The 55579-nt window shown below is 71.3% G+C and carries 52 protein-coding genes and 1 riboswitch; of the genes, 28 read left to right on the forward strand and 24 right to left on the reverse strand.

Annotation, left to right across the window (positions count from 1 at the left end):
• Positions 1 to 16: 16 nt before the first annotated feature.
• On the reverse strand, positions 17 to 1159 hold the full coding sequence (locus IQ251_RS15215) for an acyl-CoA dehydrogenase family protein (RefSeq protein WP_193929291.1): 1143 nt from the start codon (positions 1157 to 1159) through the stop codon (positions 17 to 19).
• A gap of 55 nt (positions 1160 to 1214) precedes the next feature.
• A complete protein-coding gene (locus tag IQ251_RS15220; RefSeq protein ID WP_193929251.1) occupies positions 1215 to 2342 on the reverse strand; it encodes a CaiB/BaiF CoA transferase family protein in 1128 nt (375 codons plus the stop codon).
• A 96-nt stretch (positions 2343 to 2438) separates the two neighbouring features.
• Here IQ251_RS15220 and IQ251_RS15225 point away from each other — a divergent pair, with 96 nt between their 5' ends.
• The 5 genes from IQ251_RS15225 to IQ251_RS15245 all read left to right on the forward strand — a co-directional run bounded on the left by IQ251_RS15225 (position 2439) and on the right by IQ251_RS15245 (position 6318).
• Positions 2439 to 3155 carry a MerR family transcriptional regulator gene (locus IQ251_RS15225; RefSeq protein WP_193929252.1) on the forward strand — a complete coding sequence of 239 codons (717 nt, stop codon included), beginning with the start codon at positions 2439 to 2441 and terminating at the stop codon, positions 3153 to 3155.
• A gap of 101 nt (positions 3156 to 3256) precedes the next feature.
• Positions 3257 to 4984, forward strand: coding sequence for an AMP-dependent synthetase/ligase (locus tag IQ251_RS15230; protein ID WP_228047061.1), 1728 nt, complete (start codon positions 3257 to 3259; stop codon positions 4982 to 4984).
• A gap of 123 nt (positions 4985 to 5107) precedes the next feature.
• Complete coding sequence (locus tag IQ251_RS15235; protein ID WP_228047067.1) at positions 5108 to 5524, forward strand: SSI family serine proteinase inhibitor; 417 nt, start codon at positions 5108 to 5110, stop codon at positions 5522 to 5524.
• A gap of 67 nt (positions 5525 to 5591) precedes the next feature.
• Positions 5592 to 5978: a YidH family protein gene (locus tag IQ251_RS15240; RefSeq protein ID WP_193929253.1), complete on the forward strand. Its 387-nt coding sequence runs from the start codon at positions 5592 to 5594 to the stop codon at positions 5976 to 5978.
• Positions 5971 to 6318 (forward strand): YidH family protein, encoded by a 348-nt coding sequence (locus IQ251_RS15245; protein WP_193929254.1) that lies wholly within the window; start codon positions 5971 to 5973, stop codon positions 6316 to 6318. Before IQ251_RS15240 ends, IQ251_RS15245 begins: the two co-directional genes overlap by 8 nt.
• Before the next feature lie 230 nt (positions 6319 to 6548).
• Here the strand turns inward: IQ251_RS15245 and gcvH are convergent, their stop codons facing one another.
• Positions 6549 to 6920, reverse strand: coding sequence for a glycine cleavage system protein GcvH (gene gcvH, locus IQ251_RS15250; RefSeq protein WP_193929255.1), 372 nt, complete (start codon positions 6918 to 6920; stop codon positions 6549 to 6551).
• Between the two features lie 147 nt (positions 6921 to 7067).
• A riboswitch (glycine riboswitch) is annotated at positions 7068 to 7171 on the reverse strand.
• 639 nt (positions 7172 to 7810) lie between these two features.
• On the opposite strand from gcvH, the gene ald reads away from it, so the two are divergent.
• From ald to IQ251_RS15285, 7 genes are all read left to right on the forward strand, one after another.
• Positions 7811 to 8926, forward strand: a complete 1116-nt coding sequence (ald, locus tag IQ251_RS15255; protein WP_193929256.1) for an alanine dehydrogenase — start codon at positions 7811 to 7813, stop codon at positions 8924 to 8926.
• 264 nt (positions 8927 to 9190) lie between these two features.
• Entirely contained in the window at positions 9191 to 9631 is a 441-nt protein-coding gene (locus IQ251_RS15260; protein WP_193929257.1) for a hypothetical protein, read from the forward strand.
• A 121-nt stretch (positions 9632 to 9752) separates the two neighbouring features.
• Positions 9753 to 10727, forward strand: a complete 975-nt coding sequence (locus IQ251_RS15265; RefSeq protein ID WP_193929293.1) for an ABC transporter ATP-binding protein — start codon at positions 9753 to 9755, stop codon at positions 10725 to 10727.
• Positions 10727 to 11572 (forward strand): ABC transporter permease, encoded by an 846-nt coding sequence (locus IQ251_RS15270; protein WP_193929258.1) that lies wholly within the window; start codon positions 10727 to 10729, stop codon positions 11570 to 11572. Before IQ251_RS15265 ends, IQ251_RS15270 begins: the two co-directional genes overlap by 1 nt.
• A 140-nt stretch (positions 11573 to 11712) precedes the next feature.
• The gene (locus IQ251_RS15275; protein ID WP_193929259.1) at positions 11713 to 15474 is read left to right on the forward strand and encodes an ABC transporter ATP-binding protein; all 3762 of its coding nucleotides are present in this window, start codon (positions 11713 to 11715) and stop codon (positions 15472 to 15474) included.
• Between the two features lie 564 nt (positions 15475 to 16038).
• Positions 16039 to 19725 carry a multifunctional oxoglutarate decarboxylase/oxoglutarate dehydrogenase thiamine pyrophosphate-binding subunit/dihydrolipoyllysine-residue succinyltransferase subunit gene (locus IQ251_RS15280; protein WP_370591423.1) on the forward strand — a complete coding sequence of 1229 codons (3687 nt, stop codon included), beginning with the start codon at positions 16039 to 16041 and terminating at the stop codon, positions 19723 to 19725.
• A 206-nt stretch (positions 19726 to 19931) separates the two neighbouring features.
• Entirely contained in the window at positions 19932 to 20108 is a 177-nt protein-coding gene (locus tag IQ251_RS15285; protein ID WP_193929261.1) for a DUF6104 family protein, read from the forward strand.
• Positions 20109 to 20149: 41 nt separating this feature from the next.
• Here the strand turns inward: IQ251_RS15285 and IQ251_RS15290 are convergent, their stop codons facing one another.
• From IQ251_RS15290 to IQ251_RS15300, 3 genes are all read right to left on the reverse strand, one after another.
• Positions 20150 to 21148, reverse strand: a complete 999-nt coding sequence (locus IQ251_RS15290) for a LacI family DNA-binding transcriptional regulator (RefSeq protein WP_193929262.1) — start codon at positions 21146 to 21148, stop codon at positions 20150 to 20152.
• A 171-nt stretch (positions 21149 to 21319) separates the two neighbouring features.
• Positions 21320 to 21706, reverse strand: coding sequence for a hypothetical protein (locus tag IQ251_RS15295; RefSeq protein ID WP_193929263.1), 387 nt, complete (start codon positions 21704 to 21706; stop codon positions 21320 to 21322).
• 125 nt (positions 21707 to 21831) lie between these two features.
• Positions 21832 to 24402 (reverse strand): LuxR C-terminal-related transcriptional regulator, encoded by a 2571-nt coding sequence (locus IQ251_RS15300; protein ID WP_193929264.1) that lies wholly within the window; start codon positions 24400 to 24402, stop codon positions 21832 to 21834.
• A gap of 126 nt (positions 24403 to 24528) precedes the next feature.
• Between IQ251_RS15300 and IQ251_RS15305 the strand changes: the two genes are divergently transcribed.
• The 4 genes from IQ251_RS15305 to IQ251_RS15320 all read left to right on the forward strand — a co-directional run bounded on the left by IQ251_RS15305 (position 24529) and on the right by IQ251_RS15320 (position 28016).
• Positions 24529 to 24903: a Rieske (2Fe-2S) protein gene (locus tag IQ251_RS15305; RefSeq protein WP_193929265.1), complete on the forward strand. Its 375-nt coding sequence runs from the start codon at positions 24529 to 24531 to the stop codon at positions 24901 to 24903.
• Positions 24890 to 25174 carry a hypothetical protein gene (locus IQ251_RS15310; RefSeq protein ID WP_193929266.1) on the forward strand — a complete coding sequence of 95 codons (285 nt, stop codon included), beginning with the start codon at positions 24890 to 24892 and terminating at the stop codon, positions 25172 to 25174. Before IQ251_RS15305 ends, IQ251_RS15310 begins: the two co-directional genes overlap by 14 nt.
• A gap of 59 nt (positions 25175 to 25233) precedes the next feature.
• Positions 25234 to 26430: an amidohydrolase family protein gene (locus tag IQ251_RS15315; RefSeq protein WP_370591420.1), complete on the forward strand. Its 1197-nt coding sequence runs from the start codon at positions 25234 to 25236 to the stop codon at positions 26428 to 26430.
• A gap of 125 nt (positions 26431 to 26555) precedes the next feature.
• Complete coding sequence (locus IQ251_RS15320; protein ID WP_193929267.1) at positions 26556 to 28016, forward strand: aldehyde dehydrogenase family protein; 1461 nt, start codon at positions 26556 to 26558, stop codon at positions 28014 to 28016.
• Between the two features lie 28 nt (positions 28017 to 28044).
• Here the strand turns inward: IQ251_RS15320 and IQ251_RS15325 are convergent, their stop codons facing one another.
• Genes IQ251_RS15325 through IQ251_RS15340 form a run of 4 tightly spaced genes read right to left on the reverse strand, consistent with a single transcriptional unit; the run spans position 28045 to position 31337 of the window.
• Positions 28045 to 28920: an ABC transporter substrate-binding protein gene (locus IQ251_RS15325; RefSeq protein WP_228047073.1), complete on the reverse strand. Its 876-nt coding sequence runs from the start codon at positions 28918 to 28920 to the stop codon at positions 28045 to 28047.
• Positions 28917 to 29594 carry an ABC transporter permease gene (locus tag IQ251_RS15330; RefSeq protein ID WP_193929268.1) on the reverse strand — a complete coding sequence of 226 codons (678 nt, stop codon included), beginning with the start codon at positions 29592 to 29594 and terminating at the stop codon, positions 28917 to 28919. The genes IQ251_RS15325 and IQ251_RS15330 overlap by 4 nt, the downstream gene beginning before the upstream one ends.
• Before the next feature lie 4 nt (positions 29595 to 29598).
• The gene (locus tag IQ251_RS15335; RefSeq protein ID WP_193929296.1) at positions 29599 to 30252 is read right to left on the reverse strand and encodes an ABC transporter permease; all 654 of its coding nucleotides are present in this window, start codon (positions 30250 to 30252) and stop codon (positions 29599 to 29601) included.
• A gap of 5 nt (positions 30253 to 30257) precedes the next feature.
• Positions 30258 to 31337, reverse strand: coding sequence for an ABC transporter ATP-binding protein (locus IQ251_RS15340; protein ID WP_193929269.1), 1080 nt, complete (start codon positions 31335 to 31337; stop codon positions 30258 to 30260).
• Between the two features lie 124 nt (positions 31338 to 31461).
• On the opposite strand from IQ251_RS15340, the gene IQ251_RS15345 reads away from it, so the two are divergent.
• A complete protein-coding gene (locus IQ251_RS15345) occupies positions 31462 to 33000 on the forward strand; it encodes a bis-aminopropyl spermidine synthase family protein (RefSeq protein WP_193929270.1) in 1539 nt (512 codons plus the stop codon).
• A gap of 18 nt (positions 33001 to 33018) precedes the next feature.
• On the opposite strand, the gene IQ251_RS15350 is transcribed toward IQ251_RS15345, so the two are convergent.
• Positions 33019 to 35811, reverse strand: coding sequence for a sensor domain-containing protein (locus tag IQ251_RS15350; RefSeq protein ID WP_370591424.1), 2793 nt, complete (start codon positions 35809 to 35811; stop codon positions 33019 to 33021).
• A gap of 253 nt (positions 35812 to 36064) precedes the next feature.
• Positions 36065 to 37264 (reverse strand): NAD(P)-dependent malic enzyme, encoded by a 1200-nt coding sequence (locus tag IQ251_RS15355; protein WP_193929272.1) that lies wholly within the window; start codon positions 37262 to 37264, stop codon positions 36065 to 36067.
• A 367-nt stretch (positions 37265 to 37631) separates the two neighbouring features.
• On the opposite strand from IQ251_RS15355, the gene IQ251_RS15360 reads away from it, so the two are divergent.
• Positions 37632 to 38240: a dTDP-4-dehydrorhamnose 3,5-epimerase family protein gene (locus IQ251_RS15360; protein WP_193929273.1), complete on the forward strand. Its 609-nt coding sequence runs from the start codon at positions 37632 to 37634 to the stop codon at positions 38238 to 38240.
• Positions 38241 to 38270: 30 nt separating this feature from the next.
• On the opposite strand, the gene IQ251_RS15365 is transcribed toward IQ251_RS15360, so the two are convergent.
• Positions 38271 to 38585: a S24/S26 family peptidase gene (locus IQ251_RS15365; protein ID WP_370591421.1), complete on the reverse strand. Its 315-nt coding sequence runs from the start codon at positions 38583 to 38585 to the stop codon at positions 38271 to 38273.
• Between the two features lie 77 nt (positions 38586 to 38662).
• Here IQ251_RS15365 and sodN point away from each other — a divergent pair, with 77 nt between their 5' ends.
• The 3 genes from sodN to IQ251_RS15380 all read left to right on the forward strand — a co-directional run bounded on the left by sodN (position 38663) and on the right by IQ251_RS15380 (position 40352).
• Positions 38663 to 39070, forward strand: coding sequence for a superoxide dismutase, Ni (gene sodN, locus IQ251_RS15370; protein WP_193929274.1), 408 nt, complete (start codon positions 38663 to 38665; stop codon positions 39068 to 39070).
• Between the two features lie 138 nt (positions 39071 to 39208).
• Positions 39209 to 39811 (forward strand): histidine phosphatase family protein, encoded by a 603-nt coding sequence (locus IQ251_RS15375; RefSeq protein WP_193929275.1) that lies wholly within the window; start codon positions 39209 to 39211, stop codon positions 39809 to 39811.
• Positions 39812 to 39884: 73 nt separating this feature from the next.
• A complete protein-coding gene (locus IQ251_RS15380) occupies positions 39885 to 40352 on the forward strand; it encodes a GNAT family N-acetyltransferase (RefSeq protein ID WP_441007486.1) in 468 nt (155 codons plus the stop codon).
• Positions 40353 to 40360: 8 nt separating this feature from the next.
• Here the strand turns inward: IQ251_RS15380 and IQ251_RS15385 are convergent, their stop codons facing one another.
• A complete protein-coding gene (locus IQ251_RS15385; RefSeq protein ID WP_193929276.1) occupies positions 40361 to 40795 on the reverse strand; it encodes a hypothetical protein in 435 nt (144 codons plus the stop codon).
• Between the two features lie 477 nt (positions 40796 to 41272).
• Here IQ251_RS15385 and IQ251_RS15390 point away from each other — a divergent pair, with 477 nt between their 5' ends.
• A complete protein-coding gene (locus IQ251_RS15390) occupies positions 41273 to 42199 on the forward strand; it encodes a diacylglycerol/lipid kinase family protein (RefSeq protein WP_193929277.1) in 927 nt (308 codons plus the stop codon).
• Positions 42200 to 42448: 249 nt separating this feature from the next.
• Complete coding sequence (locus IQ251_RS15395; RefSeq protein WP_193929278.1) at positions 42449 to 42706, forward strand: WhiB family transcriptional regulator; 258 nt, start codon at positions 42449 to 42451, stop codon at positions 42704 to 42706.
• A gap of 286 nt (positions 42707 to 42992) precedes the next feature.
• On the opposite strand, the gene IQ251_RS15400 is transcribed toward IQ251_RS15395, so the two are convergent.
• Positions 42993 to 44486, reverse strand: a complete 1494-nt coding sequence (locus IQ251_RS15400) for a PAS domain-containing sensor histidine kinase (RefSeq protein ID WP_193929279.1) — start codon at positions 44484 to 44486, stop codon at positions 42993 to 42995.
• Between the two features lie 52 nt (positions 44487 to 44538).
• Entirely contained in the window at positions 44539 to 44895 is a 357-nt protein-coding gene (locus IQ251_RS20300) for a biotin/lipoyl-binding carrier protein (protein WP_370591422.1), read from the reverse strand.
• Between the two features lie 46 nt (positions 44896 to 44941).
• On the opposite strand from IQ251_RS20300, the gene IQ251_RS20305 reads away from it, so the two are divergent.
• Entirely contained in the window at positions 44942 to 45016 is a 75-nt protein-coding gene (locus IQ251_RS20305) for a 50S ribosomal protein bL37 (RefSeq protein WP_370591425.1), read from the forward strand.
• A 78-nt stretch (positions 45017 to 45094) separates the two neighbouring features.
• Here the strand turns inward: IQ251_RS20305 and rsrA are convergent, their stop codons facing one another.
• The 6 genes from rsrA to IQ251_RS15435 form a co-directional block, all read right to left on the reverse strand.
• On the reverse strand, positions 45095 to 45424 hold the full coding sequence (gene rsrA / locus IQ251_RS15410) for a mycothiol system anti-sigma-R factor (protein ID WP_193929280.1): 330 nt from the start codon (positions 45422 to 45424) through the stop codon (positions 45095 to 45097).
• Positions 45421 to 46131 carry a sigma-70 family RNA polymerase sigma factor gene (locus IQ251_RS15415; protein ID WP_193929281.1) on the reverse strand — a complete coding sequence of 237 codons (711 nt, stop codon included), beginning with the start codon at positions 46129 to 46131 and terminating at the stop codon, positions 45421 to 45423. Before IQ251_RS15415 ends, rsrA begins: the two co-directional genes overlap by 4 nt.
• 364 nt (positions 46132 to 46495) lie before the next feature.
• Entirely contained in the window at positions 46496 to 47119 is a 624-nt protein-coding gene (locus IQ251_RS15420) for an RNA polymerase sigma factor (protein ID WP_193929282.1), read from the reverse strand.
• A 122-nt stretch (positions 47120 to 47241) separates the two neighbouring features.
• The gene (locus tag IQ251_RS15425; protein ID WP_193929283.1) at positions 47242 to 47853 is read right to left on the reverse strand and encodes an alpha/beta hydrolase family protein; all 612 of its coding nucleotides are present in this window, start codon (positions 47851 to 47853) and stop codon (positions 47242 to 47244) included.
• Positions 47850 to 48563, reverse strand: coding sequence for an SOS response-associated peptidase (locus IQ251_RS15430; RefSeq protein ID WP_193929284.1), 714 nt, complete (start codon positions 48561 to 48563; stop codon positions 47850 to 47852). The genes IQ251_RS15425 and IQ251_RS15430 overlap by 4 nt, the downstream gene beginning before the upstream one ends.
• A 55-nt stretch (positions 48564 to 48618) precedes the next feature.
• Positions 48619 to 49344 (reverse strand): SOS response-associated peptidase, encoded by a 726-nt coding sequence (locus IQ251_RS15435; RefSeq protein WP_193929300.1) that lies wholly within the window; start codon positions 49342 to 49344, stop codon positions 48619 to 48621.
• An 82-nt stretch (positions 49345 to 49426) separates the two neighbouring features.
• On the opposite strand from IQ251_RS15435, the gene aroA reads away from it, so the two are divergent.
• From aroA to IQ251_RS15450, 3 genes are all read left to right on the forward strand, one after another.
• Entirely contained in the window at positions 49427 to 50692 is a 1266-nt protein-coding gene (gene aroA, locus IQ251_RS15440) for a 3-phosphoshikimate 1-carboxyvinyltransferase (RefSeq protein WP_193929285.1), read from the forward strand.
• A gap of 44 nt (positions 50693 to 50736) precedes the next feature.
• A complete protein-coding gene (gene rsgA / locus IQ251_RS15445; protein WP_193929286.1) occupies positions 50737 to 51741 on the forward strand; it encodes a ribosome small subunit-dependent GTPase A in 1005 nt (334 codons plus the stop codon).
• 138 nt (positions 51742 to 51879) lie between these two features.
• Positions 51880 to 52755, forward strand: coding sequence for an SCO4651 family lipoprotein (locus IQ251_RS15450; protein WP_193929287.1), 876 nt, complete (start codon positions 51880 to 51882; stop codon positions 52753 to 52755).
• Between the two features lie 25 nt (positions 52756 to 52780).
• Here IQ251_RS15450 and IQ251_RS15455 read toward each other — a convergent pair whose 3' ends face one another.
• Positions 52781 to 53284: a DUF6912 family protein gene (locus IQ251_RS15455; protein ID WP_193929288.1), complete on the reverse strand. Its 504-nt coding sequence runs from the start codon at positions 53282 to 53284 to the stop codon at positions 52781 to 52783.
• Positions 53281 to 54699 (reverse strand): WS/DGAT/MGAT family O-acyltransferase, encoded by a 1419-nt coding sequence (locus IQ251_RS15460; RefSeq protein ID WP_193929289.1) that lies wholly within the window; start codon positions 54697 to 54699, stop codon positions 53281 to 53283. The genes IQ251_RS15455 and IQ251_RS15460 overlap by 4 nt, the downstream gene beginning before the upstream one ends.
• Positions 54700 to 54743: 44 nt before the next feature.
• Here IQ251_RS15460 and IQ251_RS15465 point away from each other — a divergent pair, with 44 nt between their 5' ends.
• A complete protein-coding gene (locus IQ251_RS15465) occupies positions 54744 to 55526 on the forward strand; it encodes a TrmH family RNA methyltransferase (protein WP_193929290.1) in 783 nt (260 codons plus the stop codon).
• The last annotated feature ends 53 nt before the right edge of the window (positions 55527 to 55579 follow it).

Genomic DNA, 55579 nt, shown 5'->3' on the forward strand with positions numbered 1-55579 from the left:
GATGCTGCAATCAGCCTCACAGGCCCATGGAACGTCCGATGATCTCCTTCATGATCTCGGTGGTCCCGCCGTAGATCGTCTGCACTCGGTTGTCCAGGAAGGCCTTCGCCACCGGATACTCGGTCATGTACCCGTAGCCGCCATGCAGCTGCAGGCAGCGGTCGATGACCCGCTTGCTCATCTCGGTGACCCACCACTTGGCCATGGCCGCACCCTCGACATCGAGCTCGCCACGCACGTGCTCCTGCACGCAGCGGTCGACGAACACCCGCCCGATCTGCACCTCGGTAGCCATTTCGGCGAACTCGAACCGGGTGTTCTGGAACTTGCTGATCGGCCGGCCGAAGGCGGTGCGGGAGGTGACGTACTCCTTGGTCGCCTCCAACACCTTCTCCGCCGATGCCTGCGCACCCACCGCGATGGACAACCGCTCCTGAGGCAGGTTCTGCATCAGGTAGACGAAGCCCTGCCCCAGCTCACCGAGCACGTTGCCGGCCGGGACCCGCACGTCGTTGAAGAACAGTTCCGCGGTGTCCTGCGCCTTCTGCCCGATCTTGTCCAGGTTGCGGCCGCGGTCGAAGCCCGGCATGTCGCGCTCGACGACCAGCAGGCTGATTCCTTCGTGCCCGGCGTCCGGATCGGTCCGCGCCACCACGATCACCAGGTCGGCCAGGATGCCGTTGCTAATGAAGGTCTTCTGCCCGTTGAGGATGAACTCGTCGCCGTCGCGCACGGCCGTGGTGCGGATGCCCTGCAGGTCGCTGCCCGCTCCGGGTTCGGTCATGGCAATGGCGCTGATCGTCGTTCCGCTGCAGAACCCCGGGAGCCAGCGCTGCTTCTGCTCCTCGGTAGCGAGCTTCATCAGGTACGGCACCACGATGTCGTTGTGCAGCGGGGAACCGAATCCGGACATGCCCGCTGCGACGAGCTCTTCGTCGAACACGACGTTGAACCGGAAGTCGTCGACCCCGCCCCCGCCGTACTTCTCGTCGACGGCGAAACCGAGCAGCCCGCGTTCCCCGGCAGCCGTCCACGCCTCCCTGCTGACCTGCCCGGCCCGTTCCCACTCCTCGTCGTGCGGGACCAGCTCCTTGTTGACGAACGTCCGCACGGTGTCGCGGAACGCATCGTGCTCGGGTTCGAACAGCTCCCTGCGCATGGTCACGCCTTCCTTCGGTAGTCCGCCCCGCACCGCCTGCAGCCGGGCGGCCGGGTCATGTCCGGATGACGGCGCCGGAGTCGAGCAGCTGCTCCGGCAACTGCCATTCCCGCGCGATCTCCGCGCTGTGCTCACCCGGCGCAGCCACCGCACCGGGGGCGGGACTGGGGGTGCGGCTGAATCGGGGTGCTGCGGCCGGCTGCAGCGCTCCCCCGCGTTCCACGAGAGTTGCGCGCTCGGCCAGATGCGGATGGTGCGCTGCCTCGGCCATGGACAGCACCGGTGCCACGCAGGCATCGGTGGTGGCGAATACCTCGGCCCACTCATCCCGCGTGCGCTGCTTGAAGGTGGTGGCGAAGCGTTCGCGCAGTTCCGGCCAGTTCGCCGCGTCATCGCGGTCGGGAACCTGCCCGGCCAGGCCGAGCCCGTCGAGCAACGCGGCGTAGAACTGCGGCTCCAGGGCGCCGACCGACACGTGGCCGCCGTCCGCGGTTTCGTAGACGTCGTAGTAGGGGGCGCCGGTGTCCAGCAGGTTCGTCCCGCGCTCGGTGCTCCATCCGCCGGAGGCGAAGAAGCTGAACAGCATGGTGCCCAGGTGGGCGGCACCGTCCACGATGGCGGCGTCGACGACCTGCCCGCGCCCGGTGGATTTGGCCTCCAGCACCCCGGCGAGCACCCCCACGGCCAGGTACAGGGCGCCGCCACCGAAGTCGCCGAGCAGGTTCGCGGGTACTTGCGGCGGCCCGCCGCTGCGTCCGATGAGGTGCAACATGCCGGTCAGCGAGATGTAGTCGATGTCGTGCCCGGCCGTGGCGGAGAGCGGTCCGCTCTGCCCCCAGCCGGTCATCCGCCCGTACACGAGCGCCGGGTTGACCTGGTGGCACTGCTCGGGGCCGACGCCGAGACGTTCGGTCACTCCGGGGCGCAGACCTTCGATGAGCACATCGGCCTGCTCGACGAGCCCGAGGACGGCCTCCGCTCCCCGCTCATGCTTGAGGTCCACGGCGATGGAGCGCTTACCGCGGTTGAGCAGGTCATGCTGACCACCGGACGCACCGGGCCGGTCCACCCGCACCACGTCGGCCCCCAGATCGGCCAGCAGCATCCCGCAGAACGGGGCCGGGCCGATCCCGGCCAGCTCCACGACCCGGACACCGGCCAGCGGCCCTTTGCTCTCTGCCACGACGCCTCCACGAGTCTGTGTCACGCAACACAACTACCGCGACGCGATCAGTGTTACACCGTTGGTGTCACAGCGGTCAAGGAGTATCGTTCGCGCATGCTCCGATCCGCGGACGAAGAGCTCACCATCGACGAACTGGCCGCACGGGCCGGCGTGACCGTGCGCACGGTGCGCTTCTACGCATCCCGGGGGCTGCTGCCCCCGCCGCGCCTGCGCGGGCGAACCGGCCTGTACGGCGGGGACCACCTGGCTCGGCTGGACCTCATCAGGGAGCTGCAGGTCCTCGGGTTCACGCTCTCGGCGATCGAGCGGCATCTGGAGCGGATCCCGGACGAGGCGGCTCCGGAGGAATTGGCCCTGCAGCGAGCGCTGATCGCGCCGTGGACCGACGAGCACGCCGAAGACCTGGACCGGCACGAGCTGGACCGCCGCGCGGGCAGACGTCTCGACGACCGGCTGCTGGAGCAGCTGGTCCAGCTCGGAATCCTGCAGCACCTGCCCGATTCGGAGCAGGTCCGGCTGCCGAGTCCGGCGATGCTGGATGTGGGGCTGCGGATCCTGGATCTGGAGCTGCCACCGGAGATGCTGGTGCACGCCAAGGACATCGTCGAGCAGCACACCGCGCAGATCGCCACCGAGCTGCGCGAGCTGTTCGCCGCCAACCTGCTGCGGCCGTACGTGGAGCGCGGCCGTCCGGATGATGAGCGCGAGCGGATGCGCCAGGTCACCGACCAGCTGCGCCCGTTGACGATTCAGGTGCTGGTCAACGGTTTTCAGCACGCGGTGAACAATGTGATCCGCGACCACGTGTGAGCTGCTGCGCCCAACCCGGTGCGGTGCTGGCGTCCCGCCAGCAGGGTGCGGTTTCATTGCCCGGTAGCTGATGTCGGTCACCGTCGGGAGGAGGCCGGATCATGGGCAGGGCGTCCACCGCTCCACCGGATCGGACCTCCGCGGACGACGTCCCCGAGGGGGACGCGACGCTGCCGCGTTTGGTCGCGCGCAATGCCGCCGAGTTCCCCGATTCCCCTGCGCTGACGGCCGGGCCGTCCCGGTGGACGTGGGCGCAGGCCGAGCAGGACGCCCACCGGGTGGCCGCGGGGCTGGCCGAGCTCGGGCTGCGGCGCGGGCAGACGCTGCTGATCATGGCCGGCAGCGGTCCGGAGCACTGGTTGGCCGACGTTGCCGCGACCCACTTGGGAGCCGTTCCGTGCACCGTGTACGCGACGTTGAGCCAGGACCAGGTGGCCCGGATCGCCCGGCACAGCCGCGCGCGGGTGGTGCTGCTCGGCGGCGCCGAGGAACTGCGCACGTGGGCCCAGGCGCTGCGCGCGGTGGACACGATCGACCGGGTGGTGCTGCTGGACGATGATGCCGCGGCGGGCGCGGAGGATCCGCGGGTGCGCTCGTTCGGTGCGGTGCGCGCGACCGGGCGGCGGGTGCTGGACGGCGATCCGGAGGCGGTGGCCCGACGGGCACGGGAGGTCGCCCCGGGGGATCCCGCCGCGATCCTGTACACGTCCGGCGAGCACAAGGGCGTGGTGCTGACGCACCGCAACGTCTGCTTCGCTGCGGCCGCCGTGCACCAGGTCGCCGGGACAGGTGGGCCTGCTCCCCGGCTGAGCTGCCAACCGCTGGCACACATCGCTGAGCGGGTGGTCAGCATCTATTCGGCGGTGCACGATGTCGCACACGTGCACTTCTGCGCCGGTTCGGACGGGGTGGCCACGGGTTTGGCACGTGTGCGCCCGGAGCTGTTCTTCGCTGTACCGCAGGTTTGGGAAGTGCTGACCGGGGCGTTGGGGGCGGATCCGCGTCGTCTCGCCGAACCGGATCGCCGCCGGCTGCGTGAGCGGGCCGGTTTGGATCGCGTGCGCTGGGCGGGCAGCGGTGCCGCCGGTGATGAGTTGCGCAGTTGGTTCTCGGCGCTGGATGTGCAGCTGTTCGAGCTGTGGGGCATGACGGAGACGACGGGGTGCGTGACCAGCAACCGACCGGGTGCGCACCGGCCGGGTACCGCGGGGCCGGTGGTGCCGGGGATGCAGGTGCGCACGGCGGCGGACGGCGAGGTGCTGGTGCGGGGGCCGCTGGTGTGCGCGGGATACCTGCAGCCGGACGGCGCGATCGTGCCCGCGGCCGATGCGGACGGCTGGTTGCGCACCGGCGACATCGGGATGATCGATGCCGATGGCTACCTGACCATCACCGACCGCAAACGGGATCTGATCACGGGTCCGGGCGGAAAGAACATCGCGCCGGGGGCGGTGGAGTCGCTGCTGACCGAGCATCCGCTGGTGGCGGCGGCCGCTGTTTTCGGCGACCGGCGGCCGTACCTGGTGGCGCTGCTGGTGCTGGACGAGCAGCGCACGCGCGACTGGGCGCGGGAGCGCGGTATCGGGTGCGCTGATCTGGCCGGCCTGGCCCGGCATCCCGCGGTCCGGTCCGAAGTGGACCGCGCGGTGCGCAGCGCCAATGCGCATTTGGGCAGGTTCGAGCAGGTGCGGCGGCACCGGCTGCTCGGCGAGCGGTGGAGCGCGGAGACCGGGGAGCTCGCTCCGACCAGCACCCTCCGGCGCGGGATCGTCGCCGAGCGCTACGCGGCCGAGTTGGCGGTGTTGTACGAGGAGCAACCACCGGGCTGATCACATACCGTACTGGCGACCCGTACGGGTGAACCACTTTTCAGTGGATAGAACGAGCATCTGCGGCGAAACGGGCTGCCGCGGCGATAGAGAAGTGAACGCTCTTTCGTCGAATCTGGAGGAATGCCCGAGATGCCCCTGCCCTCGCAGCTGTCCGCCACCGCGCTCGCCGCCGCAGCACTCGTGGGCGGTGCTGCCCTGGCGGGCGGCGCCGCACCCGCCGCGGCCGACCCGGTGCCCGCCAGCACCGTGCAACTCACCATCCAGGGCGAGAACCTGCTGGAAGCGAGCGTGACCACGCTCAACTGCGAACCGTCCGGCGGCACGCACCCCGCGGCCGACACCGCCTGCGACGCGCTGATCACCGCGGACGGCGACTTCGCCGCACTGCCGGTGGAACCGCGGGCCTGCACCCTGCAGTACGACCCGGTCACCGTGCACGCGTCCGGGACCTGGCACGGCGAGCCGATCCACTTCCAGCAGGACTACCCCAACCGTTGCGCCGCGGCGTCCGAATCCGGGGGCGTTTTCGACTTCTGACGGTTCGCACCGGTTCCCGCCGAGGTCGCGAGCGGGAGCCGGTGCGGGGCGGGCTACCGTGGGACCCATGGTGGACGATCCCGGCGAGCAGCGGTGGCCGAAGCGCCTCTACCGCGAGGGGTCGGAACCGGATCCGCGGTTCACGATGGCCAACGAACGCACCTTCCTCGCCTGGATCCGCACCGCGATGGCGCTGATGGCCGGCGGCGTGGGCATCGAAGCGCTCAACGCGGTCGCCGAGCAGCCCAGCGCGCTGCGTACCGCGCTGGCCGCGCTGCTCCTGGTGACCGGGGTGGTGTGCAGCGCGGGTGCGTTCACCCGGTGGGTGGTCACCGAGCGCGCGCTACGCCGCGATACCGCGCTGCCCGCGCCGCGGATGGCGCCGGTGCTCGGCTACGGGCTCGCCGCGCTGGGCATCATCGCCTGCGTCCTGCTGCTGACCACCGGTGTCTGACGACGGGCAGGCCGGCGGGCCGTGGGACCCGGGCCTGCAGAACGAGCGCACCGCACTGGCCTGGTTGCGCACCGGGCTGGCGTTCGCCGTCGGCTCGGTGCTGCTGACCCGGCTGATCGCGCACCAGCACACCGGAGTCGCCATCGTGCACTTCGTGCTGACGCTGCCGCTGGCGCTGGCCGTGGTGTGGCGGTCGTGGCGCCGGTACCTGCGCAGCGACCGCAACCTGCGCAGTCGTTCACCCCTCCCCGGCGGTGCCCTCGTGCTGGCGACGTCGCTGCTCACGGCGATGCTGGGATTCTCGGGCCTCGGGTACGTGGTACTCGCCCACGGCGGGTGACAGGAAAGTTCCCATGCTGTCACTCGTGACAGCAAAGGTCCCTTCCTCGCATCCGCGCCCGGTCGATGACAGGAAAGTTCCCATGCTCCGCCGTGTGACAGGAACGTTCCCTTGCTGTCACACGGCGCAGGCGGCGGCGCGCACGCGGTCCCGCTGGTGCGGGGCCGGCGCGTACCGGGGTGTGCGGGTGGCGAACGGCGGGACGGCGCGCTGGGCTGCGCCGAGGTTCGTTACTGGCCGATGAGCTGCGCGTACTGCTCAGCCGTGAGCACCGGGCCGGTCTCGGTGACGCGCACCTCGATCAGCCAGCCCTTGCCGAACGGCTCGGAGTTGACGATCGCCGGATCGTCGTCGACGTCCTCGTTGACGGCCACGACCTCACCGGTCACCGGCGCGAACAGGTCGCTGACGGATTTGGTGGATTCCAGTTCACCGCAGGTCTTGCCGGATTCGATCTGCTCGCCGACCTCGGGCAGCTGCACGTAGACGATGTCGCCGAGCGATTCGGCGGCGTGCGCGGTGATGCCGATGCGCACCTTCTCACCGAGGTCGTCGATCCACTCGTGCTCTTCGGTGTACTGCAGGTTCGTCGGCAGGGACATCAGGGAGGCTCCATGGCTGTCGAGGGCACCTGTTCGGTACCCGGTTTGCGGGGCCTCCCCCTCTGTTTCGGTACCTGAGAGCTTCGCCGCGACGCGACTTGCACCGTGGGTGGCACGTCGGCGGTGACGTGCGCTTTCCAGAGTTGCCTCGCCCAGACGGTCATGGGGCCTGAGAGTTTCGCGGGGAGTGTTGCTCCTTCGGCGTCCCGTGATTCGCCGGGCGATCACGAGCGCTCTCCCGCCGGGGGTCTGCGGCCGGTATGCGGTTGTCGACGTGCTCAGCAACGATAGACGGACCAGCTGAGGTGTCAATGCCGCCGGACCGGCCTGCGCACCCGCGAACCGTCGCCGGTTCCGGACATGTGCGAACAGGGGGGATGCCCGGTCGCTGCGCCCTTCCGGCTGGTCGCAGGCCCGCTACCGGGCTTTTCGGCAGGCGGTGGCCAACCGCTCGGGCCCCGGGTACCGAGCGGCGCAGCGCGAGACAGCTTTCCGGGACGGATCGCTGATTCACCCGTGCAGCTGCGGCACTCATCACATCCGCAGCCGGGATGCGGCCCGGCCGCGCCGCATCCGACGAGCCGGTTCGGATGCGCTGAGCGAGCGGCCCGCGCACCCGCTCCCGCACTCCGGCCACCCAGACCGCAAGCAAGGGAACTTCCCGGTCACACGGCGAAGCATGGGAACTTTCCTGTCACGAGGGACAGCAAGGGAACTTTCCTGTCACCGACACGGGGGGCTGGGCGCGAGCAAGGGAACTTTCCTGTCGTTGCCGGTGCGTCGTTGGGGCTGCGGGCGCGGGATGGCCAGGACAATCCGGTCATGCGAGCACGATGTGGCCGGAGTCCGGCGCCGGATCGTGGTGGCGATACCGAAGGAGGGAAACCGCCGTGCAGATCGCTGTGCCGCGCGAGATCAAGAACAACGAGTACCGGGTGGCCATCACTCCCGCCGGGGTGCACGAGCTGACGACTCGCGGGCACGCGGTCTACGTGGAGACCGGCGCCGGAGAAGGATCGTCCATTTCGGATGCCGACTTCGCCGCGGCGGGCGCGCAGGTCCTGCCCGATGCGGCGGATGTCTGGGCTGCGGGCGACCTCGTGCTGAAGGTCAAGGAACCGGTCGCAGAGGAGTACCCGCAGCTGCACGCCGACCAGGTGCTGTTCACCTACCTGCACCTGGCGGCCTCGGCGGAGCTCACCGGCGCACTGCTGGAGTGCGGGGTGACCGGGGTCGCCTACGAGACCGTGCAGCTGCCGAACGGGAATCTGCCGCTGCTGGCCCCGATGAGCGAGGTCGCGGGCAGACTGGCTCCGCAGGTGGGCGTGCACTCGCTGCTGCGCCCGAGTGGCGGTCGCGGGGTGCTGCCGGGTGGTGTTCCGGGCGTTCCCCCGGCCCGGGTGGTGGTGATCGGTGGCGGAGTGTCCGGGGTCAACGCCGCGCGGGTCGCTTCCGGCATGGGGGCCGATGTGCAGCTGCTGGACACCAATGTGGACAAGCTCCGCGAGATCGACCGGACTTTCGCGGGACTGATCCGCACGGTGACGTCCAACCAGTACGCGGTGGAGCAGTCGGTGCTGGCGGCCGACCTGGTGATCGGCGCGGTGCTGATCCCGGGAGCCAAGGCCCCGAAACTGGTGTCCAACCGGCTGGTGGCGGAGATGAAACCGGGCAGCGTGCTGGTGGACGTGGCGATCGACCAGGGCGGGTGTTTCGAGGATTCGCATCCGACCACGCACGACAATCCGACCTACCGGGTGCACCGGTCGGTGTTCTACTGCGTGGCGAACATGCCGGGCGCCGTGCCGAATACGTCGACGTACGCGTTGACCAACGTGACCCTGCCGTATGTGCTGCGCATCGCCGACCTCGGCTGGCGGGCCGCGGCGCGGGAGGACGCGGCGCTGGCGGCGGGGGTGAACACGCACGCGGGGCAACTGGTCAACGAGCCGGTGGCGCAGGCCCACGGGCTCACCGGTGCCTCGCTGGCGGGCGTGCTGACCTGAGTTCCACGTCCCGATTTGCGGGGGCGGCCCGCTCGACCGGCCTGGGGGTCACCGGGAGCAGGCCGCCGAGTTCAGTGTAGGTCACCGCAGGTCGTTTGCCGACGGTTCGCGACTGCGTTCCGCACTCGGTCGCACACCGAATCGATAACCACTCGTTCGCGTGACGCTGAGCAGCGACGCTGCAGGTGGGCCGGGCAGATGCCGATGTCACCCGCTGGAGTTGCCACGACAACGACGGCAGCGATGACGACACCTGGGGGACACGTGAGCGGGCCGGAACTGCGCCGAGCGGTGCTGCGACAACTGGACAGGCTGGACAGCGCGACCGCCACCGGCGCCGACGAGGTGCTGCTGCCTGTCGCGCGCGGGGAGCTGGATCGCCTCGTGTCCGGTTGGCTCGACCTGCTCGACCAGCACGCACCGGGCGACGACGGCCGCTGCGCGCACTGCCGGGGGCTGCTGCGCCGCACGTCGTGGCCCTGCGCGGTGTGGCGCGCGGCGCACGCGCAGCTGATCGGCCCGCACCCCGATCCCGGCGCAGCGGCTGCCACCGGATCGCCGGCATCGGACGATTCCGACGACGCGCCCGATCCGTGGATTCCGCCGGAGACCGGTCCGCCTGCCCGGTCCGGTTCCGAACGCGCCCGCGGGGTCGATTGGGCCGCGGTGGCCGCGCGGGTGAGCCGGAAGCGCCGCCGCGGCTGACCTGCACCGCGGCCCAGCGCACCACAGTCACCGCCACCGGATCCCCGGATCCCGACGACCCGGTTCGACATCGTCGGGCAGGATGGCGCCGGGATTGAATGACGGTGACTTGGAGGAGCACGTGCAAGACGGCAGCGGCCGGATCACGGTGCAGGACCTCAGCAAGAACTTCGGGCCGGTGCACGCGGTGCAGAACCTCGGGTTCACGGTGCATCCGGGATCGGTGACGGGCTTCCTCGGGCCGAACGGGGCGGGCAAGACCACCACGCTGCGGATGATCCTCGGGCTGGTGACGCCTTCCTCGGGCACGGCTGCGATCAACGGGGTGCCGTTCGGGCAGCTGCCCAACCCCGCCTCGGTGGTCGGTGCCGTGCTGGAGGCGCAGAGCTTCCATCCCTCGCGCACGGCCCGCAACCACCTGCGCTGCTACGCGACGGCGATGGGCGTGCCCGACGAGCAGGCCGACCGGGTTTTGGACCTCGTCGGCCTGACCAGTGCGGCCGACCGCAAGGCGGGCACCTTCTCGCTGGGCATGCACCAGCGCTTAGCCCTGGCCACCGCGCTGCTGGGTGATCCGCAGGTGCTGGTGCTGGACGAGCCGGCCAACGGCCTCGACCCGGAAGGTATCGCCTGGTTGCGCAACTTCCTGCGCACGTTCGCGGCCAGCGGCCGGACCGTGCTGGTGTCCAGCCACCTGCTGCGCGAGATGGAGCACACGGTCGACCAGGCGGTGATCATCAGCCGCGGGGAGTGCGTGTACAACGGGCACCTCGACGATCTGCGCGCCCAGCAGCGCTCGCGTGTGCTGGTGCAGGCGGCGGATCCGTCCGCGCTGGTGACGAAGCTGCAGGGAGCGGGCCTGCAGGTGGAGCACCTCGCCGACGGCAGGCTCGGTATCACAGGTTCGGACTCGCGCACCGTGGCCGACCTCGCCCTGGAGGCGGGTGTGGCGCTGTACGAGATGCAGGACGAGAAGGTGGATCTGGAGCAGTTGTTCTTCCAGCTCACCAACGGGCAGTACGCGAGCAGGCCGGACGGCGGACCGCAGGAGACCGCGGTGCGCGGCGCCGAGACCGGATCCGGAGGGAATGACTGATGCAGAACCTGGTCAAGGCCGAGTTCCGGAAGATCTTCACGATCAACCTGTGGTGGGCGCTGCTGATCCCGGTGGCCGTGCTGAGCTTCGGCGCGGGGTGGCTGGGCACGGCGGCGGGCAGCGTCGGCAACCTGCAGGACGCGATGACCCAGCCGCTGCCGGTGGCCCTGCTCACGGTGTCCATGTCCACCAACTTCAGCACGATCTTCGCGGCGCTGTTCGGCGCGCTCGCGGTGGCGGGCGAACACCGCAACAAGAGCATCTCCACGACGTATCTCACCGGGAACCCGCGCGGGGCGGTGCTGGCGGCCAAGCTCGTCGCCTACACCGGGATGGGCGTGCTGTACGGGCTGGTGAACGTGATCTGTGCGAGTCTCGGCGGGCTCGTCGGTGCCGGCGTGGACGGGTTCGGCAACCCCGGCGACTGGCTGGCCGTGGGTGGTGCCGGACTCCTCGCGATGGTGCTGTGGACGCTGCTGGGCGTCGGTTTCGGCGCGCTGGTGGCGAATTCGCTGCTGGCGATCATCTCGCTGCTGGCCTACAAGTTCGTGTTCGAGACGATGGTGTCGACACTGCTGGTGGGCTCGGCCAACACGGTGCAACCGTTCCTGCCGGTCGCGGCGGGCAACGGGATCGTCGGCAACGTGGCGGTGCCGGTGTTCATCGAGGCGGTTGCCGGTCCGAGCCAGGTGGCCGCGCCACGCGAGGTGTTCGAGGTGCTGCACCTGTTCTTCGGCGGCAGCTTCGAGCACCCGTGGTGGGCCAGCGTCACGACCTTCATCGGCTACGTGGTCGTGTTCATCCTCGGCGGATGGCTGGTCAGCCGCACCCGCGACGTCACCTGAGCCGGCCGCCGCCGGTGGCGGTCCGGTGGCGATCCGCTGCCGGGGGTGACAGGAAAGTTCCCATGCTGTCACCCCCGGCGCCGGGTGCGGTGGTCCGCGGCCGGGGCTGCGGTGTCGGGTGCTCGGCTTAGTCTGGCGGGGTGAGCGAGTCCAGCACTGCCCGTCCGGAATCCGGCGGCTGGATCCGTCGCCTTCTCGCGGCCTGCCGCCGCCATCCCGCTTCGCTGGCGCTGGCCTTGGGCGCCTCCGGTGCGGCGGTCGGCTTGGAGGCGTTGATCCCGCTGCTGACGAAGCGGGCGGTGGACGACGCGGTGGCGGGCAGCACCGCCGCGCTGTGGTGGGTGGTCCCGGGCCTGCTCGGCCTGGGGGTGTTCCGGTTCGGCGCGGCGTTCGTGCGCCGCTACAGCGCGGGGCGGTTGGCGCTCGACGTGCAGCACGACCTGCGGCGGTCGGTGTTCGCGGCGATGCAGCGGCTGGACGGCGCCAAGCAGGACACCATGCGCACCGGGCAGGTCGTGTCCCGCTCGATCAGCGATCTGCAGCTGATCAACGCCCTGCTGTCCATGATGCCGTTGGCCGCCGGGACCGTGGTGCTGGCGGTGTTCGCGTTCGGGGCGATGCTGTGGTTGTCGCCGCTGTTGACGGTCGTCTCGCTGGTGGTCGTCCCGCTGATCGCGATCGTGTCCGTGCGCAGCAAGAAGCGCTTGTTCCCGGCGACCTGGTCGGCGCAGCAGCGCGCGGCCGACATCGCCGAGCACGTCGAGGAAACGGTCAGCGGCGTCCGGGTCGTCAAGGGTTTCGGGCAGGAAGCCGAGGAGGTCTCGCGGCTGGAGGCCGGGGCGCGCAGGCTGTTCGGCGAACGGCTGCGGTCGGCGCGGCTGACGGCCACGCCGACCGCCAGCCTGGCCGCGCTGCCGTCGGCAGGCCAGGTGGGCGTGCTCGGCCTGGGCGGCTGGATGGCGCTGCAGGGCCAGGTCACGTTGGGCACGTTCGCGGCGTTCGCCGGTTATGTGGCGATGCTGGCCGGGCCGGCGCGGATGCTGTCCAGCGTGCTGATCCAGGCGCAGTTGGCCCGGGCCGGGGTGGAGCGCATCCACGAGCTCATCGATTCGCAACCGGACGTCCGGGAGAAGCCGGACGCGGTCGAGCTGCCGGACGGCCCGCTGCACGTCGATTTCGACCGCGTCGGGTTCGGCTACACGCGCGATCAGCCGGTGCTGCGCGCCGCGTCGCTGCGCATCGACCCCGGGGAAACGGTGGCGGTGGTGGGACCGGCCGGGTCCGGCAAGTCGACGCTGTCCCTGCTGCTGGCGCGCTTCTACGACGTGCACGGCGGCGCGGTGCGCCTCGGACCTCCGGGCGCGGCAGGCTCCGATGTGCGCGATCTCCGATTGTCGTCGCTGCGCAGCGCGGTGGGCGTGGTGTTCGAAGAAGCGTTCCTGTTCTCCGACACGGTGCGCGGCAACATCGCCTTCGGCCGCCCGGACGCATCGGAGGCCGAGGTGGTCGCCGCGGCGCGGGCGGCCGAGGCGCACGCGTTCATCACCGAGTTGTCCGCCGGCTACGACACCCTGGTCGGTGAGCGCGGGCTGACCTTGTCCGGTGGCCAGCGGCAGCGGATCGCCCTGGCCCGCGCGCTGCTGTCCGATCCGCGGGTGCTGGTGCTCGACGACGCCACCTCGGCGGTGGACCCGACGACGGAAGCAGCCATCCACGAGACGTTGGATTCGGTGACGGCCCAGCGCACGACACTGCTGATCGCGCATCGGAGATCGACGCTGGCGCTGGCGGACCGGATCGCGGTGCTCGACGGGGGGCAGGTGGTCGATGTCGGGACCCGGTGCGAGTTGGAGCAGCGGTGTCCGCTGTTCCGCGAACTGCTGGCCGGGCCCGGGGAGACGATCGATCAGCGCTGCCGCGATTCCGCTCCCCCGCCGCGCGCGGACGGGATCACCCCCGAGTTGTGGCCGGAGCCCGATCGGGGCAGGGACGGTTCCGCGGACCAGGCGGGGTCGGGCGGCGACGCCGGGACGGCGGGGGTGGCTGCCGCCCCGCCCACGCCGGAGCTGGCGGCGGGCATCAGCCGACTTCCCGCGGTGCGGGACGTCCCGAATCCGCGCGGCACGGACCCGACCGCGCCCGATCCGGGGTTCCGCCTGCGACGGCTGCTGCGCCCGTTCCGGTGGGGCCTGCTGCTGACGGTGGCCCTGGTGGCCGGGGACGCGCTGACCGCGGTCGCGCTGCCGTCGTTGGTGCGGTTCGGCGTGGACGGCGGGGTCAGCGCGCAGGACGCGTCCGTGCTGTGGACGGCGACCGCAGCAGGCGGGCTGCTGGTGCTGGCGGGGTGGCTGCTGACCAGGCTGCAGACGGTGGTGGCCGCGCGCACCGGGGAGAACCTGCTGTACCTGCTGCGGGTGCGCAGCTTCGCGCACCTGCAGCGGCTCGGGCTGGACTACTACGAACGGGAGCTGGCCGGGCGGATCATGACCCGGATGACCACCGATGTCGACGCGCTGTCGACGTTCCTGCAGACCGGGTTGGCGACGTTCGTGGTCAGCATCCTGACGATCGCGGGGATCGCGGTGGCGCTGCTGGTCACGGACCTGTCGCTGGCTCTGGTGGCGATGGCGGTGCTGCCGGTGCTGGTCGTGGCCACGTTGATCTTCCGCCGGGTGTCCTCGACCGCGTACGCGGAGGCGCGGGAACGGGTCAGCACGGTCAACGCCGATCTGCAGGAGAACGTGGCCGGGATGCGGGTGGCGCAGGTCCACCGCAGGGAGCGGCACGCGGCCAAGGCGTTCGCGCAGCGCAGCGACGCGTATCGCCGCTCGCGGCTGCGAGCTCAGCGCTACATCGCCACCTACTTCCCGTTCGTGGCGCTGCTGTCCGAGATCGCGCAGGCGATCGTGCTGGGTGTGGGGGCCGCGCGGGTGGCCTCCGGCGGGTTGAGCGCGGGGGTGCTGGTGGCGTTCCTGCTGTACCTGGGCCTGTTCTTCTCGCCGGTCCAGCAGCTGTCCGGGGTGTTCGACGCCTACCAACAGGCGCGGGTCGGTTTGCGACGGATCGGTGATCTGCTGCGCACGCCTACGTCGGTGCCTGCGCCGGCCGAGCCGGTCGCGGTGCCGCCGCGGCTGGACGGCCGGGTGGAGCTGGCGGAGGTCGTGTTCGAGTACCCAGGTGGTGGCGCGCGGGCGGTGGACCGGGTGTCGCTGACCGCCCGGCCCGGGGAGACGGTGGCGCTCGTGGGGGCCACCGGGGCGGGAAAGTCGACGCTGATCAAGCTCGTGGCCCGGTTCTACGACGCCACGGACGGCAGGGTCCTGGTCGACGGGGTGGACGTGCGGCGCTACGACCCGGCGGGCTTCCACCGGCGGCTCGCCGTCGTCCCGCAGGAGGGGCACCTGTTCGCCGGTGACGTCGCCGACAACATCGGGTACGGGCGTCCGGGCAGTGAGCCGGTGCAGATCGAGCGGGCTGCGCGTTCGGTGGGTGCGCTGGCCGGGATCGCGGCGCTGCCGGACGGGTTCCGCCAGCAGGTCGGCGAGCGCGGGCAGGGGCTGTCGGCGGGCCAGCGCCAACTCGTCGCGCTGGCCAGGGCCGAGCTGGTGGACCCGGACATCCTGCTGCTGGACGAGGCGACCGCGGCGCTGGATCCGGCGACGGAGGCGCTGGTGGTCGCGGCCAGTGACAGGGTGTCGCAACGCAGGACGACGTTCGTCGTGGCGCACCGGTTGGCGACCGCGGCCCGGGCGGACCGGATCGTGGTGGTCGATGACGGACGGGTGGCCGAGGAGGGCACGCACGAGGACCTGCTGGACCGGGGCGGCGGCTACGCGCAGATGTGGCGGGCGGCCGAAACCCCGACCGGCCTGCACGCCGCCGACCCGTCCCGCCCGGGCTGACCGCTGCGAGCAAGGGAACTTTCCTGTCACCCCGGCGGCGGGTACCCCGCGAGCGGAGTCGGCGGTGGCGGAGCCACCGGGCGTTCCGTGCGGACCCACCGGAGTCCGGAGTCCGGGAGCGGCCGCAGTGCCGCGTGGAATCGCGAGTGGCGGAAGGGAATCGCGGGGCGGTCCGGCCGACGGACGACTTCCCGTCAAACGGGATAATGCGTCCGCGATTCGGAAAGCCGGATGCGGTTCCGAAACGCACCGGCGGTGCTCGCCGACAACGCGGATGGAGAAGGTACCGGCGCGACCCGAGAGGTGAGCGAGAATACAGCTCTGCACTGATCGATGCGTGCGCCGAAAGGGGTGCACAGCCGCTGTACAGCGGTTACCTGATCGATTTTGTGACAGAACTCGTCGGCGGGAGTACCCGCACTGTCTGCCAACCGCCCGAATCGGACCGTTAGCCTGGTACCTGAGTGTGTCTGTAAATCACGAGCATATGGATCGAGGCGAACGCCAGCCGTGTCCAGCAGCCCTGCGTCACAGTTCGGCCCCAACGAGTGGTTGATCGAGGAGATGTACGAGCAGTTCCTCCAAGATCCCGCCTCCGTAGACTCGGCGTGGCACGATTTCTTCGCCGACTACAAGCCGGGCCAGGCAGCCAACGACAACAACGCCGCGGCCGGTTCGGCGGCGGCCACGAGCACGACGGCGACCCGGGCGGCCGCGAACGGCCAGGCACCGTCCACCCCGGCTTCGACGTCCGGCACGTCGGAGGCCGGCACCTCGGCGCCGCAGAAGCCGGCGGCGCCGCAGAAGGCGCCGGCGCCCGCGGGCCAATCGTCCGGGCAGCAGCAGACCGCCAAGCCCTCGCCGCAGCAGGCCGCGAAGGCGGCTCCGGTCCAAGAGGCCAAAAACGGCGAAGAGGTCAAGACGCTGCGCGGTCCGGCCTCGGCGATCGCCAAGAACATGGAGCAGTCGCTGACCGTGCCGACCGCCACGAGCGTGCGTGCGGTGCCGGCGAAGCTGCTGTTCGACAACCGCATCGTCATCAACAACCACCTCAAGCGGAACAAGGGCGGGAAGATCTCCTTCACGCACTTGATCGGCTACGCGATGGTTCGCGCGATGCGCGAGTACCCGAACATGAACCGGCACTACGGCCAGGACGCCAAGGGCAAGCCCGCGGTGGTCACGCCGGAGCACATCAACCTGGGCCTGGCCATCGATATGCCGGGCAAGGACGGTTCGCGCAACCTCGTGGTCGCCTCCATCAAGGGCTGCGAGGAGATGACCTTCCACCAGTTCTGGCAGGCGTACGAGGAGATCATCCGCAAGGCGCGCAACAACGCGCTCACCGCGGACGACTTCGCGGGCACCACCGTGTCGCTGACGAACCCGGGCCCGGCAGGCACCAACCACTCGGTGCCGCGGCTGACCGCCGGGCAGAGCGCGATCATCGGCGTCGGTTCGATGGACTACCCGGCCGAGTTCCAGGGCGCCAGCGAGAAGACGCTGGTCGACATGGGCATCGGCAAGATCGTGACGCTGACGTCGACCTACGACCACCGCGTCATCCAGGGCGCCGAGTCCGGCGACTTCCTGCGCAAGATGCACGAGCTGCTCATCGGTGAGGACGGCTTCTTCGACGACGTCTTCGCCTCGCTGCGCATCCCCTACGAGCCGGTGCGCTGGACGCAGGACATCCCGGAGGGTGCGGTCGACAAGACCGCGCGGGTGCTCGAACTCATCGACGCCTACCGGACCCGCGGCCACCTGATGGCCGACATCGACCCGCTGAACTACCGGCAGCGCAGGCACGAGGACCTCGACGTCCTCTCGCACAGCCTCACGCTGTGGGACCTCGACCGGGAGTTCGCGGTCGGCGGATTCGCCGGCAACGAGCACATGAAGCTGCGGGACGTGCTGGGGGTGCTGCGCGACTCGTACTGCCGCACGATCGGCGTCGAGTACATGCACATCCTCGAACCCGACGAGCGGGAGTGGTTGCAGCAGCGGGTCGAGAAGCCGCACACGGATCCGGACTCGACCGAGCAGAAGTACATCCTGTCCAAGCTCAACGCCGCCGAGGCGTTCGAGACGTTCCTGCAGACCAAGTACGTCGGGCAGAAGCGCTTCTCGCTGGAAGGCGCCGAGACCGTGGTGCCCCTGCTGGACGCGGTGCTGGACACGGCGTCGGCCCAGGAGCTGGACGAGGTCGTCATCGGCATGCCGCACCGCGGCAGGCTCAACGTGCTGGCCAACATCGTCGGCAAGCCGATCTCGCAGATCTTCCGGGAGTTCGAGGGCAACCTCGACCCGGGCCAGGCGCACGGCTCCGGTGACGTGAAGTACCACCTGGGCGCCGAGGGCAAGTACTTCCGGATGTTCGGCGACGGGGAGACGAAGGTCTCGCTGACCTCGAACCCCTCGCACCTGGAAGCGGTCGACCCGGTGCTGGAGGGCATCGTCCGGGCCAAGCAGGACATCCTGGACAAGGGCCAGGAGGGCTTCACCGTCCTGCCGGTGCTGCTGCACGGCGACGCCGCGTTCGCCGGGCAGGGCGTGGTCGCCGAAACGCTGAACCTGTCGCTGCTGCGCGGCTACCGCACGGGCGGCACGGTGCACGTGATCGTCAACAACCAGGTCGGCTACACCACTGCGCCGGAGCACTCCCGCTCCAGCAAGTACTGCACCGATGTGGCGAAGATGATCGGTGCGCCGGTGTTCCACGTCAACGGCGACGACCCCGAAGCGGTGGTGTGGGTCGCCAAGCTGGCGGTGGAGTACCGCAGGACGTTCGGCAAGGACGTCGTGATCGACATGGTGTGCTACCGCCGCCGCGGGCACAACGAGGGCGACGACCCGTCGATGACCCAGCCGAGCATGTACACCGCGATCGACAAGATGCGCAGCGTGCGCAAGGTCTACACCGAGTCGCTGATCGGCCGCGGGGACATCACCGTCGACGAGGCGGAGAAGGCGCTGCAGGACTACGCCGCCCAGCTGGAGCACGTGTTCAACGAGGTGCGCGAGCTGGAGAAGCACCCGCCGGAGCCGAGCCCGTCGGTGGAGGCCGAGCAGCAGGTGCCGACCGGCCTGTCCACGGCGATCAGCCAGCAAGCCCTGGAGCACATCGCTGATTCGCACGTGAACCTGCCGGAGGGCTTCACCCCGCACCCGCGGGTCAAGCCGGTGCTGGAGCGGCGCGCCAAGATGGGCCGCGAGGGCGGTATCGACTGGGCCTTCGCCGAGCTGCTGGCGTTCGGGTCGCTGGTGATGGAGGGCCGTCCGGTGCGGCTGACCGGCCAGGACAGCCGCCGGGGCACGTTCACCCAGCGCCACTCGGTGCTCATCGACCGGAAGAACGACGTCGAGTACACGCCGCTGCAGAACCTGTCCGAGGAGCAGGCGAAGCTGCTGGTGTACGACTCGGCGCTGTCCGAGTTCGCGGCGATGGGCTTCGAGTACGGCTACTCGGTGGCCAACCCGGATGCGCTGGTGCTGTGGGAGGCGCAGTTCGGCGACTTCTTCAACGGCGCGCAGCCCATCATCGACGAGTTCATCTCGTCCGGTGAGGCCAAGTGGGGACAGCGTTCCGATGTGGTGCTGCTGCTGCCGCACGGCCACGAGGGCCAGGGCCCGGACCACTCGTCCGGGCGGATCGAGCGCTGGCTGCAGCTGTGCGCCGAGGGATCGATGACGGTGTCCATGCCGTCCACGCCCGCGAACTACTTCCACCTGCTGCGCAGGCACAATCTCGACGGGATCCACCGCCCGCTGGTGGTGTTCACGCCGAAGTCGATGCTGCGCTCGAAGGTCGCGGTCAGCTCGGTGGAGGACTTCACCGAGGCCAAGTTCGCCTCGGTGATCGACGACCCGAACCAGCCGGACCCGAGCGGGGTGCGCAACGTGGTGCTGTGCAGCGGAAAGCTGTACTGGGAGCTGGCCGCGCACCGCGACAAGCAGGGCATCACCGACACGGCGATCGTGCGGTTGGAGCAGCTGTACCCGCTGCCGCACCGCAAGCTCGGCGCGATCTTCGAGCGTTACTCGAACGCGCAGACGGTCCGCTGGGCGCAGGAAGAACCGGGCAACCAGGGTGCGTGGCCGTTCCTCGGTTTGGCGCTGCCGGAGAGCTTCCCCGAGCTGCAGGGCAAGCTGCAGCGGGTGTCGCGCCGTCCGATGGCCGCACCGGCGACGGGGTTGGCCAAGGTGCACGAGGTCGAGCAGGCCGAGGTCGTGCACAACGCGTTCGCGTGATCAGCACCGCCGCCTGAAGGCGCGCGTTGAGCGGGCCGCCGGTCTGGGGACCGGCGGCCCGTTTCGCGTCCGGCGGGGTTTGCAGCATGGGAACTTTCCGGTCACCGGCGCTACCGGCTTCCCCACGCCCGCGCCCGCGAGGGGTTCCGTACGCTGCTGGTTCGCGAACGAACCGGATCAACCGGGACGACGACAGAGGAGGCAGGGTGTACTTCACCGACCGCGGCATCGAGGAGCTGGAGCAACGTCGCGGCGACGACGAGGTCACGCTGGCGTGGGTGGCGGACCGGATGCGCGCGTTCGTCGATCTCAACCCGGATTTCGAGGATTCCACCGAACGGCTGGCCACCTTCCTGGCCCGCGACGACGCCGACGACGAGTGACGGGACGCCGGTGACAGGAAAGTTCCCTTGCTGTCACCGGCTCAACGCGGTGGCCCGCAGGTGTCGCGTTCCACGAGTTCCACGTCGAAGACGCGCCGCTGCGGGGTGTGCTGTCCGGGGTTCTCGATGTGCGCGAGCAGAGCGTGCACGGCGGTGCGTGCCATGTCGGTGACGGGTTGGCGGATCGTGGTCAGCCGGATCATCGACCAGCCGGACATGGCCAGATCGTCGAATCCGAGCACGGACAGGTCGCCGGGAACGTGCAGGCCGCGGCCGCGCGCGGCGTCGAGCACGCCGTAGGCGGCGGCATCGCTGTGGCACAGCACAGCGGTCGGCGGGTCGGGGCGGTCGAGCAGTGCGGTGGCGCAGCGGTGGCCTTCGGCGTGCGAGAAGCCGGCGGGCAGGACCAGCTCGGGTTCCAGCGGGTGCCCGAGGTCGCGCAGCGCGCGTGCGGAGCAGCTGCGGCGGTCCCGACCGCTGGAGGTGTCCGGATGTCCGGCCAGCAGCGCGATCCGGCGGTGGCCGAGCCCGGTCAGGTAGCGGGCCGCGAGTTCACCCGCTCGGTGCTCGTCGGGCAGGACCCGGTCGATGTCGAGGCCGTCGACGTCCCGGTTGAGCAGCACGACCGGGGTTCCGCTGCGCACCAAGCCCGCGACGGCCGGGGAATCTAGCGTGGCGGCGGCGAACAGGACGCCGTCCACCGCGTTGCCGCGCAGGGTGTCGAGGTCGGGCATGTCGTCGTCGCGTCCGCGGTTGAACAGCATCATCCGGTATCCGGCCGCGCTGAGTTCAGCGTGCGCGACGCTGATCTCCTGCGGGTACAGCGGGTTGGTGATGTCGGCGACGACCATGGCGACGGTGCTGGTCCGGTTGGTGATCAGCGATCGGGCGGCCTCGTTCGGCGAGTACCCGAGGTCGCGCGCAACGGCCAGCACGTGCTCGCGGGTCCCGGGTTTCACCGAGGGATCGCCGCGCAGCGTGCGGGACACGGTGGTCTGGGAGACGCCGGCCGCTCGTGCGACATCCCAGCCGGTGGGCACGGACCGACCACCTCCTGCTCCCCGCGTCGACGGCGGCCAGGGTATCCGCCCGCGGCGGGGACCGGGTGCCGTTCCCGGACGATCGACCGGGCGTGCCGAATCTACGCCCGTACTCGCTGCATCCGGCCCCCGAGGAGGTGACGCAGCGGGCGCGCTGGACCGTTTCCGCGATCAACTCCGTCCGCACTGACCCACAACGGATGGAGGAAGAATGCGCCGCCTGCTCGCCACGACCATGCTGACCGGTCTGGCCGTCGCCGGGGCACCGGCACCGCCGGTGCCGCCGATGACGCCCTGCAGCACCAGGAGCACGTCGTCAACGCGGTCCTGGAACACCTGCACCACCCGGCCGCCGAGCACGAGGAGACCGAAGCGGAGGAGGCAGCACCGGGACAGGAGCAACAGCAGGAGGTCCAGCAGCCGTCGGGTCTGCCGGTCGGGGAGCAGGAAGCGGCCGGGCAGGAAGCTCCCGAGGGCGAGCAAGCCGATGGCGGCATGTCCGGCACGGGTCCGGGCGACCTGGGCACCGGTCTCGGCTGAGGTGGACCGGGTCAGCACGGCGCCCCGCTCTCCGTGCAGGGCGGGGCGCCGTGCTGAGCGCACCGGATTCCGCGCCGCACCGGGTTTTCCGTGCAGGCAGCGACCGCTTTCCCTTCGGGAAGCCTTTCCGCGCGGCTGCTCGGTCAATCCGCGCCGAGCGCGGCGGCGAGCTGGGCGCGCGAGGTGATGTCGAGCTTCGGGAACACCTTGTAGAGGTGGTACCCGACGGTGCGCGGGCTCAGCGACAACCGCTCCCCGATCTGCCGGTTGGTGAGCCCTTCGGCGGCCAGCAGGGCGATCTCGTGTTCCTGCGGGGTGAGCACGGCCCGCGTCGCGGCGTTCCCGGAGCTGCGGGTCTCGCCCGCGGCGCGGAGTTCCGCGTGCGCGCGGCGGGACCAGGCGTGCGCGCCGAGCCGGTCGAAGTGCTCCTCGGCGGCGCGCAGGTGTTCGCGTGCTTGCTGGTCGCGTCTGCGGCGGCGCAGCCAGGCCCCGAAGTGGAACTCGGTGCGCGCGCTGCTGAACAGCCTGCCGGTGGTGTCGCTGAGTTCGAGGGCGCGCCGGTGCCAGTGCTCGGCGTCGTCCCCGTCGAGCAGGGCGCGGCAGCGGGCCAGGTCGAGGTGGGCCCAGTCGGCCGCGCCGGCGTGCACCCACCGCTCGAAGTCGCCGGTGATCCGGACGGCCTGCCGGTGGTCCTGCACCTGCACTGCAGCTTCGACGGCGTCGACCGCCGACATGCGGCGCAGCAGGACGCCGTGCGGGCTGCGGCGATCGCTGCGCGCCCCGCGCAACCGTTCGAGAGCTTCGGCGGGACGCCCGGCCGAGAGCGCGACCAGCCCGCGGATCCACTGCATGAGCACGGGCTGGCTGCCGGATCGTCCGCGGTCGGCGTGCTGCAGTGCGGAATCCAGCAGCTGCCGGGTGTGCGGCTCTTCACCGCGGGCGGCGCGGATCCAGGCCGCGCACAGCAGGAGTTCGGAGTGCAGCGCGTGGTGGCCGAGTTCGCCGGCGAGTCGGCCGCCTTCGGTGGCGCTGGTCAGCGCGTGTTCCCAGTGGCCGAGCGCGGAGCGGGCGTGCGCGAGTTTGAGCAGCAGTACCGCCCGGGTGCTGGGGGCGCCGCGCACGGGGTCGGTGCCCAGCAGCGTGCCGAACAGCTGCGCGTAGCGCTCCTCGTCGCCGAGGAAGGCGGGCAGCAGCGGCGGCGGCCACGCCTTGGGGTGCAGGGCGTCGGAGGGTGCTGCCCACCAGGCCAACGAGCGCAGCGCGTCGCGCTGGGATGCGGGCAGGCCGCTGTCGCCGGTCACCACGCGTTCCAGCGCGGCGACGGTGGTCCGGTAGTCGGGGTCGACAAGGTCGCGCAACCGCGTGACGGTGTCCTGCAGCGCGGCCACAGGTACGTGCCCCCAGCCGGCGGTGGTGGCGGTGACCAGCAGGCGGAGCGCGTGCGCGCTGCTGCCGGGTTCGTGGTCGCCGGTGGTGGGCAGCAGCCACCAGCCGCTGGTCCAGGAGTCCTTGAAGCCGTGGATCACCGCGCGCATGATGACCGCGCTGGCGCGCGCGTCACAGCTGTGCCGCGGTTCGGCGCGGTCGAGGAGGTTCAGCGCGTGCTCGCCGTATCCGGCCAGCCAGGCCAGTTCCGCGGAGATGATCCGGTAGCGCTCGCGGTCGCCGGTGTCGGTGGTGCGCGCGGCGGCGTCGCGGGCGGTTTCGTAGGCGTCCAGCAGCTTACCGCCGCGGGCCAGCGGCACGGTGGCGGCGGCGAGCGCGGCGGCGGTGCCGTCCGGGTCGGTGAGCGCGCCGGCCAGGCATCGGGCGTGTTCGACGGGGTGTTCGGTGGCGGGCATGACCGCGGACAGCGCGGCGCAGATCCGTGCCGTGTCGGCGAGGGTGGCTGTGTGGCGGGCTGCTTCGCGGACCAGCGGCGAGGTCCAGCGCGCGCCGTGCACCACCCCAGCGCGTTCGGCGGAGGCGAGGTCGTCGAGGTCGAGGCCGAGGGCGCGGGCGGCGCGCAGGCAGGTGGTCATCTCCGGTGGGCCGTGCGCGAGCAGCACCAGCCAGTCGCGGGTGCGCGGCGGCAGGTCGCGCAGCGGGTGCGCGAAGCGGTCCCGTCCGCGCCTGCCGAGCCGGATGCGGCGCGGTAGCGGGACGCGTCCGGCCAGCTGGTCCGGGGTGAGGGTCGCGGCGAATTCGGTCAGCGCCAGCGGGTTGGCCGCGCACAGCGTGAGCAGTTCGTCCAGGACGGGTGCGGCGGCGTCGATGCCGGCGCGGCGAGCGGCTGCCGCGTCCATGCCGGGGAGTTCGCGGGTGGGTAGCCGGGCGAGGTCGTCGGGCAGCGGGTGGTCGGTGGCGGTGGTGAGCACGACGCCGATCCGGTGGCCGGCGACGCGGCGGGCGGCGTGCGCTACGGCGCGGGCGGAGACCGGGTCGAGCCAGTGCGCGTCGTCGACGAGCAGCAGCACGGGGGCTGCGCGGCGCAGCCGCTGCCACAGCGGGTCCCCGGTCCGGGGTGGGTTCGGCAGTTGGTCGAGCGCGGCCGACTGCGTGGTGCGTTCGTGCGGGTCGGCGGTGATGCGCAGCGCGGGGATGCCGCTGGAGGCGAGGTGCTGCAGCGCGGTGGTCTTGCCGATGGCGGGGCCGCCGACGAGCACGGTGGCGGCACCGGTGCCGTCGCGGACCGCGTCGACGATCGGCGGGAGCTCGTGCTGGTTGCTGCTCATCTCGACCTCGCAACGGCGATGCTAACGCGACCAGTCATCTGACAGATGCGACGCAGCTCACGTCCCGGGCAGGGTCTGCGGTGTCCGTTCGCAGTCGGCGGACTGCACAGACCCGACGGAGGCAACATGGCCGCTGCAACGCGGTATCTGGTCGCGCCCAGCGAGGACGTGCCGGAGGGAGGCCGCTGCGTCGTGGACGTGGCGGGCCGCACGATCGGTGTTTTCCGGTTCGACGGTCGGTTGGCGGCGTACGAGAACGTGTGCCCGCACCAGGGCGGCCCGGTGTGCCAGGGGAGGCTGGTGTCCCGGGTGACCGAGGTGCTCGATGCGGAAAAGCGCAGCCGCGGCACCGATTTCGACACGTCCGATCCGCACATCGTGTGCCCGTGGCACGGTTTCGAGTTCAGTTTGGGCAGCGGAGCGCACCCGGGCCGGGAGCGGATCCGGTTGCGCGGTTTCCCGGTGGAGGAACGAGGGGGCAACGTCTATGTCACTGCCTGAGCTGTCCCGCGGCCTGGTCGGCGAGATCGACCGGGCGCTGGCCCGCGGCGGGGTGTCCGAGCTGCCCGCTGACGAGCTGCAGCGGCTGGTGGGTGCGGTGGTCCGGCTGTACGCGGCCGCCAACGAGGGCGCCGAGCGGGAGGTCCCGCCGGTGGATGAGCGCGTCGCCACCACCGACGCGGTGGTGCTGGCCAGCGCGCTGCTCAAGGCGCAGGACTTGAACCCGTTCGACCTGGCGCTGTGGTTCTCCCGCGGCCGGGCGGCCGGCTGAGCGGGTTCGGCGAACTCCGCGCGGCCCGGTGCCGCGCGCTGCAGGAAAGGATCGACACCGTGGTTGAATCCGCGACCCGCCGGGAGACGCAGGAGATCACGATCCACACGGATTCCCGGGAAATCCTGGCCAACGCCCGCCGCGACACCGAGCGCTACGGGTTGGACGACTACTTCATCGTGGACGTCGATTCGCACCACGTGGAGCTGGATTCGTGGCCGGAGATCATCGAACGCGTCGAGGACCCGGTGCTGCGCGACAGCGGCAGGCAGATGATGCAGAACTGGCCGAACGCGCACAACGTGGCGCTGAGCAACCATCCGCCGGGGCTGACGATGCAGGACGTCAGTGGCCGGGTGCCGCACCAGGCTTCGCTGGCCGAGCCGGTGGCCGACACCGGGGTGCATCGGGACGTGACCCTGGTGCGCCGGGCGATGGACGCGTTGAGCATCGACGTCCAGGTGGTGTTCCCGCAGCCGATGCTGGAGGTGGGGCTGCACCCGAATCCGGGGGTGGCCACGCAGTTGATGATGGCCTACAACCGGTGGTTCACCGAGACGGTGTTGTCCGGCGAGGGGCGGATCAAGACGATGCTGGGGCTGCCGTTCGAGGATCCGGACGCGTCGCTGCGCACGATCCGCGAGTATGCCGACCACCCGGGGGTGATCGGGTTCCTGGTGACGTCGCAGCGCTCCGCCGGTGTGCACCGCAACGAGTACATGCGGGTGTACGCCGAACTGGAGGAGCGCGGGATGCCGCTCGGTTTCCACGCGGGCCCGAACCAGGCCGATTCGATGACCTCGACGATGAACAAGTTCCTGTCCGCGCACGCGATCTCGTTCGTCACCTGCAACATGACGCATCTGACGAACTGGGTCATCAACGGGATCCCGGAGCGGTTCCCGGGGTTGAAGACGATCTGGATCGAGAGCGGGTTGGCGTGGGTCCCGTTCCTGATGCAGCGGCTGGACCACGAGTACCTGATGCGCCAGTCGGACGCCCCGCTGCTGACGAAGCTGCCCAGCGACTACATGCGCGATATGTACTTCACCTCGCAACCCATCGAGATCACCGACACCGGGCTGTTGGAGGCGACGTTCCGGGCGATGGATGCCGAGCACACGCTGATGTACTCGTCGGACTGGCCGCATTGGGACTTCGATGTGCCGGGGCGGATCATGGGTATCCCGTTCCTGTCCGAGCAGGGCAAGCGCAACGTGCTCGGCGAGACGGCCCGCAAGGTTTTCGGCCTGTGACCGGCTTCGACCTGCGACGGGCGGGGCGGGGTTGGTTTCGTCACTGATCCGGCCGGGTCCGCCGCCCCGGGGGCAGCATGGTGGCAGCGGCAGCGGCCCGAACCGAACGAAAGCGAGGTCCCACGGTGACTCGTGCACGGCAATTGCTCATCGGCGGGCGGGAACGGCCCGCCGCCACCGGCCGGACGACCGAGGACGTCGTGCCGCACACCGGTGACGTGTTCGCGACGGTGGCCGCGGGGACGCCGGACGACGCCACCGCGGCGGTGGATGCGGCCGCGGCCGCGTTCGACGCGTGGTCGCGCACCGGTGTGGTGCAGCGCCGCAAGATCTTCCTGCAGGCCGCCGACCTGCTGGAACAGCGCACCGAAGAAGCGGTGGAGCTGATGGCCGGCGAGGTGGCCGGCACGCGCCCGTGGGCGCTGTTCAACGTGGAACTGGCCGCCAACGTGCTGCGCGAGGCGGCCGCGGTGATCACGTCCCCGCGCGGTGAAGTGCTGTCCAGTTCCGGGGACGGCGAGTGGGGCTTCGCGCTGCGCGAACCTGCCGGGGTGGTGGCTGCGTTCGCGCCGTGGAACGCGCCGCTGATCCTGGGCACGCGGTCGTTCGCAGTGCCGCTGGCGGTGGGCAACACGGTGGTGCTCAAGCCCAGTGAGGACGCTCCGCTGGCGGCGGGGCTGTTCCTGGCCGATGTGCTGCGCGAGGCGGGCCTGCCGGACGGGGTGCTCAACGTGGTCACGAACGCGCGCGAGGACGCGGTGGACGTGGGCGGCGCGCTGATCGCCGATCGGCGGGTGCGGCGGGTGAACTTCACCGGCTCGACCGGTGTCGGCCGGGCCATCGGGGTGGAGGCCGCGCGCAACCTGACGCCTGCGGTGCTGGAGCTGGGCGGCAAGAACTCGATCATCGTGCTGGACGACGCGGACTTGGACTACGCGGTGGACGCGGTGGCGTTCGGCGCGTTCATGAACTCGGGCCAGATCTGCATGTCGGCCGACCGGGTGCTGGTTCCGCGCGAGCTGGAGGCGGAGTTCACCGATCGGTTCGCGAAGAAGGTCTCCGGACTGACCACCGGCGATCCGACGTCGCCGGACACGGTGGTGGGCCCGGTGATCAGCCCCGATGCCGCGCAGCGCATCCACGAGCTGGTGCAGGACGCGGTGTCCCGCGGCGCGCGGGTGCACTGCGGTGGTACCGCGCCGGACGGTGCGCTGTACGCGCCGACGGTGCTGTCCGAGGTCACCGCGGATCAGCGCATCCACAGCGAGGAGATCTTCGGGCCGGTAACGGTGGTGCTGCCCTACGACTCGGTGGACGAGGCGGTCGGCATCGTCAACGACACGCCGTATGGGCTGACCGGCGGGGTGATCACCGAGGACACGGGGCGCGGCTGGGCGATCGCGCAGCAGGTGCGCACCGGGATCTTCCACATCAACGACCAGTCGGTCGGCGACGAGCCGCAGGCCCCGTTCGGCGGGGTGAAGGATTCCGGCTATGGCCGCTTCGGCGGGCAGCAGGGCGTGGAGTCGTTCACCGAGACCCGCTGGGTGACGTTCCGGGAGAAGCAGGCGCAGTACCCGTTCTGACGCCGCGCCGGTCGGCGTGTTCCCGCGGTCAGATCCCGAGTTCGCGGACGTATTCCCGGGCCACGTCGACCGGGTTGGCCTTGTCCTGTTCGAGCCGCTCGTTGAGCCGGGTGAGGTCGGCGGTGTCCAGCGACGCCGACACCCGGTCCAGCACGGCGGTCTGCTGCGGGTCCAGCGCGTCCCGGTGCACGAGCGGCACCACGTTCTGCGCGGGGAACATGTTCTTCGGATCGTCCAGCGGGACCAGCCCGTTGGCGCGGATCTGCGCCGAGGTGCTGAACAGGTTGGCGACCTGGATGTCCCCGCCGGTCAGCGCGTCGACGGTGAGCGTGCCCGCCTCCACGCTGCGGATCTCGGCGAACCGGCAGTCGTAGAGCTCGGCGATGCGTTCCTGCCAGCGCTGCTTCCACTCGGCGGGGGCGCCGAGCACGAATTCCCGGCAGCGCGGCCCCAGGTCCTGCATCGAGCGCACCCCGTCGGCCGCGGTGTCACCGGTGACGGTGAGCACGTCGGTGTCCTCGGCGGGCGCGTGCTGCAGCAGCTGCAGTTCGGGCGGCAGCGCGCGGTCGAGTTCCCGGCGCACCTGCCCGGTTTCGGTGGCTGCGGATTCCGGGTCGAGCTGTTCGAGCAGGTTGCCGGTGTAGTCGGGCATGACGGTAATCTCGCCGTCGCGCACCGCCTGCACGTAGAACTCGCGGGCGCCGATGCGCGGGGTGGTCTCCACCTCGGTTCCGGTGCTGCGCAGGGCTTCGGCGTAGATGTGCATGAGCACTTCGCTCTCGGCGAAGTCGGCCGAGCCGAGCACGATGCCCTGCTGCTGCCGGTTGCCGGCCAGCGGATCGGAGCAGCCGGTCAGCACCAGCGCGGCCGCGGCCGCGCACACCAGGATCCTGCGCATCCTCATCCCCTCCCCGTCCGCGCGGCCCTGCGCAGCCCGCGCGGCAGCAGAACCCGGCTCGCACCGGCCAGCAGCGCGTCCAATAGCACGGCCAGCGCGGCGATGGCGATCGCCGCGGCCGCCATCTGCGCGTAGTCGTTGATCTTGAGCCCGTCCAGCAGGATCCGGCCGAGCCCGCCCAGCCCGACGTAGGCCGCGACCGCGGCGGTGGCCACGACCTGCAGCATCGCGCTGCGCACACCGCCGAGCACCAGCGGCACGGCCAGCGGCACTTCCACCCGCCACAGTCGCTGCCAGGAGGTCATGCCGAGTCCGCGGGCCGCGTCGACGACGTCGGCGGGCGCGTTGCGCACCCCGGCGTAGGCGCCGGACAGCACCGCGGGCACGGCGAGCACGACGAGCCCGGCCAGCGCCGGGCCTTCGCCGATGCCCCAGCCCAGTGCCAGCAGGGTCACCAGCCCGAGGGTGGGCAGGGCGCGCAGCGCGTTGCTCGCGGCCACCACGGCCACCGCGCCGCGGCCGGTGTGCCCGATGCCGATGCCCAGCGGCACGGCGATCAGCGCGGCCAACGCCACGGACACGACGCAGTAGTACAGGTGCCGCCCGGTCTGCGCGGGCACGCCGTCCGAGCCGGTCCAGTGCGCCGGGTCGGTCAGCCACGCGATCAGTTCGCCGAACACGCGCTCACCCCGTTCCGCCGTGCCGGGCCCACGGGGTGCTGATCCGCCACAGCAGCACCAGCAGCAGGTCCACCAGCAGCGCCAGCAGCAGGGTCAGCGCGACGCCGACGAGGATCTGCGCCGGGTAGTCGCGCTGGAACCCGTCGGTGAACAGCCGGCCCAGCCCGCCGACGCCGACCAGCGCACCCACGCTGACCAGGCTGATGTTGCTGACCGAGGCCACCCGCACGCCCGCGGCCAGCACGGGCACCGCCAGCGGCAGCTCCACGGCCAGGAACCGCCTGCCGGGCCGGAATCCCATCGCGGTGGCGGCGGCCACGACGTGCCCGGGGACCGCGTCCAGCGCGTCGCGCACCGGGCGCACCAGCAGCGCGGTCGTGTACAGGGTCAGCGCCACCACCACGTTGATCGGTGACAGCAGCGGCGTCCCCGCGATGCCGGGGATGAGCACGAACAGCGCCAGCGACGGCACGGTGTAGAGCACGCCGGCGGTGCCGAGCAGGAATCCGCGCAGTGGTGCGCGGCGCTGCGCGAGCCTGCCCAGCGGCAGGGCCAGCACCGCCCCGAGCAGCAGCGGCAGCAGGGCCAGAGAGCAGTGCTGCACGAGCTGGCCGAGCACCAGTTCGCGGTTGCTCGGGCTGGCGAAGAATTCCGCGATCCCGGTCACCCGGTGCGCACCCCGCGTTCGCGCTGGATCACGTCGAGGACGTGCTCGGCGGTGACCACGCCCGCGTACCGGCCGGATCCGTCGACGACGACGCCCAGTCCGGACGGTGCCGACAGCGCGGCGTCCAGCGCACCGCGCAGCGGCCGACCCAGTGCATGCAGCGATCCCCCTGCCACAAGGTGGTTCTCGGCGAGCGGTCCGTCCACGTCGGACTGCGGCGGCACCCAGCCGCGCGGGGCGCGGTCGGTGTCGAGCGCGAGCCGCCAACCGCTGCCGGAGACCGGGTCGCCGAGCACGACCGTGTCCACCGACTGCGGGTGCAGCTGTCCGTCCACGAAGGACAGCCGGCGGTATCCGCGGTCCCGGCCGACGAATCCGGTGACGAAGTCGTCGGCGGGCCGGGCCAGCAGCTCGTCCGGGGCCGCGACCTGCGCGAGGTGCCCGCCTTGGCGCAGCACCGCCACCCGGTCGCCGAGCTTGACGGCCTCGTCGATGTCGTGCGTGACGAACAGGACGGTTTTGCCGAGTTCGCCTTGCAGCCGCAGCAGTTCGTCCTGCAGGCCCTGGCGTACCACCGGGTCCACGGCGCTGAACGGTTCGTCCATGAGCAGCACCGGCGGATCCGCGGCCAGCGCGCGGGCCACGCCGACCCGCTGCTGCTGGCCCCCGGACAGCTGCGCCGGGTAGCGGGTGCCGAGTTCGGCGGGCAGTCCGACCAGGTCGAGCAGCTCGACCGCGCGGCGCCGGGCTTCGCGGCGCCCGGTTCCGCCGAGCACGAGCACCGTGCCGACGTTGTCCAGCACATCGCGGTGCGGGAACAGGCCGGCCTGCTGGATGACGTAGCCGATACCGCGGCGCAGCCGCGCGGGGTCGAGCTCACGCACGTCGGTGCCGTCCAGCAGCACCCGTCCGGACGTCGGTTCGACCATCCGGTTGACCATGCGCAGCAGGGTCGTCTTGCCGCACCCGGACGGGCCCACGAGTACCGTGATCGCACCGTCCGGCAGGCTCAATCGCAGGTCGTGCACGGCGACGGTGCTGCCGTACTCCTTGCGCACGTCCTGGAACCCGATCACCGGAGCCCCCTCCGCTGGCCTCGCCGACGCGGACCGCAGCCTAACTCGATCAGCCGAACAACGCGATGCGCCGAGACCGTCGCGTGATCGCCTCCGGTGCGCCCACCGTAGAGTTGCGCAACCGATGAGCACCAGCGCGCAGTCCCCCCAGGAGATCGAGCCGATCGACGCCGTGCAGGCCGTGCTGTCCGAAGCCGGGCTGCACGCCGGGCGGCTGCGGGAGGTGCTGCGGCTGCTGGCGTCCGGCCCGCACCCGCTGCAGGACCTGGTGCGCCGCACCGGCGTTCCCCGACGCACCGTGCAGGACCTACTCGCCGCCTGCGGCGGTGACGTGCGCAGTTCGCCGGACGGCTTCGCGCTGGAACCCGCGGCCGAACCCCGCTACCGGGAACGCTTCGAGCCCGCCGCCGGCACCGGTGCGGACGAGACGCGGGCGCTGGAACTGCTGGGGAGTTTCGTGGCGACCGGCCCGCGGCCGAGCACGGCGCTGGACCACGTGTCGGCGACCCCGGACACCGTGCTGCGGCGGGCGGTGTGGCTGCGCGACACCTTCGACCTGCGCGGCGCACGGGTGCTGTGCCTGGGCGACCACGACCTGACCTCGACGGCGGTGGCGCTGCTGGCGCCGGAGGCCGAGGTGCTCGTGCTGGACCTCGACGAGCGGGTCCTGGCGCACATCGACGCGGTCTCGGCCGAGCACGGGCTGGGCATCGGCACGCTGCACGCGGATCTGCGGTTCGGCATCCCGCCCGAGGTGGACGGGTGGGCGGATCTGGTGTTCACCGACCCGCCGTACACGCCGGAAGGCGCCGGGTTGTTCGCCGCGCGCGGGGCGGGCTGCCTGTCCGGGCCGGGCAGCAGGCTGCTGGTGGCCTACGGATTCAGCCCGCGCACCCCGGCGCTGGGGCAGAAGGTGCAGCAGGAGCTGCTGCGGATGGGGCTGGTGTTCACCGCGATCCTGCCGGACTTCCACAGCTACCTGGGAGCGCAGGCGATCGGCTCGACCAGTGACCTCTACGTGTGCCAGCCAACCGCGCAGACCCGGAAGCTGGCGCTGCGCAGTGCCGCGGGGATCTACACGCACGGCCCGCAGTCGGTGGAGGCCGCCGGCACCGAGGACTCCGCGGATTTCCGGTCCGGTATCGTCGGGCTCGTCGGCGAGCCGGTGGAGCAGTTGCGCGATCCGGGCTGGTCCCGGCCGATCGGGTCGCGACCGGACAGCACCCCGGTGTTCGACCTGCGCGCGGATCCGGGCCCGTGGCTGCTGCGGATGCTGCTGGCGTGCCACTGCCCCCGGGTGGCGTTCGCGGTGGACAACAACCACCCGGACGTCGCCGACGAAGCCGGGCAGCGCGGCCTGTCCGAGCTGGTGGGGCCGAAGTTCGCGCTGCGTTTCCACCGCAGCACCCCGGATTCCCGGCACGCGGTGGTGCTCGCCGAGGAAGTGACCGCGCCGTCGGCGGTACGCGACGTGCTGCAGCGCGCACACGGCAAGCTCGGCAACGTGTGGCGCGAGGCGCTGATCGCGCACACGGCGGAGGGGCTGACCAAGCGCGCCGCCCGCGACCGGGTGCAGCAGGCCGCGCAGCACCCGGCGGACCTGCAGCGGCGGTTGATCGACCTGCCGCGGCACCGGATGCCGGCCGCGCTGCGGTTTCCCTGAGCGCTCCGCGCGACGCGTTCAGTCCGCCGGAACCGGCATCGGCCCGAGCGCCAGCAGCGCGCGGAACTGCTCGGCCGGGACGGCTCCGGAGAACAACCAGCCCTGGTAGGCGTCCACCCCGACCCCGCGCAGCACGTCGAACTGGACCGGGGTTTCCACGCCTTCGGCCACGCAGGACCGGCCCATGGCGTGCGCCATGTCCACGACGGCGCGGGCGACGGCGAAGTCCGAAGCGTCCCCGCCGACACCGGTGACGAACCGGCGGTCGACCTTGATGACCTGCGCGGGCAGCTCCTTGAGTCGCGCCAGCGAGGAGTATCCGGTGCCGAAGTCGTCGACGGCGAACCGCACGCCGCGTTCGACGAGCTCGGCCATCTCCGCTCGGGTGCGCGAGGGCAAGTCGACCAGCGCGGTCTCCACGACTTCGAGGACCACCCGGTCCCAGGCGATCCCGGTTTCGCCGATCAGCGCCGAGACGGTGCTGACGAAGTCGGCGGCGCCTGGGACGAGTCCGGCGAGGTTCACCGCGACGCAGGTGCTCGCCGGCCAGTCGGCGGCCTCGCGCAGCGCGGTGCGCAGCACCCAGCGGTCGAGGTCGCGCAGTAGGTCGCCCTGCTTGGCCACCGGCAGGAACGCGTCCGGCGCGAGCAGACCTCGGTCCGGGTGCGGCCAGCGCACCAGCGCTTCGGCGGTGACGATCCGGCCGTCCCGGTCGAGCACCGGTTGGTAGTGCAGCACGAGCCCGTCGTTGTTGAGCGCTTCGCGCAGCTGGCCTTCCAGGTGCAGCTGGCGGTCGGCCGAGGCCATCAGCGCGGGGCTGGCCAGCGACACCTTCCCGGCACCGCGCTGCTTGGCCTCGAACATGGCGGCGTCGGCGAACCGCAGCAGGTCGTCCCCGCCGCCGCTGGTGGCGGTGGGCATGGCCACGCCGATGGCCGCCGATACCCGGATGAGCTGGCCGTGCACCGGCACGGCGGTGCGCAGCAGCCCGGACACCCGGGTGGCCAACGCGTCGATCCCGCCGACGTCGGCGATGTCGCGGCAGATGACGACGAACTCGTCGCCGGACAACCGGGCGGCCGTGCACCCGGCGGGCAGGCCGCCTTCCAGCCGCCGCGCGAGGGCGACCAGCAGCTCGTCGCCCGCGTCGTGGCCCAGCGAGTCGTTGATGCGCTTGAAGTTGTCGATATCGCAGAACAGCACGGCCACGCTGGCCGCGTCGTCGGCACCGAGCAGCTCGCCGAGCAGGTCCTTGACCGCCGCCCGGTTGGGCAGTCCGGTCAGGTCGTCGTGCGTGGCCTGGTGGCGCAGCGCTTCGGCCGCGCGGCGCCGCTCGGTGATGTCCTGGAACACCACCAGCCAGAACTTGGCCCCGTCGTCCTGCACCGAGGTGGAGGCGTGCAGTTCGCAGTGCACGGGTTCGCCGTCCGAACGCACCAGCACCCGCTGCGGGACGCGGCGGCGGCTGCCCGGCTGTTCGCCGGTGGCGGGCAGGCCGGCCCCGCGTTCGGCGGGGTGGGTGATGTCCTGCGCGGACTTGCCGCGCAGCTGGGCGAGCCGGTAGCCGAGCAGGTCGCACAGCGCGTCGTTGGCGTCGACGAGCTGCTCGTCCTGGTCGAACAGCCCGATCCCCACGGGGGTGATGCTGACCAGGTCGGTGAACCGCTGGCTGGTGCGTTCCATGCGGGTGACCACGGCGCGCTGTTCGGTGACGTCCTGGGCGGTGCCGACCAGCAGGGGCCCGTGCTCGGCGCGTTCGGCGGCGGTGCCGTGCACCCGCAGGATCCGCACCGAGTTGTCTTCCCGGATGTAGCGGTGCTCGATCTCCACGGGTTCGTGCCGCTCGAACAGCGGTCGCCAGGCGCCGCGCACCCGCTGCAGGTCGTCGGGGTGCACGTGCGCGAGGTAGTCGTCGTAGGTGGTGGGCGACGAGCAGGGTTTGCCGATGATCTGGTGCAGCATCTGCGAGAGCCACATCTTCCCGCTGCACTGGTCCAGTTCCCAGGTGCCCAGCCGCGCCACCTGCTGGGCGTCCTGCAGCCTGCGCTGCTCGTCGCGCAGCCGGTTCTCCAGCGCGCGGTGCTCGGTGACGTCCTGGACGGTGCCCTGGATGCGCTCGATCCGCCCGGAGCGGTCGTGCTCGGCCCGCCCGGTGCACAGGTAGACGCGGTCGCCGCCGGAGTTGCGCAGCTCGAACTCCACCGGTGCGGACGTGGTGGCGGTGAGCAGGTCGGCGTAGAAGCGCTCGGCGCGTTCGCGGTCGTCGGGGTGGGTGGAGCCGATCAGCGAGAACACGTCTTCGCTGTCGGCACCCGGCGAGGTGGCGAGGAACTCGCCCAGCACCGGGCTGCGGTAGAACTCCCCGGTGTCCGGGTAGAACATCCAGCTGCCGATCCGGGAGATGCGCTGGGCCTCGATCAGCCTGCGGCGCTCGTCGTCGACGCCGGCACCCGGATCCGGGGCGGCCGCGAGGTCGCGCACGTCGGTGAGCAACGTGATGCGCAGCCGGTCGTCCTCGGACGCGGGCCAGGTGGTGGGCCGCACCGGCAGATCGCCGTCCGGGGCGCGCAGCAGGTACGCGGGACCGGATCGCACGACCAGCTCGCGCAGCCGCCGCCCGGCCAGTTCCTGCGCGTCGGCGACCCCGGCCAGCTGGGCGGCCTGTTCCGTCGCGCGCACGATCAGCCCGTCCTCGGTGCTGAGCAGCGCCGGTGCCGCGGGCAGGGTCACCGGCGCCAGCGGCTCCGCGGCGGCCAGGTCGACGGCACCCGGCTGCCCCGCCCGCTGCTCGCTCCGCTTGGTCAACAGCACCCCTCCCGGGTAGTGCGCGGGTCGCACGGGCGCACCACCCATTCCGCTCAGGTCCAGCGCGTCACGCTCAAGTGACCTGCACCACAGTATCGTCCGTGTGACTTTACCCGGCATTTCGCCGGTCCAGATCGTCGCGGTCCGCAGAGGTGACTGCACTCGGAACCCATCATGACGCGATCTGCGCGATTTCGGGGCGCCGGACGCGCGAGGGCCGGGAGGACCGCAGTCCTCCCGGCCCTCGACGCGGCCTCCGTCAGCCGGTGGCGACCCCGTCCCGCCGGGCGGCGGCGGCGACCGCGGCGGTCACTTCGGGCGCCACCCGCGGATCCAACGGGCTGGGCACGATGTGGTCGGCCGCCAGGTCGTCGGCGGCGACCGCGGCGATCGCCTCGGCCGCGGCGACCTTCATCCCGTCGGTGATCTCGCGGGCTCCCACTTCCAGAGCACCGCGGAAGATGCCCGGGAAGGCCAGCACGTTGTTGATCTGGTTCGGGAAGTCGCTGCGCCCGGTGGCGACCACCGAAGCGTGCCGCCGGGCGACCTCCGGGTGGATCTCCGGGTCGGGGTTGGACAGCGCGAACACGATCGCGCCCTCGGCCATGGTTTCGACCTGCTCCTCGGGCAGTTTGCCCACCGAGACACCGATGGCCACGTCCGCACCGGCCAGCGCGTCGGCCGAACCGCCGGTGAGCCCCGCGGGATTGGTGTACCCCGCGAGCTCGCGCTTGATCGGCGTGAGGTCGTCCCGGCCGGAGTGGATGACGCCCTTGGAGTCCAGCACGACGATGTCGCCGACTCCGGCGGTGTGCAGGATCTCCGCGCACGCGACACCGGCGGCCCCGGCTCCGGAGATCACCACGCGCAGCGTCGACATCTCGCGGCCGACGACCTTGGCGGCGTTGCGCAGCGCGGCGAGCACCACCACGGCGGTGCCGTGCTGGTCGTCGTGCATGACCGGGCAGTCCAGCGCCTCGATCAGCCTGCGCTCAAGCTCGAAGCAGCGCGGCGCGGCGACGTCTTCGAGGTTGACGGCGCCGAACGACGGCCGCAGCCGCACCAGGGTCTCGACGATCTCGTCGACATCGGTCGTGTCCAACACGAGCGGGATCGAGTCGAGCCCGGCGAACGACTTGAACAGCGCCGACTTGCCCTCCATCACGGGCAGCGAGGCGCGCGGCCCGATGTCGCCGAGGCCGAGCACCGCGGTGCCGTCGCTGACCACGGCCACGAGTTTCTGCGTCCAGGTGTAGCGGTCGGCGAGCTGTTGGTCGCTGGCGATGGCGCGGCTGACCTGCGCGACACCGGGCGTGTAGGCGATCGAGAGGTCGCGCGGGGTGTCCAGCGGCGTGGTGAGCTGCACGCCCAGCTTGCCGCCTTCGTGGGCCGCGAAGATCTCTTCGTTGGTCAAATCGGCACCGGCACTTCCAGCGGTGCTGTCGTTAACGGTGGTCACGGCGTCCCTCCTGTAGCCATGCCGCCGACGGGACACGTACCCGACCGGCGCGGGCGGCTGTACCGCCCTGCGGCGGAGACCCTCCGGGCATACCGGAACGGGTCGGCGCCGCTGGTGAGCCGAGTTCCGGCCGCCCTGGTGCGGGCAGCGGCTCGGCGGACGCTGCGGTTCGGACAGTGTGCCAGGCTCCTCGATCACTGTCAGCGACGAGGATCACACTCCACCAGGAGTTTCAACAAATTGTCAAGATCTCGTAGTGGTACGTGCGTACTGTTCGACGCGGCGCAGGTCGCACGGTCGCGACCGCAGCCACACCACGGGACGACCGCGGCCGGGCAGCCGCCCGCGCACCCCATAAGCTCCCCACGTGCAGGTACGCCGACTCGAAATCACCGGGGCCTTCGAATTCACCCCCAGGTCCTTCCCGGACCACCGCGGGCTGTTCGTGGCGCCCTTCCAGGAAGAACCCTTCCGCGAAGCAACCGGGCACGGCCTGCGGGTGGCGCAGACCAACCACAGCGTGTCGGCGCGCAACGTCATCCGCGGCGTGCACTTCGCCGACGTCCCCCCGGGACAGGCCAAGTACGTGTACTGCCCCCGCGGAGCACTGCTGGACATCGTCGTCGACGTGCGCACCGGTTCGCCCACCTTCGGCCGGTGGGAAGCGGTCCGGCTGGACTCGGCCGAGTACCGGTCCCTCTACCTCGCCGAAGGTCTCGGCCACGCGTTCGCCGCGCTCACCGACGACACCGTCATGGCCTACCTGTGCTCCACCGCCTACGACCCGCCCAGCGAGCACGGCATCGACCCGCTGGACCCGAAGCTGGACCTGCCGTGGACCGAGCTGGACGGCGAACCGGTGCTGTCCGACAAGGACCGCACCGCGCCGAGCCTCGAACAGGCCGCCGAGCGCGGCCTCCTGCCCGACTACCAGAACTGCCTGGCCCGCTACGAGCAGCTGCGGACGACCGGCTGAGGCGGCCGAGCTCCCCGCGGCACGTCCGTCTCAGCGCACCCGGCCCGGGCGGGGCCACAGGCGCCAGCGCACCACTCCGAGCACCCGCGCGGGCCCGAGCCGGCGGGAGTCGGTGGACCCCGCGCCGTTGTCCCCCTCCACGTGCCAACCGGCGCCCTCCGGCCGCAACGCGCGTTTGACCGAGAGCTGCCGCGGCCGTTCCGGCCAGCGCACCAGCACCACGTCCCGGGGACGCACCCGCGCGTCGGGGCGCACCAGCACCACGTCCCGGTCGCGCAACGTGGGAACCATCGACTGCCCGCGCACCGCCACGCGTCGCCACGGCAGCCGGCCGAGCGAATTCACATCCACCTCCAGTGGGTCCCAGCGGATCTTCCAGAGTAGGGTCGGCGCTGTCGGAGCACTCATTTCAGGGAGGAAACATGCGGCTGTTGTCGCGAATCCTCAGCCCGCGCCTGGAGGCGACCGCGCACTGCGACCTTCCGTGCGGCGTGTACGACCCCGCTCAGGCGCGGATCGAGGCTGAATCCGTCAAGGCGATTCAGGAGAAGTACCAGAACAACGAGGACCCGGAGTTCCGCACTCGGGCGATCTTGATCGCCGGGGAGCGCTCTGACCTCGTCAAGCACCACCTGTGGGTGCTGTGGACGGACTACTTCAAGCCGCCGCACTTCGAGAAGTACCCGCAGCTGCACGAACTGGTCAACAAGGCCACCAAGGCAGCCGGTGCGACCGGCACGAAGGGCTCGATGGACCCGAAGACGGGCCAGGAGCTGCTGGATTACATCGCCGAGATCGACAAGATCTTCTGGGAGACCAAGAAGGGCTGATCTCGCAGCCGATTCGAAGCGCCGGCCGGTCGAAGCACCGGCCGGCGCTTCGCATGTCGTGCCGGGGATCCGCAGTGGACGGTGCACGAGGGACGCCACCACCCGGTCCGCCGCGGCGAAGGCGGCTAGGCTCGGTGCGTGGTACAGGACGGCGATGCGCACCACGTCTACATCCTCCGGCACGCGACCACCGAGTGGTCCCGGTCCGGCAAGCACACCAGCCGCACCGATCTGCCGCTGACCGCCGAGGGCGAGCTCCGCGCCCGCCAGGCGGGGCAAACGTTGGCGGCGCTGCGCTCACCGGGCCCGGTGCTGGTCCTGGTCAGCCCGCTGCAGCGCGCCCAGCGCACGGCCGAGCTCGCCGGCCTGGCCGACTCGGAGCCCGAACCACTGCTGACCGAATGGGACTACGGCGACTACGAGGGCCTGACCACCGCGGAGATCCGCGAGCAGGTTCCGGGGTGGACGGTGTGGGACGCCGGCTGCCCCGCGGGCGAGACCGTCGAGCAGATCACCGAGCGGACCGACCGGGTGCTCGACCGGGTGCGAACGACGGCCGCGGACGTCGTCCTGGTCGGACACGGTCACTTCAGCCGCGCGCTCATCGCTCGCTGGCTCGACCTACCGGTGCCGGCCGGGGCCCGGTTCGCGCTGGATCCCGGCGCGGTCAGCGTGCTCGGTCGGGAGCGTGCGGTCCCGCAGCTGACCCGGTCGAACATCCCACCCTGGCAGCAAGGCTGAGCTGCTCGGATGATGTGCTCCGCGCGGAGCCGTTCACCCGCCGGTGTCCGGTACCGCGAACCGGAGGTAACCCGTGATCCGCAGAGCGCACCCGGCCGACGTGCCCGCCATGGTCGAGCTGGTGCACGAGCTCGCCGACTACGAGCGGGCCCCGGACGAGTGCGTGCTCACCACCGAGCAGCTGCACACCGCCCTGTTCGGGCAGGCGCCCGCCCTGTTCGGCCACGTCGCCGACTCCGCAGCGGGAGTCGCCGGCCTGGCACTGTGGTTCCGCAACTTCTCCACCTGGGAAGGCGTGCACGGCATCTACCTGGAAGACCTGTACGTGCGCCCGCAGCAGCGCGGTGCCGGCCTGGGCGGAGCGCTACTGCGGGAGCTGGCGCAGGAGTGCGTGCGCCACGGCTATGCCCGGCTGGAGTGGTCGGTGCTGAACTGGAACCGGCCCGCGATCGACTTCTACGAGGCCGCCGGGGCGGTCGCGCTGGACGAGTGGACCGGTTACCGGCTCAGCGGCCCGGCGCTGACCGCGTTCGCCGCCTGAAACCCGGCTCAGCGCTCCGGAAGGTCGGCGTCCGGGGCCGCGATGGCGTGGAAGGACCACTTGCGCCCCTCCCGGTTGAACAGCAGCCACAGCACCAGGACGGCAGGGGCCGCGATCGCCAGGGCGATGGCCGGGGCGCCCGACGGGCCCATCGCGTACCAGGCGGCGCCGAGCAGCAGCAGCTGCAGCAGCAGCGACGGGGTGCGCGCCCAGTGCTTGCCGAAGCACAGACCGAGCCCCGCGGTCAGCACCGCGGCCGAGATCAGGGCGAACCAGCCGGCCTCGCCGTAGACGGAGGTGCGGTCCAGGGTGCCGACCGAACCGAGCTCCGGGGCGGTGCTGCGCACCAGCAAGGCGATCACGAACACGATTCCCGCCAGCGCTTGCAGCGAGGTCAGCAGGCCCGCGAGACGGATCGTGCGCGGGACTTCCGGGATCGACACGTCGGGTTCCACCCTTCCGGGGACAAGCGCCGGTGACTCTGCGTGAACACAATCGATGGTAATACCGCCCGAACGCCGCATGGTCGGCGCACCCGCGGGGGTCCATGATCGTCCCATGGCTGGCACTGCGCTTCCGGGTCTCGGGGTACCCGCGCATCGCGCAGCGCGTCCGGCCGCCCCCGGCGGGCGGTGCCCTGCAGGTGCGTTCCGGGGTTGCGCACCTGGCACCGGCCGGGAACCCGCGGCGCGGGACGCGTCGGCGCACCTGCGGCGGGTGCCCCGACCACGTCCGCACGCCCGCGGCGGACGCGGCCCAGGCCGCAACGCACCCGACCCGGGAGGAGACCACCGGCGGAACTGACCGGACGAGCACCGCCACCGCGCGGGCAGTCCGTTGTCGGGCGGAGTGCACGAGGCACCGTCCGCACGGGCCGACCCGACACCGGACGGATCCGGCCCTGGCCTAGGCTGCGGGTTGTGCGCGCTGTCCTCGTCGTGAACCCGCAGGCGACCGCGACTTCCGCGGCCGGCCGGGACGTGCTGGCCCACGCGCTGGCCAGCGAACTCAAGCTGGACGTGGTGCAGACCGAACATGCCGGCCACGCCAGGGAGACGGCGCGGGCGGCGGCCGCCGAAGGCACCGACCTGGTGATCGCGCACGGCGGCGACGGGACGGTCAACGAAGTGGTCAACGGCCTGCTGTCCGTGACCGGCTGCGGCGACGCCTCGATGCCGGTGCTGGGCGTGGTGCCCGGCGGTTCGGCCAACGTGTTCGCCCGCGCGCTGGGCTTGCCGCGCGACCCGGTCGAGGCCACGCACCGGCTGCTGCGCGCGGTGGAGACCGGCGGCACCCGCTGGGTGGGCCTGGGCAAGGCCGACGAGCGCTGGTTCACGTTCAACGCGGGCGTCGGTTGGGACGCCGACGTGGTCGCCGCCGTCGAGGAGCTGCGCGCCGAGGGCCGCGCAGTGACCCCAGCGCTGTACGCACGCACGGCGCTGGGCTGCTACTTCCGGCTGGCCCGGCGGGAGCCGCGGTTGTCGGTGCAGGTCGGCGACGAGGAACCGGTACCCGACCTGCACACCCTGTTCGTCTCGAACACCGACCCGTGGACCTACCTGGGGTCGCGCCCGGTGCGGATGTCACCGGAAACGGGTTTCGATACCGGCCTGGGAATGCTGGCGCTGCGTAGCATGAACGTTTACGCTGTGCTGCGGCAGGTCGGCGCGATGCTGCACGGTAGAGCGACGCCACAGGGGAAAACCCTGTTCACGCGTGCGGACGTGGGGCATCTCCGCGTAGCCTGTACGGAGCCGTTGCGCCTGCAGGTCGACGGCGACAGCCTGGGTGAGCGTTCCGCGGTGGAGTTCTCCGCCGTGCCGGACGCCCTGCGTGTCGCTGTATAACCTTCTCGTAACGGGTCAGTGTAGTCGCTGCTTCGCGACCCCCGTCGGCGGGTGGCGTCAACACAACAAACCCCTGGTCAAGCCTCGTCGATCTTTCAGGTGAGTTCGCTCACCGCTCTAGATCGATCTCTTGACTTTGCGGCTGTTCGTGAAAGCATTCACAAGCACACGGACTCCGTGAAAGCATTCACAAACCCCGAACGAACGACCACGGCGCGTGTTGGCGCGCCTAGCGAGGAGCAAGGAACGATGGACTGGCGCCACCGTGCGGTATGCCGCGACGAGGACCCGGAACTGTTCTTCCCCGTTGGGAACAGCGGTCCTGCGCTGCTGCAGATCGCCGAGGCGAAAGCCGTTTGCCGCCGCTGCCCGGTCGCCTCGGAGTGCCTGGCCTGGGCATTGGAGAGCGGCCAGGACGCCGGTGTCTGGGGCGGTATGAGCGAGGACGAGCGGCGCGCGCTCAAGCGGCGCAACGCCCGCACCCGGGCGGCCCGCAGCAACGCATGAGGCACGCCCCCCGCTGAAAGCGCACCGGGTCGGCCGGTACCCCACCGGCGACCGACCCGCCGTTTTCGCCCCGGCGGCAGTAACGGCTACCGCACAGCGAAACCCGCAAACCCCGACGAGAACCCAGGCTGATCAGCGTTGATGTCGGCGAATCCGGTGCAACCACCATCCCCGTGGGCGGCCACCGGACACCGACCGGATCGGCCCCGGCACGCCCACCCCGATGTGGCGCGCCACGGATATCGACGCACGCAGCGCAGCCCCGGCAGTACCGGCCCCGCCCTGCTCAGCGCCGGTACTTGAGCGGAACCCGGAGCACAGCTTCGGTTCCGCTCTGCCGGCCGCGGCTGCGCAAGCTCAACGACCCTCGCAGTTCGGATTCGACGAGGGTCCGCACGATCTGCAGGCCGAGGCGTTCGGTGCGCTCCAAGGAAAAACCCTTCGGCAGGCCGCGACCGTCGTCGGAGATGACGACGTCCAGCCAGCGCGCCGAACGCTCCGCCTGCACCACTACCTCACCGCCCTGGCCCTCCTTGAACGCGTGCTCCAACGCGTTCTGCACCAGCTCGGTCAGCACCATGACCAGCGGAGTCGCCAACTCGGCCGAGACCACGCCGAACCGGCCGTCCCGGCGGACCTTCACCCCGGTCTCCGCCGTGGCCACATCGCTCATCATCGGGATCACCCGGTCGACCACGTCGTCCAGGTCCACCCGCTCGTCGACCGACATCGACAACGTCTCGTGCACCAGCGCGATCGAGGTCACTCGGCGCACCGATTCGTTCAGCGCCAGACCGGCCTCGTTGTTCCCGGTCCGCCGGGCCTGGAGCCGCAGCAGCGCCGCGACCGTCTGCAGGTTGTTCTTGACCCGGTGGTGGATCTCCCGGATGGTGGCGTCCTTGGACATCAGCGCGCGATCACGCCGCTTGACCTCGGTGACGTCGCGCACCAGTGCCAGCGCACCAGCCGGTTGACCGCGCGGCTGCAGCGGTAGCGCCCGGAACAGCACCGTCGCGCCCCGGGCCTCGGCCTCGATGCGCATGCTGGGCTGGCCGCCGAGCGCGCCCCGGATCCGCTGGGACACCTCGTCCGCGTCGAACGGGTCGTTGAGCAGCGACCGGGTCAGCGGGGCCAGCTGGGTGCCCACCAGATCCGCGGCATGGCCCATCCGGTGGTAGGCGGACAACGCGTTCGGGCTGGCGAACACGACCGTCCCGGAACTGTCCAACCGGACCAGGCCGTCCCCGACACGCGGGCTGGTGTGCACATCGGCCGCCGGTTCCGCGGTGGGGAACGTGCCGTCGGCGACCATCTGGCACAGGTCCGCCGCACTGCCCAGGTAGGAGATCTCCAGCGGGGAAGGCACCCGCGGCACCGCGAGGTTGGTGTCCCGGCTGAGCACCGCGACCACCTCGTCGCCCAACCGGACCGGGATCGTCTCCCGCCGCACGGGCACGCCCAGGTGCCAGCGCGGGTCCTCCTCGCGGCAGATCCGCAGCTCCAGCGCCGCGCGGCGCAGCTGCGGATGATCTTCCTGGGTGACTTCGCTGCCCACCACGTCCTCCGGGTGCGCGGTGGGCGCGGTCGTGGGCCTGGCCTGGGCCACGCACAGGAACCGGTTCTCCGGGGCCTCCGCCGGTCCGGTCGGCACCCACAGCAGGAAATCCGCGAACGAGAGATCGGACAACAGCTGCCACTCGGCCACCACGAGCTGCAGGTGGTCGGCGGCCGCACCGGACAACCCGGTGTGCTCGGCCAGCAGATCGCTCAACGTGGACAAGGTCCACCTCTCCGGTCGTCACGCCCACCCGCGGGGTGGCCGCGGTCGGGGCTCATTCGACGGTGGCGATCAGGTCGCCTTCCTGGACGACGTCACCGGCTTGGACGCCGACCTGCGCGACCGTGCCGGAGACCTCGCTGAGCACCGGGATCTCCATCTTCATGGATTCCAGCAGCACCAGCGCATCACCGTCGCCCACCCGATCGCCCGCGGTGACCGACACCGACATCACGTTGGCGACCATCTCGGCCCGGATCTCCTCGGCCATGGCACTCCCCTCCTCATCGGGCCCGTCGGCGCGGGCGGCGGGCCCGATGAACAGGAAACCACGAGCGGAACCACCCAACGGCACCAGGTCGCCGACATGGCAGACTGAAGTCCGGAATACCAGCCCGAACGCAGCCGCCACGCGGCGCAGCGGGTCCTGGTCCGCCGCCGATGCCGAGGGAGGCCCCATGGGTAAGCGCGCCCGCAAGAAGAAGGACCGCAAGAAGAACAAGGCCAACCACGGCAAGCGTCCGCTTTCGTGAGCCGCGGTCGAGCCGCTCCGAACACGCGAAAGCCCCGGACTCGGAGTCCGGGGCTTTCGTGCGTTCGCGGCGGGCTCGTCACTCGCTGACGTACTTGGTGCGCACCTCCACCGAAGTGCCCTCCGGCCCGCTCTCCACGGTCACTTCGGCGCGCTGCAGCATGGCGTCCCGGATGGACGCGCGGAGCCGGTCGCGCAGCTCCACCGGGGCGTGCTCCCCGCTGCACTTGCGGTGCAGCAGTGCCTTGATGTGCTCCTCGATGCCGAACTGCTCCAGACAGCTCCCGCACCCGTCGAGGTGTTCCTGCACGAGCGCGCGGCGCTGCTGGTCGCACTCGTTGTCCAGGAACAACCACACCTCGGCGAGCACTTCCTCGCAGGAGGTCCAGTCGTTCTCGCAGCCGCTCATGAGGTGCTCACCTCCCGCTTGTTCTCCCGCAGGAAACCGCGGTCGCGGGCGACGCCGTTGAGCATGTCGCGCAGCTGCCTGCGCCCGCGGTGCAGCCGGGACATCACGGTGCCGATCGGCGTCCCCATGATCTCGGCGATCTCCTTGTAGGCGAAGCCCTCCACGTCGGCCAGGTAGACGACCATCCGGAACTCTTCGGCCAACTGCTGCAGCGCGTTCTTGACGTCGGTGTCCGGCAGCCTGTCCAGCGCCTCCACCTCGGCCGAGCGCAGACCGCCGGAGGTGTGGTTCTCCGCCTGGGCCAGCTGCCAGTCGGCGATCTCGTCGGTGGGCTGCTGCTGCGGCTGCCGCTGGCGCTTGCGGTAGCCGTTGATGTAGGTGTTGGTCAGGATCCGGTAGAGCCACGCCTTGAGGTTCGTGCCCTGCTTGAACGTCTTGAAGGCCGAGTACGCCTTGAGATAGGTCTCCTGGACGAGGTCCTCGGCGTCCTGCGCGTTGCGCGTCATCCGCAGCGCCGCGCCGTACAACTGGTCCAGCAGCGGCATGGCGTCGCGCTCGAAGCGCGCCGCGCGCTGCTCTTCGGTCTCCTCCTCCTGGGGCGGAACCGCTTCGGCCGAGGTGCTGTCGGCCTGCTCGTCGACGGCACCTGACTGGGCAGCAGTCCCGGCCGGCCCGGAGGTGTCCGGCTGCTGTGGGGTGCTTGGCACCGGGCTCCTTTCCCGTCGCCTCGGTGAGGTGACATCGGGCGACGAACCCATGCTGTCCTGCGCATGGTCCGACTCCGAGGGTACCCGCGTCCGTCCGCAGTCACCGGCCGCCGGGCGCGCAGCCGCACCGTGGCGGTCCAGCAGGCATGTGTTCCTCGAATCCGCAGTCACACCGGGAACAACACGATCACCGCACGACGTATTCCAGCCCGCACGCGGCGCGCACGTCGCCCGGGCCGGAGGGGCCGGGAGAGGGCCCGCATGACGCGGACGGGCCGCCCTCCCGCCGGGCCGGTCCGGGGAGGGCGTCCCGGCCCGGTGGGCGCCGCGCGGTACGCGCCGCCCGCCCCGCAGGTGGATCCGCTCACCTGCGACAGGTGGTCATGGCCTGCGCATCCGCCGGGCGGCGGGACCGGGGTCGGTCGCGGCCGGGGTGGACTGCCGGGCGCCGTTCGCACCGGGCGTACGCGGCGCGCAGCCCGTTGCGGGCCCGGTAGGCCAACGCGGACACCCCGGCGGCCGACATGCCGGTGGTCTCGGCCACCGCACCGGTGCTCACACCTTCCACTTCCAGCCACCACAGCACGGCTTGCCACCGCTTGGGCAGCGCCCCGAACGCGTCGCCCACCTCGGCGCGGTCGATGCGCCGCACGACCGGGTCGGTGAACGGCACGACCATGGACGGGTGCGGCACGGCGGTCATGTCCGCCACCAACCGGTAGCGATCCTGCTGTCGGCAGGTGTCGGCGGCCAGGTTGCGCATCGTCGTGTTGAGGTAGGCGCGGAAGTGCAGCACGCGACGCCGCCGCAGCGCCCCCAGCAGCCGGCTGAACGCCTCCGACACCAGGTCCTCCGGGTCGGTGGGCGGGACGGCCAGCGTGGCGGCGAGCCTGCGGGCCGCGTGCACGTGCCGGTCGTAGAGCAGGGCGAACGCGGCATCGGAGCCGCCGTGGACCCGTTCTGCCAGTTCCTCGTCGGCGCCGGGCAACGTTCCCCCCCAGTTCGTGAGCGGCTTTCACCTACGCCCGTCATCCTGCGCCCGGGGCGAGCAGCGCACAACGAGCTGCTTTTCAGATGGTGAACGCACGCGCCACCTGGGAAAACGATGATTCAGTCGAACAGCCGCAGTACCCGGGCGAACCACTCCCCGACGGCATGCGACACCGCTTCGGCATCCGCCTTCAGCGCGTGGTCCCCCGGCACCAGCACGACCTCGCGCTCATGCGACGGCGTCGGCTGGCCGAAGGCGTCCCGCTCGCCCTGCACCACCAGCGCTGGCACGTCGAGCCCGTCGAGCTCGGACATCCGGGACTTCTCCGGCTTGCCCGGTGGATGCACCGGGAAGGCCAGACACAGCACCGCGGAGGCCCCGCCCGGGTCAGCCGTCCGGCACGCCACCCGCGCCCCCGATGACCGCCCGCCGAAGATCAGCGGGAGGTTCGCGAAGTGCTGGCCACCGAGCTCCTCGACCACCGCCAGCCACGCCGCGTCCAGCTGCCGGGCAGGCGCCGGAGCACGACGCCCCGCCACCCGGTACGGCTGCTCGACCAGCGCCACGTGCACCCCGGCGGCGGTGGCGGTCCGGGTCGCGGCCACCAGGTCCGGGGCGCGGACACCTCCGCCGGCGCCGTGCCCGAGCAGGAGCGCGGCCCGTCCTTCCTCGGCGCAGTGCAGCTCGACCCGCGCCGGGCCGTGCGGCGTTGCCACCTGCAAGCCGGTCATGATTCGAACAGCGCTGCTTGTTCGGCGGGCATCGGCAACTCCTCGGTGGGTTCCAGCAGGTCGGGTCGGTTGTGGCGCATGCTGTTGACCTCCGCCGACACCGGGCTGATCCGCAACCGGTACGCCTCCGGATCGGGCTCCAGCAGGTCTCCCGGCTGCGTGCGCTCCGGATCGAGCCACTCGTCCCAGCGCTGCGCGGGCAGCAGCAGCGGCATCCGGTGGTGGATCTCCGCCGCGGGTCCGCGAGCCGCCGCGGTCACCACCGCGCAGCTGACCAGCGGGCGATCCGGGGACTCCGGGGGCCACCACGCGCTGAACACCGCGGCCATCGCCAGACTCGCACCATCACCGCCGCTGCACAGGTAGGGCTGCCTGCGCGGGTCGTCCGGACGCCACTCGAACCACCCGGTGGCCGGCATGAGGCAGCGGCGTCGAGCCGCGGCGTCGGCGAAGGACGGCTTTCCGGTGAGCGTCTCCGCCCGCGCGTTGATCAGCGGTGGGCCGTTCCCGATCTCCGCAGCCCAGGTCGGCACCAGCCCCCAGCGCACGGGCCGCACGCTGCGATCGGCACCGCGCTGCACGACGATCGGCACCGTGCGCGTGGGCGTCACGTTGAAATCCGGTCCGATCGAACCCGCCGTGCGATCGACCGCGTCGAACTCCCCGGCCAGCGCCGCCGGATCCAGGCTCACGGCATAGCGACCGCACATCAGCACTCACCCCGGTTCACGCCGACCCAACCTAGAGCACCCGCCCAGCAGGAGATCAGCTGCGGTCCAGCCGCACGGGCGAGGGCTCGTCCGGCCGGACCTCCTCCACCAGGCCGGGGCCGTTGTTGGCGACCTTGTTCACCGCGCTGGACACCGGACGGCTGCGCAGGCCCGCGTACAGCTGCGGATCCGGTTCGAGCAGGTCCCCGACCTCGTGCACCTCCGGGTCCAGCCAGCGCTGCCAGGACCGGTCGGGGAGCAGCAGCGGCATCCGGTGGTGCACGTCGGCGAGCGCACCGAAAGCGGCCGTGGTGAGCACCGCGCAGCTGACCAGCGGTTCCGACTGCGGCTCGGCCGGATCTCGCCAGGTCGCGAAGAGGCCCGCCAGAGCTAGCGCACCGCTGTCCGGGCCGGTGGTGAAGATCGGCTGCTTGCCGCCCGCTTCGCGCTTCCACTCGTACCAGCCGTCGGCGGGCAGCAGGCAGCGGTGGTACTTGATCGGCGCGCGGAACGCGGGTTTGGCGATGACGGTCTCCGCCTTCGCGTTGATCATCCGGCTGCTCGCGCGCTCGGCCCACTTCGGGACCAGGCCCCAGCGCAGGACCCGCAGCTGCCGCTCCCCGCGTTCCTGGTCCGCGCGGCCGGCGATCACGCCGGGCACGTCCTTCGTGGGCGCGATGTTGAAGTCCGGGCCGGGTGCCGCACCACCGGTCCGGTCCACCGCGGCGAACTCCGCGGCCAGCTCGGCCGGGGTTTTCCCGGAGGCGTACCTACCGCACATGCCGACCTCCTTCCGCACGCCATCATTCCAGGCCAGCGGGCCCGTGGCGAGGTACGCGACGGGCATGCGGGATCATCGGGGCATGACCGATATGTGGGCCGCACCCGCGGCGTCCGGTCCGGTGCGCGCAACGGTCGCCGTCCCGGGTTCGAAGTCGATCACCAACCGCGCCCTGGTGCTGGCCGCACTCGCCGACGGGCCGTCCACCCTGCGTGATCCGCTGCGCAGCAGGGACACCGAGCTCATGGCCGGAGCGCTGCGCGCGCTCGGCACCGGGATCACCGACGGCGCGGACGGTTCCTGGCACGTCGTGCCGGGACCGCTGCGCGGGCCGGCCGCGGTCGACTGCGGACTCGCCGGCACCGTGATGCGGTTCGTGCCGCCGGTGGCTGCCCTGGCCGCCGGGGACGTCGACTTCGACGGCGATCCGCGCGCCCGGGAGCGTCCACTGGGCACGGTGCTGGACGCGGTGCGCTCGCTGGGTGCCGACATCACGGGCTCGGCGCTGCCGTTCACCGTCCGCGGAACCGGCCGGGTCGCCGGGGGAACGGTCACCATCGACGCGTCGGCGTCCTCGCAGTTCGTCTCCGGACTGCTGCTGTCCGGGGCCTGCTTCGAGGCGGGGGTGCACGTGGTGCACGAGGGCAGTCCGGTGCCGTCCCTGCCGCACATCGACATGACCGTGTCCATGCTGCGCACGGCCGGTGTGCGCGTCGACGACCACGGTCCGCGCAGTTGGCGGGTGCACCCCGGTCCGGTGGCCGGGGTGGACACCGCGGTCGAACCGGACCTGTCCAACGCGACCCCGTTCCTGGCGGCCGCGGCGGCCACGTCCGGGACCGTGACGGTGCCGGGCTGGCCGAGCAGCACGACCCAGGCCGGGGACGCGTTCCGCGGCATCCTCACCGAGTTCGGCGCCCAGGTGCGGCTGACCGGTGACGGGCTGACCGTGCGCGGGGCGGAGGCGCTGCGCCCGGTGGACGTCGACCTGCACGACGTCGGCGAACTGGCCCCGACCGCGGCCGCGCTGGCCGCGCTCGCCCGGGGACGCTCCCGGCTGCGCGGCATCGCCCACCTGCGCGGGCACGAGACCGATCGGCTCGCCGCGCTGCAGCACGAGCTCGGGGCGATGGGCGCGCAGGTCGAGCAGACGGCCGACGGCCTGCTCATCGACGGCGGTGAGCTCACCCCGAGCACCTGGCACTCCTACGCCGACCACCGGATGGCCACCGCCGGTGCCATCCTCGGGTTGGCGGTTCCCGGGGTGCTGGTCGAGGACATCGGCACCACCGCGAAAACGATCCCCGACTTCCCCGGGATGTGGTCGGCGATGCTGGAGGCCGCATGAACGCACCCGAGACGGCCGCGCCCGCCGCGCGGCCGGAGGCATGAATGCGCAAGCGGGGAAACCGTGACCTGGACGAATCCGATGTCCGGGTGCGTCCCGGGCGCGGCAGCCGGCCGCGCAGCAAGCAGCGGCCCAAGCACAGCGACGCCGTCCGGGCCATGGTCGTGGCCGTGGACCGGGGGCGGTGGACCTGCGCGCTGAGCGGTGACCCGGCCCGGATCGTCGTCGCCATGCGGGCCCGCGAACTGGGCCGGACGCCCGTCGTCGTCGGCGACGACGTGGACCTGGTCGGTGACACCTCGGGCAAGCCGGACACCCTGGCCCGGATGGTGCGCGTGCACGAGCGCAGCAGCGTGCTGCGCCGCACCGCCGACGACACCGACCCCTACGAGCGGGTCGTCGTGGCCAACGCCGAGCAGCTGGTCATCGTCACGGCCCTGGCCGACCCGCCCCCACGGACCGGCTTCATCGACCGCTGCCTGGTCGCGGCCTACGCGGGCGGGTTGCGCCCGGTGCTGTGCCTGACCAAATCCGATCTCGCCGAACCCGGCGGGTGGTTGGCCGGCTACCGCGCGCTGGACCTACCGATCGCGATGACCGGCCTGGGCGACGCACCCGACCAGCTGCGCGAGATGCTGTCCAGCCGGGTGTCGGCACTCGTGGGCCATTCCGGGGTGGGCAAGTCGACGCTGGTCAACGAACTGGTTCCGGCCGCTGCCCGGGCCACCGCCGAGGTGAGCGGTGTCGGCAAGGGGCGGCACACCTCCACGTCCGCGGTCGCCCTGGCGCTGCCCGAGCACGGCTGGGTCGTCGACACACCGGGGATTCGTTCCTTCGGGTTGGCGCACGTCACCGCGGACGATCTGGTGGACGCATTCGAAGGGTTCGCCGAGGCCGCCGAGGAGTGCCCGCCGAACTGCGGCCACCTCGGCGGAGGCGATGATCCGGACTGTCACCTGGACAGTTACGCCGCCGAGTGCGGCCGAACGGAGCAGTTGGGGTCACTGCGTCGGTTGTTGCGCTCCCGCGCAGGTGTTGACGACGCGTGAACGTCGCTCGAACGGGCGCTGCCGTGCCCTGTGACGCGGCGAGACCGTTGTTAGCGTTGGCGCAACGGCCGCCGGGCAGTGCAGCCCCGCTCGCGGCACCGCACATTCCAGCGTTTCCCCGGTGCGAGGAGCTCGTCCATGTCCCGAGCCCGAACGTGGACCACCGTGTTGACCGGTGGGCTGGCCATCACCGCGGCGCTGGCCGCATGCGGTTCACCACCACCGCCGCCCGCACCGCCCGCTCCGGGCGCCGCTGCCGCCCGGCCCGATCCGCGCCCGACCGCCGAACCGGTGCTCACCGAGGTGATGGGCAAGCTCGCCGAACAGTCCAGCGTGCGGACCGACATCTCCGGCAACCTGGGGCTGGTCGGCGAGCTCGACGCGCAGGGCGTGGTGCGCTACGAGGGGCCGCGCGTGGATCTGGCCGTGGACGGTGCGACGCAGGCGAACCAGGACACCCACCCGCAACCGGTCGATCTGTCCATGGTGGACGGTGTGGGGTACCTGAAAACCCCGCTGGCCCACCCAGAACCGGACAAACCGTGGGTGAAGGTCGTACCCGGGACGCAGGACTTCGTCGGCAAGCTGCTCAGCCCGGCGCTGTCCCAGATGCACGCGGCCGCCGATCCGCGCACCGCGTTCGCCGGCATCGAACCCGCTACCCGCGTGCAGTCCTCCACCCCGGAGGAGCTCCGCGGCACGCCCACCACCCGCTACGAGTTGCGGGTGCTCACCGCCGAAGCCGCGGAACTGGCCGAGGACCCGCAGCAGCGCGAACGCTTCCGCAAGGCCGCCGACTCCGGGCGCGCGGAGTTCGGGTACCAGCTGTGGTTGGACGAGGCGGGCCTGCCGGCGAAGTTCGCCGCCACCCAACAGGTCGCCCAAGCCGGGCAGGTCTCGCTCACCTCGACCTACCACGACTGGGGCGCGCCCGCCGACATCCAGCCGCCACCGCCCGAGGAGATCGGCGTCTTCCGGGACGCGCCGATGCCGCAGGCCCAGCCCCCGGGCTGACCATCCCTGCGGCGGGCACCTGCGATCACATCAAGTCGAGCAGGAACGGCACTTCCTGCGGCGCGTACCAGGCCAGCTCGTGGTCCTCGGCCTCGCCGAGCACGAAATCCGCGTCCGGGTCACCGAGATCGGCAGCGTCGATGACCTCCGCGGCCGCACGCACCGCGTCCTCGGCCTCGGCGGTGTCCACGTGCACAGCGGCCACCTGTTTCCACCCGATCGGCCCGGACAACCGCACGACCGCGCTGTCCAGATCGGGGCGCAGCGTCGGGTTCTCGACATCGGCCGAAACCACCGCTCTGCGCAGTTCGCCCTTCTCGCCCTCGCCCTGCTCGCTGGAGATCAACCGCAACGAGGCCCGCGCGGCTTCGCGCATCGCCGCGTACTCCAGTTCCTCGGTGTCCCCGGTCGCGTACGACTCGCGCAGCGCCGGGGTCAGCGCGAAAGCGGTTCCGCTGAGCGGCTGCAACTGCTGGTCGTCCACCAGCCCGCGCAACATCCGCACCGTGGCGGGTACGTAAACCCTCATCCGTCGACCGTCCCGATCATCTCGTCCACTGCTTCGCCGATCATCGTCGCCAACACGTCGACGTCCGGCATGGCGTCCCGGTCCCCGTTCAACCCGAAGAACACACCGCCGTTGTAGGAGGTGATCCCGACCGACAGCGACTGGTTCTTGGCCAGCGGCACCACCGGGAACATCTCCATCATCTTCGCCTCCGCCGCGTACAGCGGCACCTGCGGGCCCGGCACGTTCGTGACCAGCACGTTGAACAGCCGGTCGGACAGCTGGTTGGCCACGCGGGCGCCGAGAGCGTGCAGGGTCGGCGGGGCGAACCCGGACGCCTTCACCAACGCGTCGGCGGCCACTGACTGCCCGGAGTCGCTGTGCGCGCGCATGGCGTGCGTGAGGTGGTGCAGCCGCACGACGGGATTGGCCTCGCCCACCGGTAGGTCGACGAGGTGCGCCGAGACGTTCCCCCCGACCGGACGGCTACTGCTCTCCTGTTCGCCGGTGTGCTCCGCGGAGCGCACGGACACCGGGACGATCGCGCGCAGCGTCGTGGAGCCCGTCACGACTTCGCCGCGGGACAGCAGCCAGTTGCGCAGTGCCCCGGCCAGCACAGACAGCACCACGTCGTTGACCGTGCTGCCGTGCGCCCGCCGCACCGAGCGCAGGTCGTCCAGCTTCGCCCGTGCCACGGCGAACCGGCGCTGGGTGGACGTCGGCAGGTTCAGCGGACCGGCCGGGGCCGGGATGACCGCGGTGCGCAATGCCGAAACCACGCCGCCGAACGTCCGCGCCACCTTCTGCACGGTGGCCGTGGCATCACCGGCGGCGGCACGCACGTTCTCCACGATCTCGCCCGGTCGCTGCACAGCGTCCGCGACCGCTTCCAACAGCAGCCCGGGCCCGCTGGGTGCCGGACGCGGCATCCACAGATCGTCGGCGTCGCCTGCGCTGTCGCCGCGATCGGCGTCGAGCATCACCTGCGCGATGTCGATCGATCCCACACCGTCCACCATCGCCTGGTGCGTCTTGGTGATGACGGCGACCCGGTTCTTGGACAGCCCTTCGACGAGGTAGATCTCCCAGAGCGGGCGCGTCGGATCGAGCTTGCGGGACATGAGCCGGGCGATCAGGTCGTGCAGCTGTTCATCGTTGCCCGGTTTCGGCAGGGCCGACCGCCGCACGTGGTACGTGATGTCGAAGTCTTCGTCGTCCACCCACACCGGGCGCGCCATCTTGCCCGGCACGTGCAGCACGCGCTGCCGGTAGCGCGGCACGAGCGCCAGCCTGCGTTCGATGAGCGACAGCATCTTGTCGTAATCGAATCCGGCGCGCGGTCGGCGGAAGATCGCGACCCCGCCCACGTGCATGGGGGTCGTGTAGTCCTCCAAGTACAGGAACGACGCGTCTAAGGCGGAGAGGCGATCGGGCATGCCCGCGATCCTGGCACATGAACGGCCGCCGTCCGAGCGTCGCGATGCGTGCATGGGAGACTCGAGACGTGAGTGGTGATGTCTCCCCCAAGGACCGGTTCGTGACCATCTACGGGCGCAAGCCGGTGCTGGAAGCGTTGGGAGACCTCGATCTTCGCGTCGACAAGGTGATCCTCGCCGAAGACGTGTGCGGGCCGGTCGTCCAGGAGATCAAGGAAGCCGCGGCCGATCGAGCGGTCCGCGTGCAGCGCGCCAGCGCGCACCGGGTGAAAGTGCTGGCCGGCAACGGCAGGCACGATCAGGGTGTGGCGGCCGACGTCGTGGCCCGCCGGATGCGGCCGCTGGTGGACGCGCTCGCCGACCCGGCGCACGCTCCGGGGCGGCTGCTGCTGCTGGACGGGCTGACCACCCCGGCCAACGTGGGAATGATCCTGCGTACCGCGACCGCTTCGGGCATCGACGGGATCGTCGTGCCGCATCGGGGCGTCGCCGCGATCGACCCGCTGGTCATCAAGGCATCCGCCGGAGTCGCGTTCCACGCACCGGTGCTGCGCACCCGGACCGCTGCCGAAGCCGCCGAGCTGCTCACCGAGGCCGGTTACCCGCTCTACGCCCTCGACGCCAGCGCCGAGACGGGCTTGTTCGAGGCCGATTTCGGCCCGCGGGCGGTGTTCGTCCTGGGCAGCGAAACCGCGGGGCTTTCCGCAGAAGTCCAGGAACGCATCGCCCAGCCGATCGGCATCCCCATGCACAACGGGATCGAATCGCTCAACGTCGCTTCCGCGGCCGCGGTCCTCTGCTACGAGATCAACCGCCGCACCCGCTGACCGGTTCCCACCGCGGGACCGGATTCGACTGTGTTTGGGCATAAAAAAAGTGG

This window comes from Saccharopolyspora montiporae, assembly GCF_015209505.1.
In the GTDB taxonomy this organism is placed as follows: Bacteria; Actinomycetota; Actinomycetes; order Mycobacteriales; family Pseudonocardiaceae; genus Saccharopolyspora; species Saccharopolyspora montiporae.

What these genes read in the sequence shown, in the direction of transcription:
- gcvH (WP_193929255.1), bottom strand. Translation starts at nt 6,920, where the DNA reads ATGTCCCTGCCGACGAACCTGCAGTACACCGAAGAGCACGAGTGGATC.
- IQ251_RS15305 (WP_193929265.1), top strand. Translation starts at nt 24,529, where the DNA reads ATGGCCGCTGCAACGCGGTATCTGGTCGCGCCCAGCGAGGACGTGCCG.
- IQ251_RS15395 (WP_193929278.1), top strand. Translation starts at nt 42,449, where the DNA reads ATGGACTGGCGCCACCGTGCGGTATGCCGCGACGAGGACCCGGAACTG.
- IQ251_RS15270 (WP_193929258.1), top strand. Translation starts at nt 10,727, where the DNA reads ATGCAGAACCTGGTCAAGGCCGAGTTCCGGAAGATCTTCACGATCAAC.
- sodN (WP_193929274.1), top strand. Translation starts at nt 38,663, where the DNA reads ATGCGGCTGTTGTCGCGAATCCTCAGCCCGCGCCTGGAGGCGACCGCG.
- rsrA (WP_193929280.1), bottom strand. Translation starts at nt 45,424, where the DNA reads ATGAGCGGCTGCGAGAACGACTGGACCTCCTGCGAGGAAGTGCTCGCC.
- IQ251_RS15450 (WP_193929287.1), top strand. Translation starts at nt 51,880, where the DNA reads ATGTCCCGAGCCCGAACGTGGACCACCGTGTTGACCGGTGGGCTGGCC.
- IQ251_RS15435 (WP_193929300.1), bottom strand. Translation starts at nt 49,344, where the DNA reads ATGTGCGGTAGGTACGCCTCCGGGAAAACCCCGGCCGAGCTGGCCGCG.
- rsgA (WP_193929286.1), top strand. Translation starts at nt 50,737, where the DNA reads ATGCGCAAGCGGGGAAACCGTGACCTGGACGAATCCGATGTCCGGGTG.
- IQ251_RS15460 (WP_193929289.1), bottom strand. Translation starts at nt 54,699, where the DNA reads ATGCCCGATCGCCTCTCCGCCTTAGACGCGTCGTTCCTGTACTTGGAG.
- IQ251_RS15430 (WP_193929284.1), bottom strand. Translation starts at nt 48,563, where the DNA reads ATGTGCGGTCGCTATGCCGTGAGCCTGGATCCGGCGGCGCTGGCCGGG.
- IQ251_RS15345 (WP_193929270.1), top strand. Translation starts at nt 31,462, where the DNA reads ATGAGCACCAGCGCGCAGTCCCCCCAGGAGATCGAGCCGATCGACGCC.
- IQ251_RS15325 (WP_228047073.1), bottom strand. Translation starts at nt 28,920, where the DNA reads ATGAGGATGCGCAGGATCCTGGTGTGCGCGGCCGCGGCCGCGCTGGTG.
- IQ251_RS15280 (WP_370591423.1), top strand. Translation starts at nt 16,039, where the DNA reads ATGTACGAGCAGTTCCTCCAAGATCCCGCCTCCGTAGACTCGGCGTGG.
- IQ251_RS15240 (WP_193929253.1), top strand. Translation starts at nt 5,592, where the DNA reads ATGGTGGACGATCCCGGCGAGCAGCGGTGGCCGAAGCGCCTCTACCGC.
- IQ251_RS15465 (WP_193929290.1), top strand. Translation starts at nt 54,744, where the DNA reads ATGCGTGCATGGGAGACTCGAGACGTGAGTGGTGATGTCTCCCCCAAG.
- IQ251_RS15425 (WP_193929283.1), bottom strand. Translation starts at nt 47,853, where the DNA reads ATGACCGGCTTGCAGGTGGCAACGCCGCACGGCCCGGCGCGGGTCGAG.
- IQ251_RS15215 (WP_193929291.1), bottom strand. Translation starts at nt 1,159, where the DNA reads ATGCGCAGGGAGCTGTTCGAACCCGAGCACGATGCGTTCCGCGACACC.
- IQ251_RS15230 (WP_228047061.1), top strand. Translation starts at nt 3,257, where the DNA reads ATGGGCAGGGCGTCCACCGCTCCACCGGATCGGACCTCCGCGGACGAC.
- IQ251_RS15225 (WP_193929252.1), top strand. Translation starts at nt 2,439, where the DNA reads ATGCTCCGATCCGCGGACGAAGAGCTCACCATCGACGAACTGGCCGCA.
- aroA (WP_193929285.1), top strand. Translation starts at nt 49,427, where the DNA reads ATGACCGATATGTGGGCCGCACCCGCGGCGTCCGGTCCGGTGCGCGCA.
- IQ251_RS15300 (WP_193929264.1), bottom strand. Translation starts at nt 24,402, where the DNA reads ATGAGCAGCAACCAGCACGAGCTCCCGCCGATCGTCGACGCGGTCCGC.
- IQ251_RS15455 (WP_193929288.1), bottom strand. Translation starts at nt 53,284, where the DNA reads ATGAGGGTTTACGTACCCGCCACGGTGCGGATGTTGCGCGGGCTGGTG.
- IQ251_RS15310 (WP_193929266.1), top strand. Translation starts at nt 24,890, where the DNA reads ATGTCACTGCCTGAGCTGTCCCGCGGCCTGGTCGGCGAGATCGACCGG.
- IQ251_RS15235 (WP_228047067.1), top strand. Translation starts at nt 5,108, where the DNA reads ATGCCCGAGATGCCCCTGCCCTCGCAGCTGTCCGCCACCGCGCTCGCC.